Here is a 55,371-nt window from a genome sequence, read left to right as displayed (position 1 = left end):
CGGCCCGGTCGATGTGCTCAAGTGGCCCTTCGTCTACGACCGCAGTCGTGAGCGCGCGCGCAACACCCTGACGCGGCTGGACGGCGACACCCAGGTGCGGGTGATCGAGACCCGTTCCTTCCAGCGCTGGAAGCGCATCGAGGTGCAGCAGGACGGCCGTACCCTGCTGGGTTGGGTCGAGAGCTACAGCGTCCCCGAAGCCGTGCGGCTCGACTGATCGGGAGCAAAAGGCCACTGCCGCCAGTCACACCTCTGACAGTCATCAATCTCAGAGGAGCGACGCATGTCCGCGATCACCCGTCTTCAGCTCAACGACGGTCACCACATTCCGCAATTCGGCCTGGGGGTCTGGCAGACCCCGGCCGAAGAGACCGCCCAGGTGGTCAAGACCGCCCTGGACCTCGGCTATCGACACATCGACACCGCTGCCATCTACGGCAACGAAGAGGGCGTCGGCCAGGCCATTGCCCAGGCCGGTCTGCCGCGTGACGAGCTGTTCGTCACCACCAAGCTGTGGAATGCCGACCAGGGCTACGACAGCGCCCTGCGCGCCTTCGACACCAGCCTGGCCAAGCTGGGTCTGGAGCATGTCGACCTCTACCTGATCCACTGGCCGCTGCCGGAAAAGGGCCTGTTCCTCGACAGCTGGAAGGCGCTGATCGAATTGCGCAACCAGGGTCGGGTGAAGTCCATCGGCGTGTCCAACTTCCGTCAGGCCGACGTCGAGACCCTGCTGACCGAGACCGGGGTGGTGCCGGTGGTCAACCAGATCGAATGCCATCCGCTGCTGCAGCAGCAGGAGCTGCGCGACTTCAACACCTACAAGGGCATCGCCACCGAAGCCTGGAGTCCGCTGGCCCAGGGTGGCGAGCTGCTGGGCAGCCCGGTGTTGCAGCAACTGGCGGCCAAGCACGGCAAGACGCCGGCCCAGGTGGTGCTGCGCTGGCACATCCAGCTCGGCAACATCATCTTCCCCAAATCCAAGACGCCCAAGCGCATCGAAGAGAACATGCAGATCTTCGACTTCGCCTTGGACGACGAAGACATGCGGCAGATCGCCGGGCTGAACCAGGACAAGCGTCTGGGTCCGGACCCCGCGACCTTCAACGGCTGACGTTCAGGGGGCGCCGCGATGAGCGGCGCCTCTGTATGCCTGGCGCGCAAGGCGCCAGTGCCTGTATGCTGCGCGGCCCTTTCGGGACACCTCATGCCGGATCGGCATAGGGCAGGCGACAGCGGCATTAGACATACCCCGTTACCCTCTGGCAAAAGTGTGACGCCTTGGTGCTCCCAGTCCTTTTCGAGCACCGTTTCCGCAGCCTGAACGCACCCTCTCGTTGGCGTTGCATGCGCTTCGCGCATCACGACCCGGCACGGTGACGTTCGTCCCGAACTCCATCCAAATAGAACAAAGGTGTCGGTACATGACCAAGCCCAAGCTCAGCCTCGCGTGGCAGATCCTTATCGGCCTCGTGCTGGGGATCGCCGTCGGCGCATTGCTCAACCACTTCAGCGCCGAGAAAGCCTGGTGGATCTCGAACGTCCTCAAGCCGGCCGGCGACATCTTCATCCGGCTGATCAAGATGATCGTGGTGCCCATCGTCATCGCCACCCTGGTGGTCGGCATCGCCGGCGTCGGCGATTCCAAGAAGCTTGGTCGCATCGGTCTCAAGACCATCCTCTACTTCGAGATCGTCACCACCCTGGCCATCGTTGTCGGCCTGTTCTTCGCCGACAGCGTGCAGCCCGGTGCCGGCATCGACATGAGCACCCTGGGCACCACCGATATCTCCCAGTACCAGAAGACCACCGCGGAAGTGCAGCATGACCACGCCTTCATCGCGACCATCCTCAACCTGATCCCGTCCAACGTCTTCGCCGCCGTCGCCCGTGGCGAGATGCTGCCGATCATCTTCTTCGCGGTGATGTTCGGCCTGGGCCTGGGCGCCCTGCCGGAAGCCACCCGCGAGCCGGTGGTGCGGGTCTTCCAGGGCATCTCCGAGGCCATGTTCAAGGTCACCCACATGATCATGAACTACGCCCCCATCGGTGTCTTCGCGCTGATCGCGGTGACCGTGGCCAACTTCGGCTTCGCCTCCCTGCTGCCGCTGGCCAAGCTGGTGGTGCTGGTCTACGTCGCCATCGGCTTCTTCGCCCTCGGCGTGCTGGGCCTGGTGGCCAAGCTGTTCGGCTTCTCGATCTTCCGCATCATCCGCATCCTCAAGGACGAGCTGATCCTGGCCTATTCCACCGCCAGTTCGGAAACCGTGCTGCCGCGCATCATCGAGAAGATGGAGGCCTATGGCGCGCCCAAGTCCATCACCAGCTTCGTGGTGCCCACCGGCTATTCCTTCAACCTGGACGGCTCCACCCTCTACCAGAGCATCGCGGCGCTGTTCATCGCCCAGCTCTATGGCATCGACCTGTCGCTGAGCCAGCAGCTGCTGCTGGTGCTGACCCTGATGGTCACCTCCAAGGGCATCGCCGGCGTGCCGGGCGTGTCCTTCGTGGTGCTCCTGGCCACCCTGGGCAGCGTCGGCATTCCGCTGGAAGGCCTGGCCTTCATCGCCGGTGTGGATCGCATCATGGACATGGCGCGCACCGCCCTGAACGTGATCGGCAACGCCCTGGCCGCCCTGGTCATCGCCAAGTGGGAAGGTCTCTACGACGCCGAGAAGGGCGCCGCCTACTGGGCAGCCCTGCCGCACCTGAAGAGCACCGCCAAGGTCGAGGAGCGTCCTCAGGCCACCCGCGGTGAAGCCCTGCGCGACTGAGTGGCTGGCTAGCTGAGAACGGAGCCCGGCCCTGTGCCGGGCTCCGTCGTTTCAGCCGGCGAGAATGGCCGCGTAGCCCTCGCGATAGCTGGGGTAGCGGGGCGTCCAGCCCAGCGCCCGGGCGCGGGCGTTGCTGCATCTCTTGCTGCCGGCGCGACGCAACTGGGCCTCGTCGGACCAGAAGGTGATGCCCAGCCGTGCCCGCAGCCAGTCGACCACCTCGTCCAGCGGCGCCGGATCGTCGTCCACGCCCAGATAGAGATCATCCAGGGCGACCCCTTCGCGGTCCCGCTGCAGCAGCAGCGCCAGCAGGCCGGCGGCGTCCTCGACATGGATGCGATTGCCATACAGCGGCGGTTCGCGGGTCACCCGGGAGCCCTCGCGCACCTGGCGCAGCAGCGCCTCGCGTCCCGGGCCATAGATGCCGGTCAGGCGGACCACGCTGGCGGGCAGGCCGCTGCCCAGCGCCAGGTCTTCCGCCTCGCGCAGGATGCGTCCGGAAAAGCGCTCGGGTTCGGCAGGGGTGGTTTCGTCGACCCAGGCGCCATCGCCCTGGGCATAGACGCCGCTGCTGGAGACGAACAGCAGACGCTGCGGACGCTGGTCGCAGGCGGCCAGCCAGCCGAGCAGGTGGCGCAGGCCCTCGACATAGGCGACGCGATAGCCGGCTTCGTCATGGTGGGTCGCGGCGGTGGCATAGACCACCTGGTCGAGGGGTTCGCGCGGCCAGGCGGCCGGCGGCGTGGCCTCGGCGAGATCGCCCGCGACCGGCAGCAACTCAGCGGGGAGGGCGGCGACAGTGCGCCTGAGGCCGAAGACCCGGTGGCCCTGGGCGACCAGTTGCAGGCCGAGACGGCTGCCGACATCGCCGCAACCGGCGATCAGGATGGTGCTCATCGGTGTTTCCTTCTGCAAAGGCCGGGACAGACGGCCAGGGTAGCCTGCGCCCGGCCGTGGTCCAACCCGAGAGCGCAGGCTGCTGCCCGTCGCGCTTGGCCGTTGATAGAGACAGCCGCTAAGATTGGCCGGCACCCCATGGAATTTGACTATGACCCTGACTGAACTGCGCTATATCGTCACGCTCGCCCAGGAACAGCACTTTGGCCGAGCTGCCGAGCGTTGCCACGTCAGCCAGCCGACGCTGTCGGTCGGCGTCAAGAAGCTCGAGGACGAGCTGGGCATTCTGATCTTCGAGCGCAGCAAGAGTGCCGTGCGCCTGACCCCCACCGGCGAGGGCATCGTCGCCCAGGCGCAAAAGGTGCTGGAGCAGGCCCAGGGCATCCGCGAGCTGGCCCAGGCCGGCAAGAACCAGCTCACCGCGCCGCTGAAGATCGGTGCCATCTATACCATCGGGCCCTATCTCTTTCCGCACCTCATCCCGCAGCTCAACCGGGTGGCGCCGGAGATGCCGCTGTACATCGAGGAAAACTTCACCCACCTGCTGCGCGACAAGCTGCGCACCGGTGAGCTGGATGCCGTCATCCTCGCCCTGCCGTTCAACGAGCCGGACGTCCTGACCCTGCCGCTGTACGACGAACCCTTCTATGTGATGATGCCGGCCCGGCACCCCTGGACCAAGCTCAAGGCTATCCCGCAGAACCAGCTCAGCGACAAGAGTCTGCTGCTGCTGGGTGAAGGCCACTGCTTCCGCGACCAGGTCCTGGAAGCCTGTCCGACCGTGCGCAAGCACGAGGAAAACAAGAATTCCACGGTGGAATCCTCTTCGCTGGAAACCATCCGCCACATGGTGGCCTCCGGCCTGGGCGTCTCGGTGCTGCCGTTCTCGGCGGTGGAGAGTCACCACTATGCGCCGGGAATCATCGAGGTGCGCCCCTTCGAGCGGCCGGTGCCCTATCGCACCGTGGCCATCGCCTGGCGCGCCAGCTTTCCGCGGCCCAAGGCCATCGAGGTGCTGGCCGACTCGGTCCGTCTGTGCTCGGTGGCGCGGCCTGAAGCCAAGGGCGTCGTGCAGCCGGCATGAGTGAACTGGCCGCGACGCCGGTCACCGCCCTCAAGGGGGTCGGCGCCGCTCTGCAGGAGAAGCTCGCGCGGGTCGGCCTGGAAACCCTGCAGGACGTGCTCTTCCACCTGCCGCTGCGCTATCAGGATCGCACCCGCATCGTGCCCATCGGCGCCCTGCGGCCCGGTCAGGACGCCGTGGTGGAGGGCATGGTCGCCTCCGCCGAGGTGCTCATGGGCCGGCGGCGCAGCCTGCTGGTGCGCCTGCAGGACGGCAGCGGCACCCTGTCGCTGAGATTCTTCCACTTCAGCCAGGCGCAAAAGGACGGCCTCAAGCGCGGCACCCTGCTGCGCTGCTATGGCGAGGTGCGCCCCGGCGCCTCAGGCCTGGAGATCTACCATCCCGAATACCGCGCCCAGGACGAGAACGCCCCGGCGCCGGTCGAGCAGACGCTGACGCCCATCTACCCGACCACCGAAGGCCTCACCCAGCTGCGCCTGCGCCAGCTCAGCGCCCAGACGTTGGAACGACTCGGGCCCGAATCCCTGCCCGACTGGCTGCCGCCGGAGATGGCCGCGCACTATCGCCTGGGTCCCCTGGCCGATGCCCTGCGCTACCTGCATCGACCGCCGCCGGACGCGGACCTGGAAGAGCTGGCCGAGGGCCGGCACTGGGCCCAGGAGCGGCTGGTCTTCGAAGAATTGCTCACCCACCAGTTGTCCCTGCAGCGGCTGCGCGAGACCCTGCGCGCCCAGCGTGCGGTGCCCCTGCCGGCCGCCCGCCGGCTGCCACAGTTGTATCTGGACAACCTCGGCTTCACCCCCACCGGCGCCCAGCAGCGCGTCGGGCGCGAGATCGCCCATGACCTGGCCCAGCCCGAGCCCATGCTGCGGCTGGTGCAGGGCGACGTCGGCGCCGGCAAGACGGTGGTCGCGGCCCTGGCCGCCCTGCAGGCCATCGAGGCCGGCTACCAGGTGGCGCTGATGGCGCCCACCGAGATCCTCGCCGAGCAGCACTTCCTCAACTTCCAGCGCTGGTTCGCCGCCCTGGACATCGAGGTGGCCTGGCTGGCCGGCAAGCTCAAGGGCAAGGCCCGCGCCAGCTCCCTGGAGCGCATCGCCGCCGGGGCGCCCATGGTGGTGGGCACCCATGCGCTGTTCCAGGACGAGGTGCGTTTCGCCCGCCTGGCGCTGGTGGTGATCGACGAACAGCACCGCTTCGGCGTGCAGCAGCGCCTGGCGCTGCGCCAGAAGGGCGTCGACGGTCGCCTGGCGCCGCACCAGCTGATCATGACCGCCACCCCCATCCCGCGCACCCTGGCCATGAGCGCCTATGCCGATCTGGACACCTCGGTGCTCGACGAACTGCCGCCGGGACGGACGCCGGTCAATACCGTGAGCGTCACCGACAGCCGTCGCGAGGAAGTCGTGGAGCGGGTGCGCGCCGCCTGCCACGAAGGGCGCCAGGCCTACTGGGTCTGCACCCTGATCGAGGAATCCGAGGAGCTCACCTGCCAGGCGGCCGAGACCACCTACGAGGAATTGCAGCTGGCCCTGGCCGAATTGCACGTCGGGCTGATCCATGGACGCATGAAGCCGACGGAAAAGGCCGCGGTGATGGCCGAGTTCAAGGCCGGCAACCTGCAATTGCTGGTGGCCACCACGGTGATCGAGGTGGGGGTGGACGTGCCCAACGCCAGTCTGATGATCATCGAGAATCCCGAGCGCCTGGGTCTGGCCCAGTTGCACCAGCTGCGCGGCCGGGTCGGGCGGGGCAGCGCCGTCAGCCACTGCGTGCTGCTGTTCCATCCGCCGCTGTCGCAGATCGGTCGTGAGCGGCTGGCTATCATGCGCGAGACCAACGACGGCTTCATCATCGCCGAGAAGGACCTGGAGTTGCGCGGCCCGGGCGAGATGCTGGGGACCCGTCAGACCGGCCTGCTGCAGTTCAAGGTGGCCGATCTGATGCGCGACGCCCATTGGCTGCCGGCGGTGCGCGATGCCGCCCAGGAGTTGCTGGCCCGCTGGCCCAGTCATGCCGGTCCGCTGCTGGAGCGCTGGTTGCGCCATGGCCAGCAATACGGCCAGGTTTGACAAAGCTTATACAGACGACGCTACCTACGGAGCCGAATGGTTATACTCCAGGGCGTACGTGAGGAAGAAAATGCCATGACCGATGTAGCGCTCGCTTCGCCCCTCCCTGAGGTTCCCCCTTCGATCCAGCAGTTGCTCGCCCAGTTGAACCTGGCCTATCGGCCGGTCCCGGCGACGACGCGCCTGCCGCAGGCGAATCGGGTACACACGGTGCTTCTGAGCGACAGCGTCGGCATGCTGCTGGTGCTCTTGCCCGAGGATCAGCTGCTGGACCTGCGCCGGCTGGTGGAATTCACCGGGCGGCAGCTGGCAGTGGTGGCGCCGGAGCGGCTGATGCGCACCCTGGAGCGCTACGAACTGGATGTCCTGCCGGGGCTGCCGTCGCTGACCAATTCCCCCTGCCTGTATGACGAGCGACTGCTGGAAGCGCCGCGCCTGCTGCTGGAATCCGGTGAGCGCTCGCTGCTGCTGGAAGTGGAAACGTCTGACTATAGGCGCCTGCTGAATCAGGCCACCGCGGGCAGCTTCGGCATCCCGGCGGCCGGTATCCAGCCCAATCTGCGGCAACCGGAACGCGACGAGGCGGAGATCCTGCATGCCGCCACCGCCTTCACCGCGCGGCGCATCCGCCAGCGCCTGGAGGAGACGCTGGAGATCCCGCCGCTGTCCAAGACGGCGGAAAAGGTCATCAAGCTGCGGGTCGATCCCGAGGCCACGGTGGACGATCTGGCCAACGTGGTGGAGACCGATCCGGCCCTGGCGGCCCAGGTGATCAGTTGGGCCGCCTCGCCCTACTATGCCGCGCCCGGCAAGATCCGCTCGGTGGAAGACGCCATCGTGCGGGTGCTGGGTTTCGACCTGGTGATCAACCTGGCCCTCGGCCTGGCCCTGGGCAAGACCCTGAGCCTGCCCAGCGACCAGGCCCAGCAGGAAACCCCCTACTGGAAGCAGGCCATCTACACCGCCGCCCTGATCGAGGGCCTGGCGCGCTCCATGCCGCGCGCGGAGCGGCCGGAGATGGGCCTGGCCTATCTCGGCGGCCTGCTGCACAACTTCGGCTATCTGGTGCTGGCCCACGTCTTTCCGCCGCACTTCTCGCTGATCTGCCGCCACCTGGAAGCCAACCGCCAGCTCGATCACCAGGTCATCGAGCACCACCTGCTGGGCATCACCCGCGAGCAGATCGGCGCGGCCCTGATGCGCTGCTGGGAAATGCCCGAAGAGGTGGTGACGGCGCTGCGCTTCCAGGGCGATCCGGGCTACCAGGGCGAGCAGGCGGTCTATCCCAACCTGATCTTCCTGGCCGTGCAGCTGCTGCGCGCCGAGGGCATCGGCAACGGCCCGGCCCAGCCGATTCCCGACGAGCTCTATGCGCGGCTGAGCATCGATCCGGCCAAGGCGCGGGAGTGCATGCAGAAGATCCTTGGAGCCGAAGCCGCCCTGCGCGAGCTGACCGGTCAGTTCAAGTAGCGGGCCGAGCGGCCTCCGGCGCCCCGGGCGCCGGAGCTGCCGGGCCGGACGCCAGACAACAAAAAACCCGCCGAGGCGGGTTTCTTGTTCAAGGGGGCGATCAATTACTTGATCTTGCCTTCCTTGTACATGACATGCTTGCGCACGACCGGATCGAATTTCTTGATTTCGATCTTTTCGGGCTTGGTGCGCTTGTTCTTGTCAGTGGTGTAGAAGTGACCGGTGCCGGCACTGGAAATCAAACGGATCAATTCACGCATGACGAATCCCCTTAGAATTTTTCGCCGCGGCTACGCAGCTCGGACAGTACGGTTTCGATACCGCGCTTGTCGATGATACGCATGCCCTTGGCAGAAACGCGCAGACGCACGAAGCGCTTCTCGGATTCTACCCAGAAACGGTGGTGCTGCAGATTCGGCAGGAAACGACGACGGGTTTTGTTGTTAGCGTGGGAAACGTTGTTCCCAGTAATCGGACCCTTACCGGTTACTTGGCAAACTCTCGACATGGCTCAGCCCTCATAAACCTCATGCCAAACCCGGCATGGGTTGGCCGCTTGTAACTGTATTGATTCCTGTTTTGACGGGGAGAGCCGGCAAACGCCGGGGACCTGAAGCGGCCATACCCCGAAAAAAGAGCGCTGTTTTATACCAGAAGTACTCGGGCATAACAAGGTAGGGCGACGGATGAAATGCCCGCGCACCGGGCGCTGTGCGGGCCCGGCCGGAATGCCAACCGTTCGTCGGTCGGAAGCATTGTGACGGACGGACGGGTGGTCTAGTTTAGAGCGACTGCCAAACTCAATCCACGTCCGCCAGACGACCGCCCTGTCCGCCGTTGCCAGTCATCCGTGCGCCGTCTGCCCACTTCGGCTCTACAAGGAATCGTTCTATGCGTTTCGCCGCCTTGCCACTGCTCTTCGCGCCCCTGCTGGCGCAGGCCGCCACGCTCAGTGTCTGTACCGAAGCCAGTCCGGATGGATTCGACGTGGTGCAGTACAACTCCCTGACCACCACCAACGCCTCGGCCGACGTGCTGATGAATCGCCTGGTGGAATACGATGCCAGCGAAGCCAAGCTGGTGCCGAGCCTGGCGCAGAGCTGGACGATCTCCAACGACGGCCTGACCTACGACTTCGCCCTGCGTCCGGACGTGAAGTTTCACCAGACCGACTACTTCACCCCCAGCCGTACCCTGACGGCCGACGACGTGGTGTTCAGCTTCCAGCGCATGCTGGACAAGGACCATCCCTGGCACGGGGTGGCCAAGAGCGGCTATCCCCATGCCCAGTCGATGCAGTGGCCCAAGCTGATCAAGAGCGTGGAAAAGACCAGCGACCTCGGTGTGCGTATCGTGCTCAACAGCCCGGACGCCACCTTCCTGCCGACCCTGAGCATGGGCTTCGCCTCCATCTACTCGGCCGAGTACGCCGAGCAGCTGCTCAAGGCCGGCAAGACCGAGCAGCTCAACGACGAGCCCATAGGCACCGGTCCCTTTGTCTTCAAGCGCTACCAGAAGGACGCCGTGGTGCGTTACGCCGCCAACCCGGACTACTTTGGCGGCAAGCCCAAGCTGGACGGGTTGATCTACGCCATCACCCCGGATTCGGCGGTGCGCCTGCAGCGACTCAAGCGCGGCGAGTGCCAGATCGCCCTGTCGCCCAAGCCCCAGGATCTGCAGAGCGCCCATGAGGACAAGAGTCTGCAGGTGCTGCAGACGCCGGCCTTCATGACCGCCTTCGTCGGCATCAACACCAGCCATCCGCCGCTGGACAACATCAAGGTGCGCCAGGCCATCAACCTGGCGTTCGACAAGCAGAGCTATCTCAAGGCGGTGTTCCAGGACACCGCGGTGGCCGCCGACAACGTCTATCCGCCCACCACCTGGGGCTATGCCAAGGACGTGCCGGCCTATCCCTATGACCCGGCCAAGGCCAAGGCGCTACTGGCCCAGGCGGGCCTCAAGGACGGCTTCAAGACCACCATCTGGACAAGACCCAGCGGCAGCCTGCTCAATCCCAATCCGCAGCTGGGCGCGCAGATGCTGCAGGCCGACCTGAAGAAGATCGGCGTCGATGCGCAGATCCAGGTGATCGAGTGGGGCGAACTGATCCGCCGCGCCAAGACCGGCGAGCACGATCTGCTGTTCATGGGCTGGGCCGGCGACAACGGCGATCCGGACAACTACCTGACGCCGCAATTCTCCTGCGCCTCGGTGCAGTCGGGCCTGAACTTCGCCCGCTATTGCGACAAGACCCTGGATGGCGCCATCAGCAAGGGCAAGACCCTGTCCGACCAGATGGCGCGGGCCACGGTGTACCACCAGGCGCAGCGCATCATCCACGACCAGGCGCTGTGGCTGCCGCTGGCGCACCCGACGGTGACGGTGCTGGCCAAGAATGGCGTCGAGGGCTACCAGCCCAATCCCTTCGGCCGCCAGGACTTCAGCAAGGTCAGCGGCGGTCGCTAGCAGCGCGTGCGGCGCGGCCAGCCCTAGCGCCAGGGTTGGCCGTCGGTGCGCTCCACCTGCTTGACCTTCTGCTGGATGGCGGCGCGCGCCAGCATATGGGCGCTGACCGGCGCGGTGATGAAGATGAACAGGGCGATCAGCAGCTCGTGCAGGCTGAGGCCTTCGCCCTGGACGCTGAAGAACAGCATCGAGGCGATGATGGTGCTGCCCACGCCCAGGGTGGTGGCCTTGGTCGGACCGTGCAGGCGCATGAAGAAGTCCGGCAGCCGGTACAGGCCAATGGCGCCGATGAGGGCGAAGCTGCTGCCGATGAGCAGCAGGGCGCAGATCAGGAGTTCGAGCCAGAAGGGCATGGGATAGCGCTCCGTTAATCGATGATTTCGCCGTGCAGCATGTGCTTGCCCAGCGCCACGGTGCCGACGAAGCCGGTCACGGCAATGAGCAGCGAGGCTTCGAAGAAGACGTCGGTGGCCAGCCAGATGCCGAACAGGATGATGATCGCCAGGACGTTGATATAGAGGGTGTCCAGGGCCAGCACCCGATCCGGGATGTCCGGTCCCTTCACCAGGCGATAGACGTTGAGCACGGCGGCCACGCCCATCATCCCCATGCACAGCAGGGTCACGTAGGTGAGCATTCGAAGATCTCCTTGAGCGGGGCCTCATAGCGCGTCTTGACCTGGCGGATCACCTCGTCCTTGTCGGCGACATCCAGACCGTGCAGCAGCAGGGTCTTGCGATCGCCGCTGAGGCCGGACGACACGGTGCCGGGGGTGAGGGACACCACGCAGGCGAGCAGGGTGAGCAGGAATTCGTCCTCGATGTCGATGGGGACCTCGATGAAGGCGGGCTTAAGCGCCTCGGTCCGCCCCAGCACCAGCCGTGCGACGTGCAGGTTGGCGACGATGATGTCGTACAGCACCACCAGCATGTAGCGCAGCAGGAGCAGGGGGCGGCGCAAGCGGGGGGCGTGCAGCAGAAAATCCTGGCAGAGCAGCGGGATGCCCCAGCCGAGCAGCAGACCCAGCAGCAGCTGGCCCAGGCTCAGGCTGTTGTTGAGCAGCAGCCAGGTCAGGGTCAGCAGGACGGTGAGCAGTGGGTGCGGTAGCCAGCGCTTCATGGGCCAACTCCCCGGACGATGTCGAAGTAGGGTGCGACGTCCAGCAGTTGCCGGGCGGTCTCCAGGGCGTAGCCATGCAGCGGCGCCGCCAGCGCCATCAGCAGCGGGCTACCCAGCAGCAGGCCGAGGGTGGCGGTGAGCTGGATGGGATCGAGGCGGACGTCCAGGGCCGCGCCTCGGCCGCGCCAGAACAGCGTGGTCCCGGCGCGGGACAGGGCGATGATCATGCCCAGTCCGCCGAGCAGCACCACCGGCCAGATGATCAGCGCCGGCCAGGCGGTGCCGGTGGCCTGCAGCAGCATCACCTTGCCGAGAAAGCCGGGGAAGGGTGGCAGCCCGGCGACGGAGACCGCGCCGAGGAAGAACAGCCCGCCGAGCAGCCGGGGGTGCGCCAGCGGCGGACCGCTGCCGAGGGTAGCGCCCTGGGCACCGCGCTGCTGGGCGATGAGATCCGCCAGCAGGAACAGGGCGCCGGCGATCCAGGTGCTGTGCACCAGGTAGAAGAGGCTGGCGGCGAGTCCGGCGACGCTGCCCAGGGCCACGCCGGTCAGCAGCATCCCCACCGAGATGACCACCAGGTAGCCGAGCAGGGCCTTGAGGTGATGGGCCGCCAGGGCGCCGAACACCCCGGCGGCCAGGGTGACCGCCGCCAGCGGCCAGAGCCAGGGCAGCACATAGTGGGCGAGGGGGCCGGCGGCGGCGCCGAACACCAGCAGAAAGACGCGGACGATGGCGTAGAGCCCGACCTTGGTCATGATGGCGAACAGGGCGGCGACCGGCGCACTGGCCGCCGAATAGGCACTGGGCAGCCAGAAATACAGCGGCAGCAGGGCGCCCTTGAGGCCGAACACCACCAGCAGCAGGAAGCCGGCGGCGGCCAGCAGCGGCGCCTGCGCGGGATCGGCGTTGGCCACCCTCAGGCCCAGATCGGCCATGTTCAGGGTGCCGAGCAGGCCATAGAGCAGGCCGATGCCGATCAGGAACAGCGCCGAGCCCACCAGGTTGAGCACCACATAGTGCAGGCCGGCGCGCACTCGGGCCGGTCCCGCGCCGTGCACCAGCAGGGCATAGGAGGCGATCAGCAGGATCTCGAAGAAGACGAAGAGGTTGAACAGGTCGCCGGTGAGAAAGGCGCCGTTGATGCCCAGCAGCTGGAATTGGAACAGCGCGTGGAAATCCGGACCGCGGTTGTCGTCGCCGCGGCAGGCGTAGAGCGCCGCGCCGGCGGCCAGTACCGCCACGGTCGCCAGCATCAGCGCGGCCAGGCGATCCAGCAGCAGGACGATGCCGAAGGGCGCCGGCCAGTCGCCCAGGGCATAGACCTCCAGCTGGCCGCCGTTGGCTCGCTGCAGGAGCAGCAGCGCCAGCGGCAGCAGGGTCGCGGTGGCGAGCAGCGACAGCCCGCGCGCGGTACGGGCAGACAGCCGCGGCCGCATGAGCAGGAAGGCACCCATGAACAGCGGCACGAGGATCGGCAGGATGATCAGGTGCTTCATCGGCGCGGCTCCTCGCCATCCACGTGGTCGGTGCGCAACTCGCCCAGGGCGCGCAGCGACAGGGCGACCACGAACGCGGTCATGGCGAAGCCGATGACGATGGCGGTGAGCACCAGCGCCTGGGGCACCGGGTCGGCCTGCTCAGCGGCCTGGCCGATGACCGCCGGCACGCCGGTGCGCAGGCGACCCATGGCGAACAGGAAGAGATTGACCGCATAGGAGAGCAGGGTGAGGCCGAGCACCACCGGATAGAGACGGGCCCGCAATAGCAGGTAGACGCCGCTGGCGGTGAGGACCCCGAGGGCCGTGCAGAATAGGATTTCCATGCTAGAGCACCTCCTGGCTGGAGCCGTCCGTGTCCTTCTCGTCCCGGCTGACGTGGCCCAGGTTGGAGAGGATCAGCAGGGTGGCGCCGACGACGGCGAGGTAGACCCCGAGATCGAAGATCAGCGCGGTGGCCAGTTCGGTCTTGCCGATCAGGGGGATGGCGAAGTAGTCGAAGGCGGTGGTCAGGAAGGGCCGGCCGAACGCCAGCGAGCCCAGCCCGGTGAGGGCGGCGATCAGTACCCCGAGGCCGCAGAGCGCGTGGTAGCTGATCGGCAGGCGCCGCTGGGTCCAGGTCACGCCATGGGCCACGTACTGCAGGATCAGGGCGATGGCGGTGATCAGACCGGCGATGAAGCCGCCACCGGGCAGGTTGTGGCCGCGCACGAAGATGAAGGCCGACACCAGCAGCGCCAGCGGCAAGAGCACCCGCGCCACGTTGTTGAGGATCATCGGGTGGCTGTCGCGCGACCAGGGCGTGCCCTTGGGATCGACCAGCGGATGCGGCAGGTGCAGGTGCTTGAGCAGGCCGTAGACGCCCGCCGCGGCGATGGCCAGCACGGTGATCTCGCCGAGGGTGTCGAAGCCGCGGAAGTCCACCAGGATGACGTTGACCACGTTGTAGCCGCCGCCCCCGGACACCGAATTGGCCAGGAAGAAGTCGCCGATGCCCTCATAGGGACGGGTCAGCACGGCATAGGCCAGCAGCGCCACCAGCAGCCCCAGGCCGCCGGCCAGCAGGACGTCGCGCAGGCCGCGCAGGCTGCTGGATTCGATGGGGGTGCGATCGGGCATGAAGAACAGCGCCAGCACCAGCAGGATGATGGTCACCACCTCCACCGACAGCTGGGTCAGCGCCAGGTCCGGCGCCGAATAGCGGGCGAACAGCAGGGACACGATCAGGCCCACGGTGCTCAGGGTCATCAGCGCCTTGAGGCGGTTGCGGTGGAAGAACACCGTCAGCACCGCGGTCAGCATGAGGATGCCCAGGCCCAGGGCGGTGAGCGGATCGAAGGGCGACAGGGCGACCGGGCCGTGGAGGCTGTCCAGGCCGGACAGCGCCGCCACCAGCAGCACCAGGGTGGCCGTCAGCATCAGGGCGATATAACCCTGCAGCGAGCCGCTCTCCAGGCGCCCGGTGAGGCGCTGGGCGAAGCCGATCAGCCGATTCAGGCCCTGTTCGAAGACCAGCCGCGCATCGACGTCGGGCAGGCCTTCCTGCCAGCGGAACAGCGGCTGACGGAAGGCATAGACCAGCACCCCGCCGACCATGGCCAGGATGCTCATCACCAGGGCGGTGTTGAAGCCGTGCCAGATGGCCAGGCTGTAGTCGGGTAGGCTGCCGCCGAGGGCGGCGCTGGCGCCGGCGGCCAGCAGCGGCGCCACGGTGTAGCCGGGCACCACGCCCACCAGCAGGCAGAGCAGCACCAGGATCTCCACCGGGATCTTCATGTAGCGCGGCGGTTCGTGGGGCGGATAGTGGGGCAGGTCGCGTGGCTCGCCGTTGAAGAAGACGTCATGGATGAAGCGCAGCGAATAGGCCACCGAGAAGACCCCGTAGAGCACCGCCACCGCCGGTACGATCCAGCTGAAGCTGCCGAACAGGCCGTGGTTGAGGGTCTCGTTGAAGAACATCTCCTTGCTCAGGAAACCGTTGAGCAGGGGCACCCCGCCCATGGCCGCGGCGGCGACCATGGCCAGCACCGCGGTGTGCGGCATGTAGCGCCAGAGGCCGGCCAGGCGGCGCATGTCGCGGCTGCCGGTCTCGTGGTCGATGATGCCGGCGGCCATGAACAGGGAGGCCTTGAAGGTGGCGTGGTTGAGGATATGGAACACCGCCGCCACGGTGGACAGCTGGGTGTCGAGGCCGAACAGCAGGGTGATCAGCCCCAGGTGGCTGATGGTGGAATAGGCCAGCAGGCCTTTGAGGTCGTGCTGGAACAGCGCCAGGATGGCGCCCACCACCAGGGTGGTGAGGCCGGTGAGGGTGACGATGTAGAACCACCACTCGGAATCGGCCAGCGCCGGATAGAGTCGCGCCAGCAGGAAGACCCCGGCCTTGACCATGGTCGCCGAGTGCAGATAGGCCGAGACCGGCGTCGGCGCGGCCATGGCCTGGGGCAGCCAGAAGTGGAAGGGGAATTGCGCGGACTTGGTGAAGACGCCCAGCAACACCAGGATCAGCGCCAGCGGATAGAGCGCATGGCCGGTGATCAGCGGGCCGGCGGCGAGGACGTCGCTCAGCTCGAAGCTGCCGACGATATGGCCGAGCAACAGGATGCCGGCGAGCAGGGCCAGGCCGCCGCCGCCGGTGACGGTCAGCGCCATGCGTGCGCCCTGGCGGGCTTCCTTGCTGTGGCTCCAGAAGCCGATCAGCAGGAAGGACGACAGGCTGGTCAGCTCCCAGAACACCATCAGCAGCAGCAGGTTTTCCGCCAGCACCACGCCCAGCATGGCGCCCATGAACAGCAGCAGGTAGGCGAAGAAGCGCCCGACCGGCTCGTCCTTGCTCAGGTAGTAGGTGGCATAGAGGATCACCAGCAGGCCGATGACCAGGATCATCAGGGCGAACATCAGCCCCAGGCCGTCCAGGCGCAGGCTGAGATTCAGCCCCAGCGCCGGCAGCCAGTCGACCCGGTGCAGCAGCACGCTGCCGTCGAGAACCGCGGGCAGTTGCGTGGCCAGCAGGGCCAGGGCCAGGGCGGGGGCCACGGCGGTGCCCAGGGCGCAGGCGCGCCGGCCGAAGCGATCGGTCGCCAGCGACAGCAGTGTTCCCAGGAAGGGCAACGCGATGATCAGCGCCAATACCATGCCTGCATCCTTTAGCTGAGCCGCCTCACGGCGGTTGGTAGATGGGGCTCCCTAGAGGCCTCGAGCGGCATTCGATCCCCGCGCCGGGACGCTTGCCGGGACGGCAAGGGGCGCGCGAAGCGATCTCTGAGTTTCGTACAAGAACCGGCGGTTTAATAACCTAAGGTGATAATAAAAGAGAGACCACAGATTCCTAGGCCTGTCTCCCTTACAAAATATTAGGAAACAGCCGCAAGGCGTCCAGCCTGGGGGGCAGGCACCGGCGGGCCGGGGCCCGGACCTCTTTGAGACCTCTGCAACGGGCTTTTGCTCGCGTCGCCGGGCAGGGGGTGCCCCGCTGCGGTGCCAGGGGCGTCGCAGCGGGGCGGGGGGAAGAAAAAAACCGACACGCCAAAGGAGCAGGGGAACACGCGTGCCGGGGGTAAGCGCCGGCGTCAGAGCGCCGGCGCGGGGGAAGCGTTGCCCTGGGCGAGACGCGCGGGTTGCACGTCCCAGCCGCCACCCAGGGCCTTGTAGAGGGCGACGATGCCGCGATAGAGCTCGATCTCGCCCTGGGCCTGCTGGTCCTCGGCGGCCAGGCGTTCGCGCTGGGCGTCGAGCAGCACCAGGAAGTCGGTGCCCCCTTCGCGGTAGCGGATCTCGGCCTGGTCGGCGGCGGCGCGGCTGGCCACCGACTGACGGATCAGCGCCTGCAGGCGCTCCTGGCGACGGCCGTAGTCGCTGAAGGCGTTGGCGCTCTCTTCCAGGGCGGTCAGCACCTGCTGCTCGTAGTTGGCCAGGGCTTCTTCGGAGCCGGCGCGGGCGCCGCGCAGGCGGGCACGGACGCTGCCCAGGTCGAAGGCCGGCCAGGTGATGCTCGGGCCGAGTCCCCAGGCCCGGGCGGCGCTGCTGCCGATCTGCGAACCGCGCCCGGCGGTGAAGCCGAGAAAGCCCGAGAGGCTGACCCGCGGGAAGAGATCGGCGGTGGCCACGCCCACGTCGGCGGTGGCGGCGGCCAGCCGGCGTTCGGCGGCGGCCACGTCCGGCCGGCGGCGCAGCAATTCGCCGGGATCGCCGATGGGCAGGCGCTTGGCGATGGCCGGCAGGGCCTTGGGTGAGAGATCCACGCTGAGGGCATCCGGGCGCTGGCCGAGCAAGGTGGCGATGCGATTGCGCGCGCGGGTGGCCTGGGCCTGGAATTCCGGCAGGCTGGCTTCGGTGGCCGCCAGCCGCGCTTCGCTGCGCTGCACGTCCAGGTCGCTGCCCATGCCTTCGTCCCTCAGGGTCACGGTCAGGCGGCGCGCTTCGCGCTGGTTGCCGAGGTTGTCGCGGGCGATGCGTTCGCGCAGCTGGGCGCCGCGCAGATCGCCATAGGCGTCCACCAGCTCGGCGATCAGGCTGACCTGCAGCGCGGCGAGATCCGACGCCGCGGCTTCGGCGCGGGCATCGCTGGCTTCCAGGGCATGGCGGACGCGACCGAACAGGTCCAGCTCCCAGGCCATGTCCAGGCCTAGGTCATAGCGGTCGCTGTTGACCCGTTCCTCGGTGAAACCGGGTTGCTGGGCCTTGCCGAGCTGGCTGCTGGCACGGCTGGTGACCGTCGGATAGAGGTCGTTGGCGTCGTCGTCGCGCAGGGCGCGGGCGGCGCGCAGCCGGGCGAAGGCGGCGCGCAATTCGCGGTTGCCGTCCAGGCTGCTGGCCACCAGGGCGTTGAGGGTCGGGTCCTCGAACTGGCGCCACCAGAGCGCCTCGAAGCGGCCCTGGTCGTAGGCGCTGGGCTGCTGGCTGGCCTTGAGCTGGACGGGTGCCTGCTCAGGCGCCTGGTAGTGCGGGCCGACGGCGCAGGCGGAGACCGCCAGCGCCAGCAGCAGGGGAGCGAAAGCCTTCATGCCTGGGCCTCCTGGGCAACGGCGGAGCGAGCCTGGCGACGCTCCACGAAGGCGCGTACCAGCACATAGAAGAGCGGCGTGAGCAGCAGACCGAAGAAGGTCACCCCGAGCATCCCGGAGAACACCGCGACGCCCATGGCGTGGCGCATCTCGGCGCCGGCGCCGGTGGAGGTCACCAGGGGTACCACGCCCATGATGAAGGCGAAGCTGGTCATCAGGATGGGGCGCAGCCGCAGGCGGCAGGCCTCCAGCACCGCGGCGACGCGGTCCTTGCCGGTGGCCTGCTGGTCCTTGGCGAACTCGACGATGAGGATGGCGTTCTTGCACGCCAGGCCCACCAGCACGATCAGACCGATCTGGGTGAAGATGTTGTTGTCGCTGCCGGCCAGGATCACCCCGGTGATGGCCGAGAGCAGGGTCATGGGCACGATCAGGATCACCGCCAGCGGCAGGCTCCAGCTCTCGTACTGGGCGGCCAGCACCAGGAAGGCCAGGAGCACGCAGAGCGGGAACACCAGCAGGGCGGTATTGCCGGAGAGGATCTGCTGGTAGGTCAGCTCGGTCCATTCGAAGGTCATGCCGTTGGGCAACTCCTGCTTGAGCAGTCCCTCGATGGCCGCCTGGGCCTGGCCGGAGCTGTAGCCCGGCGCCGGCGCGCCGTTGATCTCGGCGGTGAGGAAGCCGTTGTAGTGCATCACCCGGTCGGGACCGGCGGTATCGCTGATCTTGACGAAGGTGGACAGGGGCACCATCTCGCCGCGGTCGTTGCGCACCTTGAGCTGGCCGATCTGCTCGGGTTCCAGGCGGAAGCGCTGGTCGGCCTGGACGTTGACCTGGAAGGTACGGCCGAAGCGGTTGAAGTCGTTGGCGTAGACCGAGCCCAGGTAGGCCTGCAGGGTGTCGAAGATGGCGTCGATGGGCACCCCGTGGGTCTTGGCCTTCTCGCGGTCGATGTGGGCATCGATCTGCGGCACGTTGACCTGGTAGCTGGTGAACAGCGACTCCGGCGCCAGTTCCGGCAGCTGCCGGGCCTTGGCCAGCACGCTCTGGGTCTGGGCGTAGAGTTCCTCGTAACCCAGGTTGCCGCGGTCCTCCACCTGCAGGCGGAAGCCGCCAATGCTGCCCAGTCCCTGCACCGGCGGCGGCGGGAAGATGGCGATGATGGATTCCTGGATGGCGGCGAATTCGCCGTTCAGCTGCGCGGCGATGGCGCCGGCGGACAACGAGGGATCACGACGCTCCTCGAAGGGCTTCAGGGTCACGAAGACGATGCCGCTGTTGGGGCTGTTGGTGAAGCCGTTGATGGACAGACCGGGGAAGGCCACGGTGCTTTCCACGCCGGGGTGCTTGAGGGCGATGGCCGACATGCGGCGGATGACCTCTTCGCTGCGATCCAGGGTGGCGGCATCGGGCAACTGGGCGAAGGCCACCAGGTACTGCTTGTCCTGGGGCGGCACGAAGCCGGTCGGCGTCTTCACCAGGCCCAGGCCGGTCAGGCCGAGCAGCACCACATAGAGCACCAGCACGATGGAGCCGCCGCGCAGCACCCGGCGCACGGCGCCGACGTAGCCGTGGCTGGCTTTCTCGAAGAAGCGATTGAAGGGGGCGAACAGCCAGCCGCCGAACAGCCGGTCGAGCAGTCGCGAGAAACGGTCCTTGGGCGCGTCGTGGCCCTTGAGCAGCACCGCGGCCAGGGCCGGCGACAGGGTCAGGGAATTGAAGGCCGAGATCACCGTGGAGATGGCGATGGTCAGGGCGAACTGGCGATAGAACTGCCCGGTGAGACCGGAGATGAAGGCGGTCGGCACGAACACCGCGCAGAGCACCAGGGCGGTGGCGATGATGGGCCCGGTCACCTCGCCCATGGCACGGCGGGTGGCGGCCACCGGATCGAGGCCGAGGCCGATGTTCCGCTCGACGTTTTCCACCACCACGATGGCGTCGTCCACCACGATGCCGATGGCCAGCACCAGGCCGAACAAGGACAGCGCATTGAGCGAGAAGCCGAAGGCGTGCATCACCGCGAAGGTGCCGATCAGCGACACCGGCACCGCCGCCAAGGGAATGATGGAGGCGCGCCAGGTCTGCAGGAACAGGATCACCACCAGCACCACCAGGATGATGGCTTCGAACAGGGTGTGCACCACGGCTTCGATGGAGCCGCGCACGAAGATGGTCGGGTCGTAGACGATCTCGTAGTCCATGCCCTGGGGGAAGCTCTGCTTGAGCTCGGCCATCTTGGCGCGCACCTGGTTGGACAGGTCGATGGCGTTGCTGCCGGGGCGCTGGAAGATCGGGATGGCCACCGCCGGCTGGTTGTTCAGCAGGGACCTCAGGGCGTACTGGTTGGAGCCCAGTTCGATGCGGGCGATGTCGCGCAGCCGGGTGATCTGGCCGTCGCTGCCGGCGCGCACGATGATGTTGGCGAATTCTTCCTCGTCCACCAGGCGGCCCTGGGTGTTGATGGCCAGCTGGAAGCTGGTGCTGCCCGGGGCCGGCGGCGCGCCGAGGGCACCGGCGGCGACCTGGCGATTCTGCTCGCGGATGGCGGTGACCACGTCGCTGGCAGTCAGGCCGCGCGAGGCCACCTTGTCCGGATCGAGCCAGACGCGCAGGGAATAGTCGCCCATGCCGAACAGCTGGACGTCGCCCACGCCGTCCAGTCGCGCCAGCTCGTCCTTGACGTTGATCAGGGCGTAGTTGGACAGATAGAGCATGTCGTAGCGCTGATCCGGCGAGGTCAGGTGCACCACCATCGCCAGGTCCGGCGAAGCCTTGTCGGCGGTCACGCCGAGGCGCTGCACCTCTTCCGGCAGCTTGGGCAGGGTGCGAGTGACGCGGTTCTGCACCTGCACCTGGGCGGTATCCAGATTGGTCCCCAGGGCGAAGGTGATGGTCAGGGTCAGCTTGCCGTCGGCGGTGGACTGGGACGACAGGTAGAGCATGTGCTCCACGCCGTTCATGGCCTGCTCCAGGGGCGCGGCGACGGTCTCGCCGATCACCTTGGGGTTGGCGCCGGGGAAGGTGGCGCGCACCACCACGGTGGGCGGGACGACCTCGGGGTATTCGCTGATCGGCAGCTGGAACAGCGAGATGGCCCCGCCGATCAGGATGATCAGCGAGAGCACGGCGGCGAAGATCGGCCGGCGGATGAAGAACTGGGAGAAGTTCATCGGGCTTTCCTTGGGCAACAGGCGGCCGTCGCGTCCATCGCGGCCATGGGCCGCTCCTACGGTAGGAGCGGTCCATGACCGCGATAGACGCGATGCCTGGACGGTGAAAGTCTGAAATGGGAAGAAGGTTGAGCCTGGGGTCTAGCGACTACCCACCTTGAGCGGCTGGGTGGGCGCCGGCAGGCTGGCGAGGACCGCGTCGCGCTGGCGCTTGAGGGCGGCCAGGGTGGTGGCATCGGCCATGGGCACCGACTGGGCGTCGACGGTCATGCCCGGACGCACTCGCTGCAGGCCGTTGACCACGATGCGATCGCCGGCTTCCAACCCCTTGCGCACGATGCGCAGACCTTCCAGGCGTGGGCCCAGATCGACGTTGCGATAGGCGGCCTTGTTCTGGCCGTCCACCACCAGCACGAATTTCTTGCCCAGGTCGGTGCCTACGGCGGCGTCCTGGATCAGGGTGCCTTCGTAGGTGCCGCTGCCCACCAGCCGTAGCCGGGCATAGAGTCCCGGGGTGAAGCGGCCGTCGGCATTGTCGAACACGGCGCGACCGTGGATGGTGCCGGTGCGCGGATCGAGCTGGTTGTCCATGAAGTCCATGTGGCCTTCGTGGGAGAAGTCGTCTTCGTTGGACAGCGCCAGGTAGACCGGGCTGGCCGCGCCGCGCTGGCCCTGGCGGGCGAGGGCCTGCTGCTTGAGGAAGACGCGCTCGTCGGCGTCGAAATAGGCATAGACCTTGTCGGTGGAGACCAGGGTAGTGAGGCGGGTGTCTCCGGCGTTGACCAGGTTGCCGGCAGTGACCTCGGCACGGCCGACGCGCCCGTCGATGGCGGCGCGGACCTCGGTGAAGCCCAGGTTCAGGCGCGCGGCGTCCAGTTGCGCCTGGGCGGCAGCGACGCTGGCCTTGGCTTCCTGGGCGGCGCTGCGGCGGGCCTCGACGATTTCCGCGGAGATGGCGTTGCTGCTGCGCAGGCGTTCGCCACGGGCGGCTTCGTCGGCGGTGCGACTGGCGTTGGCGCGGGCCTGTTGCAGCTCAGCTTCGAGGCGCTTGACCTCGGCCTGGAAGGGGCGCGGATCGATCTGCAGCAGCAGGTCGCCGCGCTTGACCCGGGCACCCTCGTGGAAGAGCACGCGGTCGACATAGCCGGAGACGCGGGGACGCACCACCACGGACTCGGGCGCTTCCAGGCGGCCGGTCACCTCGTCCCATTCCACCACCGGCTGGCGCAGCACCTCGGCGGCGCTCACCTTGGGCGCGGGCGGTGCCGCGCTGGCCTGGGGATGGGAATCGCCGCAGGCGGCAAGGAACAGCGTGGAGGTCAGGGCCAGGGGGCCGAGGGTTTTCGCGAAGAGATCCATGTTCGAGTCCGCCCGAGGTGGAAAGAGGTCAGGGAGGCGAGTCTGCCGCCGGGGAAGGGCGCCGACGAATCGAAGGGCTCGAACTCATTTATCGATGACGGTGATGGTTTTGCTGTAGGTATCGCTGGCGGTGATGGCGCTGAGCGTAGAGCGGCGATCTAGAGCCCTTCAGCTCGGCGTCCGCCCTGGGCTAGAGTGGTGGGGCTGCAGACCCTGTCCTTGCCCAAGCGCGCCGCGGTGGTCGCCAGGCCCCGGTCGAGACCCCCGCCGCAGGAGGATGACGATGTCGCTATCCCGCCACCTGGTACTGATCACCGCGCTACTGGCCAGCGCGGCAACGGCCGCCCAGCCGGTCTTGCCGACGCCTGTGCCCGCCCATTCCCACTACCTGCTCCTGGCCGGCAACGGAGGAGCCGGCGGTGCGGGTGGCGCAGGCGGTAGCGGCGCGCTACCGGGCAAGGGCGGTAGCGGAGGCCAGGGCGGTGCCGCCGGGCCTGGCGGCGTTCCCGGCGCCAAGGGTGCGGACGGTACCGAGGGCGCCGTCATCCCTGAGCGTCGGACGCCTCGCGGCGATCAGGTGCCCGACGCTGGCAAGCGCTAAAGACTGTCCGGATCGCCAATGAACATCTGGATGCGCGACCTCAGCCAGCGCTCGCCGGGGTCGTGGTCCTGGGCGCCGCTCCAGGCCATGGGCAATTCATGGCTGCCGTCGCGCAGTTCTTCTGGCGGGTCCTCGTACCTCAGGCCACCGGTGCTGGCCAGCAGGCGCGCGGTGTAGTCCGGCACCATCACCAGCAGATCGGTTTCCGCCAGCAGCGACCCCAGGCCGTTGAACTGGGGTACCGCCAGCACCACCCGGCGCTGGCGGCCGAGCTTGTCGAGGAGTTCGTCGATATAGCCGGTGAGATCGCCGGCATAGGACACCAGGGCATGGGGCCGCGCGCAGTATTCGTCCAGGGTCAGGCGACCGGGTTTGCTGTCTGCGCGCAGCACCTTGAAGCCGAAGCGGCGCACCGGTCGGCGCTTGGCGTTGGCCGGCAGCTCCTCGGTATAGCCCACCGCCACGGTGATCTCGCCGGAGGCCAGCATGCCGGCGGCGGTCAGGTAGTTCATCCGGCGCACCACCAGGGTAGTGCCCGGCGCCTCGATGCGGATGCGCCTGAGCAGCGGTGGCAGCAGGGCGAATTCGACGTCGTCGGAGAGGCCGACGCGGAATACCCGGTCGGCGCTGGCCGGCTCGAAACTCTGGGTCCGGCTCACCGCGCTGGAGATCTGGTCCAGTGCCGGCGACAGCAGGGCGGCGATCTCCTGGGCCCGCGGCGTGGGCTCCATGCTGCGCCCGGTGCGGACGAACAGCGGATCGTCGAACAGGGTGCGCAGCCGTGCCAGGGCCGCGCTGATCGCCGGCTGGCCGAGAAACAGCTTTTCCGCGGCACGGGTGACGCTGCGCTCGAGCATCAGGGTCTCGAACACGATGAGCAGGTTGAGGTCGACGCGACGCAGATCGGTACGGTTCATTCGGGCCCCGGCAGGGAGTGGATCGATACCCCCGATGTCCATTATCGATGGGGATGCATAGAATCCTAAGGGAAGGCTGGTTAGAGTCCTAGTCATAGCAGTCCGCCTCGGCACACGTCCCGGGGTTGGCATCAACGCGAGGTAATGCCATGTCCCGCCTGATCCAGTTCACCGAATTCGGCCCGCCGGAGGTGCTCGCCTGCATCGACCGGCCCACGCCCATGGCGGGGCCAGGCGAGGTGCTGGTGCGGGTCCAGGCCATTGGCGTGAGCTGGTACGACGTGCTCTGGCGGCAGAATCTGGCCCCCGAGCAGGCCGTGCCGCCGGCCGGTCTCGGCTGCGAGCTGGCCGGGGTGGTCACCGCCCTGGGCGAAGGCGTGGCCGACCTGGCGGTGGGCGATCGCGTGGCCAGCTTCCTGGGTCACGATATCAATCGCTATCCGGCCTATGGCGATGACCTGGTCTATCCGGCCACCTCCCTGGTGCGCTACCCGGACGTGCTTACCCCGGTGGAAGCCGCGGTGCACTACAACCCGCTGCTCACCGTCTATACCGCGCTGATGCACCAGGCCCGGTTGCAACCGGGCGAATGGGTGCTGATCACCGATGCCAGTCGCTGCTGCGGTCCGGCCTCCATCCAGTTGGCCAAGGCCCTGGGGGCCCGGGTCATCGCCAGCACCCATGACGCCGGCGACCGTGACTACCTGCGCGAACTGGGCGCGGAAAGGGTCATCGCCGCCGAGGAAGAGGATCTGGTCAGCCGCATCGCCAGCATCACCGACGGTGTCGGCGTGCACGTGGCCCTGGATGCCCTGGGCGGTCCGCAACTGGCGCTGCTCGGCGAGGCCATGGCGCCCCGCGGCCGGCTGCTGCTCTACGGCCTCAATGGCGGCAATCAGACCCCGCTGCCGGCCTGCGCGGCCTTCAAGAAGAAATTCAAGCTCTACATCCACTGCGTCCAGGACTTCACCGGCCAGCCGGAGATGGGTCTGGAGGCGGATTGCGCCGCGGTGCGCGAGGCCCTGCAGCACATCGACCAGCTGACCCGCGATCGCCTGCTCAAGGCGCAGATCAAACAGGTCTTTCCCTTCGAGCAATTCGTCGAGGCCCACCGCTGCATGGAGCAGTGCCCCACCCGGGGTCGGGTCGTGCTCAGCGTCGACTGATCCGCCAGACAATGAAAAAACCCACGCCAAGGCGTGGGTTTTTTATGGCGGGTCGTCCGAGCCGGGCGCCTAGGCGGTGGCTTTCTTCTGCAGCGGCGGCGTAGCCCGATTGACCCGGGTCTTGGCGCCAAAGAAGGCCACGCTGAGGAAGTGCAGCGGACTGATGCGTTCCAGCACCAGCTTGAGCGCCACCGGCAGGAACAGGCCCATGACCATGCTGACGGTAAAGACCACCCAGACGTCGTGAACCTGCAGCTTGTTCAGCACGATGCGGGCACCGGCGGTGCCGAAGACGTGGAACAGGTAGATCTCGAAGGAGAAATAACCCAGCCAGGCCAGCGGCTTGAAGTAGAAGCGGCGGGCGATCAGCAGGCTGATGGCGGCCAGGCCCAGGGCGGTGCCGACCACGGCCATGTCGTTCTCGTCGAGATCCACCAGTTCGAACAGATACGCCTGGTCGATGATCACCAGGATCGCCAGGGCCACGGCCATGGTGGTGACGTTGCGCCGGGTGATGAGTTGCGCGCCGAAGCGGTAGAGACCCAGGCCCAGGAGGAAGAAGGGGAACAGCTGCACCGCCTTGTAGAGGCTGAACAGGTCCGGGAAGCTCTCCCAGGCGAAGGACGCCGCCAGGGCCACGGCGAACACCAGGCCGAAGTTGCGCAAGGTCAGCAGCAGGCCGGCCTTCTCCAGCAGGGCGATCACCACGAAGATGCAGAAGATCGACTGCAGGAACCAGAAGTGCGCATAGCTGAAGAAGTAGATGCTGAAGATGTCGGTCAGCTGCGGCTTGTAGTTGGTGTTGGGCACGGCCATCTGCAGGGCGAAGAACAGCGTCGACACCACCAGCAGGGGAATCCCGATGCGTTTGAACTTGCCCTGGTAGAAGCGCGACAGGTCGCTGCCGGTATTCACCGGGCGCAAGGCATAGACGTAGCCGGAGATGGCGGTGAACAGCGGCATCCGGACATAGACGAGAGAGTCGTAGAGATAGCGCAGCACGGAGTCGTCGGGCACCTTCATGCCCAGGGTCGACGAACTGCCGATGACGTGGCCCGCTACCATCAGAAACAGCGCCAGGCCGCGAATCGTCTCGATGCGCAGATCCTTTTCAGGCGTGGTCTTGGTCATGCTGAGTCCTCTGTACTAGCTAAGCGAGACAGCGTTTCCACAGGAGTGGGAAAGGATGTCGGCGCATCAGATCATCTGAGCCCGGTGAGCTTAGGCTAGTTCGTTAGCTTCCTTGCGGTAGCGCCGGGAAAACTCGGGCTTTTCTTGCGCTGCATCACTTTTCTGTGAAGCGATTCCTAGAAGTGTGAACTTGCAACGGCTGCGAACGGCGTTGATTAAGGTGGCATTTTGCCAGGTTTAAGGGATTCTTAAGCCAATTCGCGGTAGGGCGGAGGCGGCCGGTCAGGCCGCCCTGGAGAGCACCTAGACGAACGCCTTGCCGTCCAGAATCGCCTTTCGCCAGCGGGTGATGCGCACCTCGCCCGGCAGTCCGGCGCTGGTGAAGGGATCGCGGGCGATGAAGGCTTCGGCTTCGGCGCGGGTTTCCACATCGACGATGTAGACGCTGCCGGTGGCGGTCTCGCCGTCGTCGCTGAGCTTGGCGCCGCAGGCCAGCAGCGCGGCGGCGTTCTCGCGCAGGAAGTCCAGGTGGGCCGGGCGATGCTGCTGGCGCAGGGCCAGGCTGTCCGGCTTGTCGAAGGTCTCGATCAGAAAAGGCATGGCAGGCTCCGATAGGGTCGGCGACCCCGGTGGTCGCCGCTGGCGCAGGGTGGCGCGATCCTGGGGCCAGCGTCAATCGGACCTTGGCTGGCCCTCGCTGCCTGGCCGGGCATAGCCTTAGCAGAGAAATGTATTAAACATTCGGGTCTAGATAGGCCAGGCTGACCTTTCCAAATGGAATATAAGGAAGGTCGCCATGTTTCGCTCCTCTCTTCGACGCTGGCTGGCGCGGGGCGCCGTTCTGTTGCTGGCGCTCGGGATGCTCGCCCCGATCCAGGCCGCCGACCAGGCGCTGCGCATCGGCTATCAGAAAGGCGGAGGTCTGCTGGCCGTGCTCAAGGCCCAGGGTACCCTGGAGCAGGCCCTGGGCGCCCAGGGCTACCAGGTGAGCTGGCGCGAATTCCAGGCCGGGCCGCAACTGCTGGAGGCGCTCAATGCCGGCAGCATCGACGTCGGCTATACCGGCTCGCCACCGCCGATCTTCGCCCAGGCGGCCGGGATCGACCTGGTCTACCTGGGCGCCGAACCGGCCAGCGAGGCGGTGGAGGCCATCCTGGTGCCAACCGCCTCGCCGATCCGCGACGTCGCCGGCCTCAAAGGCAAGAAGGTGGCGGTGCAGAAGGGATCGAGCGCCAACTTCCTGCTGGTCGCCGCCCTGGAAAAGGCCGGGCTGAGCTTCAAGGACATCCAGCCGGTGTATCTGCCGCCCGCGGATGCCCGCGCCGCCTTCGTCAATGGGTCGGTGGACGCCTGGGTGGTCTGGGACCCTTATCTTGCGGCCATCCAGCAGAGCCAGCCGGTGCGCGTGCTCGCCGACTACAAAGGGCTGCTGCACGCCAACAGCTTCTATGAGGGCTCCCGCCGCTTCGCCGACGCCCATCCCGAGGCGATCCGCCTGCTGCTGGCGGAACTGGCCAAGGCTGGTGCCTGGGCCAATACCCACAAGCCGGAGGTGACACGCATCCTGGCCGAGCAGATCGGACTGCCGGAAGCGGTGATCGCCACCTGGCAGGCGCGTACCGGTTATGGTGCGACGGCGCTGACGCCGGCGATCATCGCCACCCAGCAGCAGACCGCCGACATCTTCAAGGCCCAGGGGTTGATCCCCCGTGCAGTGGACGTCAGCCAGGCGGTCTGGCAGGCGCCGCGCTAGAGGGCCTAGGCGCGGCGGGGCAGCAGATAGCCCAGCAGGAACATCCCGGCGGCGGCCACCACCACCGAGGGACCGGCCGGGGTGTCCTGGTACCAGGACAGGGTCAGACCCAGGCACACCGCGGCCATGCCCAGCAGGCTGGCGCCACAGGCCATCTGCTCCGGGCTGCGGGCGTGGCGCTGGGCGGTGGCGGCGGGAATGATCAGTAGCGAGGTGATCAGCAGCACCCCGACGATCTTCATGGCCACGGCGATGACGATGGCGACCAGCAGCATCAGCGCCAGGCGGATCCAGGTCACCGGCAGGCCTTCGACCTGCGCCAGTTCCTCGTGCACGGTGATGGCCAGCAGCGGCCGCCACAGGCAGGCCAGGGCGACCAGCACCAGGGCGCTGCCGCCAAGGATCCAGCGCAGATCGCCGGGACCCACCGCCAGCAGATCGCCGAACAGGTAGCTCATCAGGTCGATGCGCACCTCGTGCATGAACGACAGCGCCACCAGCCCCAGCGACAGGGTGCTGTGGGCGAGGATGCCGAGCAGGGTGTCGGCGGCCAGCCCCCGACGACGCTGCAGCACCACCAGCACCACGGCCAGCGCCAGGCAGCCGACGGTGACGGTCAGGGTCGGGCTGACATCCAGCAAGAAGCCCACGGCGACCCCGAGCAGGGCGGCATGGGACAGGGTGTCGCCGAAATAGGCCATGCGCCGCCAGACCACGAAGGAGCCAAGGGGACCGGCGACGAGGGCGAGGGCGAGACCGGCGAGCAGGGCATACAGCAGAAAATCAGCCATGCTTGCAGTGGGCTCCATGGACATGCGGGGTCTTGACCACGCCGCCATGCAGGTCGTGGGCGTGATCGTGGTGGTGGTGATAGACCGCCAGGTTGCGCGCGCTCTGGCCGAACAGCGCCTGATAGGCCGGATCGCCACTGACCTGCTCGGGATGGCCCGAGCAGCAGATGTGCCGATTCAGGCAGATCACCTGGTCGGTGGCGCCCATCACCAGGTGCAGGTCGTGGGACACCATCAGCACGCCGCAGCCATGGCGCTCGCGCAACTGGCCGATCAGCCGGTACAGCTCGCTCTGGCCATTGATGTCGACGCCTTGCACGGGTTCGTCGAGCACCAGCAGCTCGGGCTGACGGAGCAGGGCGCGGGCCAGCAGCACCCGCTGCAACTCGCCGCCGGAAATGCTCTGCAGAGGGCTGTCGATGACGCCTTCGGCGCCCACTTCGCCGAGGGCGGCCAGGGCACTGGCGCGATTCACGCCCGGCACCAGGCGCAGGAAGCGCAGCACCGACAGCGGCAGGGTGGCATCCACCTGCAGCTTCTGCGGCATGTAGCCGATGCGCAGCCGCGGGCGACGCCAGACGCTGCCGCGATCGGGCGTGAGCAGGCCGAGCACGCTGCGCACCAGGGTGGTCTTGCCGGCGCCGTTGGGGCCGATGAGGGTGACGATGCGGCCGGGATCCAGGGTCAGGCTGACCTGCTCGAGCACCGGCTGCCCGGCAAAGGTCACGCCGACCTCCTGCAGCCGGATCAGCGCCTCGCTCATGCCTGCTTCCGGCAGGCGGCGCACTGACCGACCACTTCCACGGTCTGGCCTTCGACCTGGAAGCCCACGGCGCTGGCGCCGTCGAGGATGGCCTGGTGCACGGCCGGCTGTTCCAGCTCGATGCTCACCTGGCAGCTGCGGCAGATCAGGAACTGGCCCTGGTGGGCCTCGCCGGGATGGTTGCAGCCGACGAAGGCGTTGAGCGAGGCGATGCGGTGCACCAGGCCGTTCTCGACCAGGAAATCCAGCGCCCGGTAGACGGTGGGCGGCGCGGCGCGGCGGCCGTCCTGCTCGCTGAGCACGGCCAGGATGTCGTAGGCGCCGAGCGGCTTGTGGCTTTGCCAGACCAGCTCCAGCACCCGCTTGCGCAGCTCGGTGAGGCGCACGCCGGCGCGGCTGCAGAGGGCGTCGGCCTCGGCCAGCGCGTGGGCGACGCAGCGCGAATGATCGTGGGGCCGAAAGGCCAGGGGGGCGTCGGTCATGAAACAGTACCTTGGGAGCCAGGACGTTATTATATTGCACCTCTCTTAAGAATCGGGATTTTCACGTGCCGCGCCTCCTACCCCTCGTCGCCTCCCTGCTGCTCGCCTGCACCCTGCTGCCCGCCCAGGCCGAGGTGAAGGTGCTGACCAGCATCAAACCCCTGCAACTGATCGCCGCCGCGATCCAGGACGGCGCCGGCCAGCCCGCCGTGCTGCTGCCGCCGGGTGCCTCGCCGCACCACTACGCCCTGCGGCCCTCGGATCTGCGCCAGGTGCGTGAGGCCCGGCTGGTCTACTGGATCGGCCCGGATCTGGAGGCCTTCCTGCCGGCGGTGCTCAAGGAGCGCCAGGGCCCCAGCCTGGCCGTCCAGGAGCTGCCCGGCTTGCACCTGCGCCGCTTCGGTGCCGAGCATGCGGACGCCCATGACGACGATCACGGCGACGAGCACGAGCACGAGCACGAGCACGAGCACGAGAACGAGCACGCGCACGCGCATGGCGAGGAACAGGGCGGCGAGCCCGAATACGCCCACGACCACGATCATCGTCCGGGCAGCCTGGATGCCCATCTCTGGCTGAGTCCGGCCAACGCCCGGGTGATCGCCGCCCGCGTGGCCGCCGACCTGAGCCAGGCCGATCCGGCCAATGCCAGTCGCTACGCCAGCAACCTCAAGGCCTTCGAAAGCGGACTGGCCGCCAAGGACCAGGCCCTGCGCGCCCAGCTGGCGCCGCTGGCCGGCAAGCCCTATTTCGTCTTCCACGAAGCCTTCGACTACTTCGAGGAAGCCTATGGCCTGAGCCATCGCGGCGTCTTCGCCCTGGGCGCCGACGTCCAGCCCGGCGCGCGCCACGTGGCCGCCATGCGCGACGAACTCAAGGCCGCCGGGCCGACCTGCGTCTTCACCGAGCCGCCGCTGCAGCCAAAGATCGCCACTACCCTGAGCAGCGGCCTGCCGGTGACCCTGGTGGAACTCGATCCCCTCGGCGCCCGCATCCCGGCCAACGCCGGCGGCTATGCCCAGCTGCTGCAGAATGTGGCCGACACCCTGGGCGGCTGCCTGGGCAAGCTGCCCTGAAGCCTCGCCCGGCGGCGGATCGGCAGGCGTCGCCGTCTGTCGCCTTTGGGCCACATCGCGGCCGTTCAGCTAGCGTTCAGGACGAGTTCAGGCAGCGTTCAGGGCCATTGGCCTAATCTGCAACTGTCAGATCAGCAACGCCGAGGTCGCCCGGATATGTTCACCCTAGCGCAGCTCCCGCTACGGCAGATCGTCCGGACACTTCGACCCGACCTGGCGATGTTCATCCTTGTAACTCCACTACAGGGTCACCAAGTCAGCTCTGGTCCCCTGTAGCCGTCTCGCGACGGAGCCGTCCCCCAACGGCAGTTTCCGATCCCCATGAAGTGCTCCTTACCTCTCCAACTGGAGAGGTTTTTTTTGCCCGGAACAAAGTCAGTGATCCCAGCCATTCCCTTCCCGCTCTCGCCGCCGGCCGGCTCCAGGCGCCATAATCGGCACCAGGGCGCCGCTGCGCGAAGCACGCGACAGGCGCAGTCGCGGCCAGAGAACGTCTCGTTAGCTGTTCAGGAGTCTGCATGAAGATCCTCGTCGTCGAAGACGAAAACCTGCTGCGCCACCACCTCAAGGTGCGTCTGGGTGAAGCCGGTCATGTCGTCAATGCCGTGGCCGATGCGGAAGAAGCGCTCTACAGCGCCCGCGAATTCCATCACGATCTCGCCATCATCGACCTGGGCCTGCCCGGCATGAGCGGTCTCGATCTGATCCGCCAGCTGCGCAACCAGGGCGCCACCCTGCCGATCCTCATCCTCACCGCCCGCGGCAGCTGGCAGGACAAGGTCGAGGGGCTCGGCGCCGGGGCGGACGACTATGTGGTCAAGCCCTTCCAGTTCGAAGAGCTGGAGGCGCGCCTCAATGTGCTGCTGCGCCGTTCGGCGGGTTTCGTCCAGCCGAGCATCCGCGCCGGTTCGCTCAAGCTCGACCTGGGCCGCCAGCAGGCCTTCAACGAAGAGCAGCCGCTGCAGCTGACCGCCTACGAATACCGCCTGCTGGAATACCTGATGCGCAACCACCAGCAGGTGATCACCAAGGAGCGGCTCATGGAGCAGCTCTACGACGATGACGGCGAGCATGACAGCAACGTCATCGAGGTGCTGGTGGGGCGCCTGCGGCGCAAGCTGGAGGCCAGCTGCCAGATGCAACCCATCGAAACGGTCCGGGGCCGCGGCTACCTGTTCACCGAGCGCTGCCAGTGATCCGTTCCTTTCGCGTGCGGCTGCTGCTCAGCGCGGCCCTGCTGGTCAGCGTCTGCCTGGCGCTGATCGTGCCGGCGATCCGCAACGCCTTCGACCGCACCGTGGAAAACTTCGTCGCCGCGCGGCTGGAGGCCAACGCCAACACCCTGATCGGTGCGGCGCGCGCCATCGACGGCCGGCTGGCGATGCCGGAGATGATCGCCGAAGAGGTCTTCGACCGACCCGGCTCGCCGATCCTCGGCTATGTCTACGACCAGAACGGCCGCCTGCTCTGGCGCTCGCGCTCGGCGATCAAGGAGCGGCCCAACTACAAGCCGACCTTCGACGGCGGCGGGGTCAAGCTGGTCAAGGCCACCGACGACCAGGGGCAGGGCTTCTTCGTCTTCGATCGCGAGGTGCTGCTGGGCAATCCGCCGGTGGCCGGTTTCAGCGTGGTCACCATGCAGCCGGCCGAGGAATACGAGCGGCTGCGCGCCACCTTCCTGCACCAGGTGATCCTCTGGCTGGTGGGGGTGCTGGGCGCCCTGTTGCTGCTGCTGGCGCTGGTCATGCAGTGGAGCCTGCGTCCGCTGCGCCGCCTCAGCCAGCAACTCGATGCGGTGGAGACCGATCAGCGCGAGCTGCTCGACGAAAACAACGTGCCCAGCGAGATCAGCCGGCTGATCCGCTCGCTCAACCGCCTGCTCGATCATGAACGGCTGCAGCGCGAGCGCTATCGCGACACCCTCGGCGATCTCGCCCACAGCCTCAAGACGCCGCTGGCGGTGCTGCAGGGGGTGACCGAGGAATTGCGCCGCCGACCGCAGCTGGACCAGGAGGTCGGCACCCTGCAGACCCAGATCGAGCGCATGAACCAGCAGGTGATGTACCAGCTGCAGCGGGCCACGCGCCAGGGTGGCGCGGTGCTCAGCCGGCCGCTGGAGCTGGCGCCGCTGCTGGAGTCGCTGTTCAGCACCCTGGACAAGGTCTATGCCGAGAAACGCGTCCAGGCGGAAATGGACCTGCCGCCGAATCTGCGGGTGCAGGCCGAGGAAGCCGCCATGCTGGAGGTGTTCGGCAACCTGCTGGAAAACGCCTATCGGCTCTGCCTGACCCAGGTACGGGTCAGTGCCCGCCGGCACACCGAGCACTGGATCCTCGACATCGAGGACGACGGCCCGGGGATTCCCGCCGAGCGCCGCGAGAGCGTGCTGCGCCGCGGCATGCGCATGGACAGCCGGCACCCCGGGCAGGGCATCGGCCTGGCCGTGGTGCAGGACATCCTCGAAGGCTATCGCAGCAGCCTGACCATCGACGAATCGAGTCTGGGCGGCGCCCGCTTCCGCTTCCGCCTGCCGGCGGCCATTTCCCCGGAGCGGCCTTCCTTGGTGCACAATGGCGCCAGGACGTGACCCATGGGTCATGGCTTGCGTCTGCTCCTGATAGTGAAATTCTGTCTGTAAGGACCCCGGCATGAGCCGCGACTGCCGTCATCTCGAATCCCTGTTGCACCACGATATTCCCATCACCAAGGCCCTGGGCCTGGAAGTCCGCGACTGGAGCGAGCAGCGCCTGCAGCTGCATGCCCCGCTGGACGCCAACATCAACCACGCCAGCACCATGTTCGGCGGCAGCCTCTATTGCGTGGCCGTGCTGGCCGGCTGGGGCTGGCTGTACCTGCGCCTGCGCGAAGCCGGCATCGAGGAAGGCCATATCCTCATCCAGGAAGGCCAGATCAGCTATCCGCGGCCCATCACCACCGATGCCCTGGCCTATGGCGAGCCGCCCGAGGCGCGCGCCTGGGAACGCTTCGAGACCACCTTCCGCCGCCGCGGTCGTGCGCGTATCACCCTGCAGTCGCGCATCGTCAGCGAAAGTGGCGAGGATGGGGTACGTTTTACCGGTCAGTACGTGCTGCACCGCTGAGAGCTTGTCCAAAGTCTGCTGCGCGTCGGCCAAACTGCGTTGAAAAGACCTTCGGAATGCTCATTTACCGCTCGTAAACTCCGCTTCCTCAGGTCTTTTCGCCTTGTCTGGCTCTAGCTCGCGAGCCTTTGAACAAGCTCTGGCCGGGTAACACAGCATGCAAAAGGGCGACCCTGGGGTCGCCCTTTTTCGTTTCCGTTGCCCGCTCAACCGTGGGAATGCGGTTCGGTCTTGGCCTGCTGGGCGGTATTGGTGTCGGGCAGGTTGTCCGGCGGCACGGCCAGGGCGCGCAGGGCGCCGGACATGATCTCGCTGAAGGTCGGCGCCGAGACCAGGCCACCGAAGTAGCCTTCCTTGGTCGGGGTATCCAGCATCACCGCCAGCACCAGCTTGGGATCGGCCGCCGGCGCCATGCCGACGAACAGCGAGCGATAGGCGTGCTCGGTGTAGCTGCCGGAGCCGGCCTTGCGCGCGGTCCCCGACTTGCCGGCCACGTGATAGCCGGGCACCCGGGCGCGGATCACGCCGCCTTCGTCTTCCACCACGTGGTTGAGCATGGCGCGCAGGCGCCGGGCGATGGTCGGGTCCATGGCCTGGACGCTCTGCTGCTTCTGGTCCTTGAGCAGGGTCAGGGGGGTCAGCAGGCCGTCGTTGGCGATCACCGAATAGGCCTGGGCCAATTCGGCGACGTTGACCGCCAGGCTGTAGCCAAAGGACATACTGGCCGTGGCGATCTGCGACCACTTGGTGTGGCCGGGCAGGTAGCCGGCGTTCTCGCCGGGAAAGCCCAGCGCCATGGGATTGCCGAAACCGACCCGGCTGAGCTGTTCGTAGATGGGCAGCGGGCCGATCTGCAGGGCCACCTTGCTCATGCCGATGTTGGACGAGTTGAGCAGCACCCCGGTCATGGTCAGCACGCCGCGCTTGGCCACGTCGTGGATGGTGTGACCGTCGATGGTCATCCAGCCCGGCGCCACGTCCACGGTGCTGTTCTCGTTGAACTTGCCCGAGGCCAGGGCCACCGACATGCTGAACGGCTTGATCACCGAGCCGGGCTCGAAGGCGTCGGTCAGGGTGCGGTTGCGCATGTTGGGGATCTGCAGGGTGGCGCGGTTGTTGGGGTTGTAGGAGGGGAAGTTGGTCATCGCCAGGATCTGGCCGGTCTTGGGATTGACCAGCACGGCCGACCCGGACTGGGCGCCGAACTTCTCCACCGCCGTCTGCAGGGCGCGATAGGCGATGAACTGCAGACGCAGGTCGATGGACAGGGCCACGTCCTTGCTCGGTTGCGGCTGGCGCACCACGCGGATGTTCTTGACCACCGAGCCGCGCGGATTGATCAGTACCTCGCGCACCCCGCCGCGACCGGCCAGCCAGTCTTCGAAGCCCAGTTCCAGGCCCTCCTGGCCATGGCCGTCGATGTTGACCATGCCGATCACCTGGGCCACCAGGTCGGAGCTGGGGTAGTAGCGCTTGTACTCCTTGATCTGGCGCACCCCGGGCACGCCGAGGGCCATGATGTTCTCTCCATCGATGGGCGACAGGGCGCGGGCCAGGTAGAGGAAGTGCTTTTCCGGATGGCCGAGGATCAGGTTGCGCAGTTCGGCTTCGGGCTTGTGGATGGCCTGGGCCAGGCGCCCCAGCTGGTCGGCGCTGTCCTGCATCTCGGACGGATTGCACCAGATGGTCACCACCTCGGTGGAAACCGCCAGGGGCGCGCCGTTGCGGTCGGTGATCATGCCGCGGGTCACTGGAATGGCGATGTGGCGCACCGAGCGGCGATCGCCCTGGTCACCCAGGAAGGCGGCATCGAACAGCTTGAGGTAGGTGATGCGGCCGGCGACCACGCAGGTCAGCAGGACCAGCACGACGACCACGACATAGAAGCGATAGCGGGGTGCGGCCGTCATGGCGGCTCCTGCGCGAGAAGAGGGCTTGGGCATGGTCACAACTGGTTACAACCGTCAGGGACGCGCATGGTAACTGCTCCAGCCATCGGCCGGAAACCGCTGGGCGGTCGGGGGCGGTACACTGCGCACATGAGCGACATCCCCCTGCACGATCTTTCCACCCCAACCGTGACCTGCGAGAGCTGTCAGGCCTGGTGCTGCCGCCAGGAAGTCCTGCTGTTCGACGACGCCGGCGTGCCCGCCCGCTACATCGAGGAAGACTGGACCGGTACCCGCATGAAGCGCCTCGACGACGGCTGGTGCGCCGCCCTGGATCGCGAGCAGATGAATTGCAGCATCTACGAGGTGCGGCCCTGGGTCTGCCGGATCTTCGACATGGCCGGCCCGGAATGTCTGGAGGAGCGGGAGGATATGAAAAGGGCGATGGAGAGCGGTGATTTCTGAGCGGCTCGCCTGAAAGGCTCGGCCGCCGGGAAGTCTTATTGCGGCCATGGGCCGCTCCTACAGGAGATGAGGCTTCTGTAGGAGCGGCCCATGGCCGCGATAGTCCAAGCCAGAGCGGTCGCTACGGCGCACCGGCATGGCCGCGCTCAGGGATTCAACGCAGCTTCTGCGGCTTGTAGGCGCAATACCCCGGGCGCGGGCCGACCCTTGGGTGGTTGCGGCAGGTTTCCGGGCGCTGGTCGTAGATGGTGCACAGCCGCGTCTTGGGATGCAGGTAGACGCAGTCGTTGTTGGACAGCCGCACCAGGGTGAAGAGCCCGGTCTTGGCGTTGAGGCGCTCGACCACGCCGTCCTTCTTGAGTCGCTTGGCGATGTCCTTGAGCGGCTCGCCCTTCTCGAATTCGTCCACCACGCCCATGCGGATCAGATCGGACAGGCGGGCTTCCACCGGCAGGGTGCAGCAGCTGGACACGCAGTCCAGGCACATGGCCTTGTCGTAACGGATCCAGGTTTCGGTGCGATCGAGATCGGCCCCGAGAATGCGCAGTATCTGAGCCATGGCTTACTCGGCGAAGGTGACCTGACCATCGGCCAGGGAGGCGACGCGGGCCAGGGATTCGACGCGATAGCCCTGGGCGTCGAGTTCGGCGCGACCGACCTGGAAGGACTTCTCGATGACGATGCCCAGCCCTGCGACCTGGGCCCCGGCCTGACCGATGATGGAGATCAGCGCCTTGGCCGCCTTACCGTTGGCGAGGAAGTCGTCGATGATCAGCACCCGGTCGTCGGATGACAGATGCATGGTCGAGACGGCTATGGTGCTCTCCGTCTGCTTGGTAAAGGAATAGACGCTGGCCACCAGCAGGTTGTCGGTCAGGGTCAGCGACTGGTGCTTGCGGGCGAAGATCACCGGCACGCCCAGCTCCAGTCCGGTCAGCACCGCCGGGGCGATCCCCGAGGCTTCGATGGTCACGATCTTGGTGATGCCGGCGTCGGCGAAGCGGCGGGCGAACTCCTGACCGATGTCGCGCATCAGCGCCGGATCGATCTGGTGGTTGAGGAAGGCATCGACCTTGAGCACCTGCTCGGAGAGTACTTGGCCTTCGCTGCGAATCTTGGCTTTGAGGCGTTCCACGCGGACGGTCCTTTAACGGCAACGCCCGGGCCTGAGTGCAGGACCGGGTCTGGGAATACGGGAGGGCGGCGATTGTGCCCTATCTTTCAAGAAAGTCGTTAGTTTGCCGACAAATCGTCCTATAGCTATCCGCAACGGATAGCCGACGCTTGCCGGTGGCTGGCACAGGAGTGGTCGAACATGGGTGTTTTGTTGTCACCGGGTATGCGCGTGCTGAGCCAGTTCGGCTTCGCCCGCAAGTTCGCCCTGCTGCTGGTGCTGTTCATCCTGCCGCTGGCGGTCAGTCTCTGGCTGCTGGGCGCCGATTTCCAGGCCAAGCTGGCCACTGTCAGTGGCGAGCGCAGTGGCGTGCGACTGCTGCAACGGCTGGATGCCGTGGAAGAAGAACTCACCCTCCGGCGCAACCTGACCGCGCGCTGGAAGGCGATCGACACCAGTCGCCAGGAGACGCCGGCCGTGAAGGCCGCCATCGCCGCCCTGGAAAGTCGCAACGACAGTCGGCGCGAGCGGCTCGCCCAGCTCGGACAGCAACTGGAGAGCGAAGGGGCCAGCGCCGATGTGCAGGCGCGCTTCAAGACCCTGCAGCAGGCGCTCGCCGGGCTGGAGGTCAGCGATCTGCGCAGCCTGGGCTGGTGGCCGGACGGCTACGACAGATTCACCGCCGCCCTGGGCGCCGTGCAGGCGCTGCGCGAGGAGATCGCCCTGGACAGCGGCCTCATCCTCGATCCCTGGATGGAAACCTACCTGCTGATGCAGATCGGCACCACCCAGTCGGTCGAGTTGTACGAGCGCCTCGGCCGCCTGGCCAGCGTCGGTCAGGCCAGTGTGGTCTCCGGCCAGTTCAGCCTGCAGAGCCGCCTGCAGTTGCGCGACCTGCGCGCCCGCGTCGGCGATTCCAGCGAGAGCCTGGCCAAGGTCGCGGTGCTGCTCGGCAACAAGCTGCCCGCCGACATGGCCGGCTGGAAGGACGATTACCAGAAGCTCAGCAGCCAGCTGGACGCCAGTCTCAAGACCCTCGATCAGGGGGTGTTCGGCGGCGAGATCACGCTCAAGCCGGAGCAGTTCGAAACCACCCTGGACGGGGTCCTGCAGGGACTGCAGACCTTCCGCCAGCAGACCCTGAAGAATCTGGACCAACGGCTGCAATACTATGGCGCCGATGCCGTGCGCAGCTTTGCCGCCATCGCCGCCGGCTTCGGCCTGCTGCTGGTGGTGACCTGCTACCTGCTGCTGTGCATGCAGGCCGCCATTCGTGGCAGCGCCCGGCGCATCACCACCCTGGCCGAAGGCCTGCGCGACGGCGACCTGACCCGTTCGGCCCAGGTGACTGGCCAGGACGAACTGGCCGAGATCGGCCGCGCCCTGGACCTGGCCGTGGTGCAGCTGCGCGGCAGTCTGCAGGCGGTCGAGCAGGAGAGTCGCCAGGTGGGCACGGCGTCCGGGGAGCTGGGTCAGCAGGCCGAGGCGGCGCTGGGCGCCGTCGAAGCCCAGCGCCAGCAGATCACCCAGATCGCCACCGCCGCCACCGAACTGGCCGCCACCGCCCAGGGCGTGGCCCAGAGTTGCGAAGAGGCCGCCGGGCGCGCCGAGCAGATGCGCGGCATCGCCGAGGCCAGCCAGAGCGACAGTCGCCAGACCACCGCCAGCATCCAGCGCCTCAACCAGCGCCTGGACGAGACGGCTGCGGCCATGGCCCAGGTCAATGCCCAGGCCGGGCAGATCCAGCAGGTGGTGGACGTCATCCGCGGCATCGCCGAACAGACCAACCTGCTGGCGCTCAACGCCGCCATCGAGGCGGCCCGGGCCGGTGACCAGGGAAGGGGCTTCGCGGTGGTCGCCGACGAGGTGCGTTCGCTGTCGCAGCGCACCCAGGCTTCCACGGCGCAGATCGCCGGGACCGTCGGCAGCCTGAGCGGCACCGTGGCCCAGGCCGTGTCCCTGATGCAGGAGGCCTGCGGCCAGGCCGCCAGCGATGCCCAGTCGATCACCGGGCTGGGGCGGCGGCTGGAAGAGATCGCCGAGTCGGTGCAGGGCGTCTCCGACACCCTGGTGCAGATCGCCACCGCCGCCGAACAGCAGGCGGTCACCGCCGACCAGGTCAGTGGCAATATCCAGCAGATCGATGGGGCCGCGGCCGATCTGCTCGGCAATGCGCGCACGGTGCAGAGCACGGCGGTGGGTCTGGAGGCGGGCAGCCGCACCCTGACGGCCAACACCACCCGCTTCCGCCTGGGCTAGCACGCAAAAGGGGCGCCTTTCAGGGCGCCCCTTCTACTCAAAGCTTTCTGATCAGGCCCGGGTATCGAGCAGCCGGCCCAGGGTTTCCTGCGAGGCCTGCATGACCTTGGTACCGGCCAGCGCCTGGTACTTGCCGACATCCAGATTGACCAGCTCGCTGGCCAGATCGGCCTGGCTGTTGGTGGTCGCGGCCAGGGCTTCCTGTTCGTTGCGGGCCGTTTGGGAGGCGAGGGCGGCACCGGCCTTTTCGACCGTGCGGCTACCGTTCTGGTAGGCCTGCACCCCGGCATAGAGCGAATTGCTTGAAGTCACGTTCATGGACAGGGTCCTCGACGGTGATGTCAAAGGGCTATTGAAGCAGCTTTGACGCCAAAGAACCAGCAGTCCCTGTCACCGCCTGTGTCCGGCTATTGCTGGATCGTCGCCCGATTGCCCTGGCCGCTCTGGCGCAGGTCGAGACTGTTGCCCGCACCGGCCTGACTGATGGAGGCGTACTGGCTGGCGCCCTGCTGGCTGACGCTGACCTGGGCGTCGCTGGCCAGTCCCGCCTGCAGCAGATGGCCGTCGCCCAGTTGCTCGACACTCAGCTCGAGGTTGTCGCCCACCCCGACCGCACTGATCTCGTTGTCGTTGCCCTGGGTAGTCAGGGTCAGGCGCGAATCCTCACCGCCGATCAGGACGCCGGCGCTGTTGCGATTGCCCTGCTGCTGCAGTTCGAGGCGGTTGCCATGGCCGGTCAGATTCACCTGGACGGCATTGTCGTCGCCGACTTGCCGCGCACTGACGCGCTGGGGGCTGGCGTCGAGGCCGTTCTGCTGCACCGCCGCCTGGTTGCGGTTGCCGATCTGGATCAGCTGGACGTCCTGCTGCCGCGCGCCCTGGCGAGCGCCGGCCCGGTTGTCGTCGCCGCGCTGCTCGACCACCGCCCGGTTGGCGGCGCCACCCTGCAGCAGCTCGACCTCGTTGCGCGCGCCCAGGCTCAGCACGTCCTGGACGTGATCCTCGCCCACCTGCCTGAGTCGCGCCGCGCTGTCGCGACCGTCCTGGAAAAGATTCAGCCCGTTGCGCGCGCCCTCCTGCTCGATGCGCAGCCGCTGGTCGTCACCGCCCTGGCGCACCAGGGCTTCGTCGAGCAGGCCGCGCTGGACGATCTCCACCGTATTGCGCTGGCCATGGCCCTGGTAGACATAGGCGTGGCTCTGGCTGGCTTCGCCCTGGTCGATGCTGACCTCGCGCGCGCCACCGGCGGCCTGGGTGACATTGGTGAAGTTGCCCACGCCGCCCTGCTCGACGCGGGTACGGTCGCCCTGGGAGGCGCTCTGGGTGAGATAGGCCTGGCTGGCACGACCGCTCTGGCTGACCTCCAGGGTGCCCTGGCGGGTATCCGGCGTCTGGCTCAGGAAGGCGCCGAGGCGCTCGCCGCGCTGCTCCACGCGGGTCTGGTTGTCCAGCGCCCAGGTGGTGCTGGTGAGGCCGAGCAGGCCCAGGCAGGTCAGGAACTTGAAGGTAGGCACTCGGGCGATCCGGCAGCGGCAGACAGGGCAGTCTGCCGCCGGCCTGGCCCACCGGCCATCGCCCGAAAGACTGATATCAGCCGGGCAGGCGCAGGTGCGCGGCGACCGCCGCCGGCGTAGCCGCGGCCAGGTGCGGCACCGTGCCCAGGCAGGGCGCCGGCAGGCGTTCGTGCAGGGTGGCCAGGTTGTCGTCCAGGCGCAGGGTGGCCGGTGCCACCAGGTTGGCCATCCAGCCGGCCAGGGTCAGGCCGTCGGCGAGGATGGCCTCGGCGCTGAGCAGGGCGTGGTTGATGCAGCCCAGGCGCACGCCCACCACCAGGACGACCGGCAGACCCAGCTCGCGGGCCAGATCGGACAGGGACTCCCGGCCGGCCAGGGGCACGCGCCAGCCGCCGGCGCCTTCCACCAGGGTGAAGTCGGCCTGCAGCGCCAGGATCCGCCGCACCGGGGCGGCCAGGGCGGCGACGCTGAGGTCGATGCCGGCTTCGCGGGCTGCCAGATGCGGGGCGATGGCGGGTTCCAGGGCGATGGGATTGATGTCGGCGTAGTCGAGCGGCAGCGAGGTCTCGCCGAGCAGGGCCAGGGCGTCGCCGTTGCGCAGGCCCGCGGCGGTCCGTTCGCAGCCGGAGGCCACCGGCTTGACCCCGGCGGTGGCGAGACCCTGCAGCCGGGCCCGGTGCAGCAGGCCGGCGGCGATGGTGGTCTTGCCGATCTCGGTGTCGGTGCCGGTGACGAAGTAGGCGGACATGGGGGTCATTCCTTGCGCAGCAGGACGTGGATCACCTGGTAGGTGGCGGGCAGGCCGGTGGGCTCGCGCAGGCTCTCGTAGGCCTGGGTGAAGGCGGCCAGGCGCTGGCGACCGGTGAGGCCCTGGGGACGTCCCTGGTTGAGGTTGTGGGCGCCGATGGCCTTGAGGTGCTGGGTCAGGGCGCGCAGATCGGGGAAGTGCAGCCGCTCGGGCGCGACCTCCAGCGTCAGCCGCTGCAGGCCGCTGGCCTGGGCGGCTGCGACATAGGCCGTCTGGGGGCGGAAGCGATTGACGTGCACCTGGTCGTCCACCCGGGCCCAGCTCTGGCGCAGTTCGTCGAGGGTGCCGGCGACCAGGCTGCTGAAGGCCAGCACGCCACCCGGGCGTAGGATGCGCCGCGCCTCGGCGAGCACCCTGGGCAGATCCGGGCACCACTGCAGGGCCAGGCTGGAGACGATGAGATCGCAGCTCTCCGCGCGCAGCGGCAGGCGTTCGGCGTCGGCGGTGAGGTAGTGCCGGGCCCCGGCGCCCTGGGCGCGGGCATGGCTAAGCATGCCGGGCGCCAGGTCCAGGGCCAGGCCTTCGGCCTGCGGATAACGGCGGGCCAGGGCGCGACTGCAATAGCCGGTGCCACTGCCCAGGTCCAGCCAGCGTTGCGGGTCAAGCCAGACTCGCTCCTCTAGAGCGTGTAGCCGGGCGAAGAGGCCGTCGGCGACCCGGCGTTGCAGCAGGGCGGCGCCGTCGTACTGCGCGGCGGCGCGGGAAAAGGACAGCGCCACCTGGCGCTTGTCGGGCAATACGTCAGCCATCGCGTCCTGCATAGATGAATTCACGGATACGGGTGGCCACCTCGTCCGGGCGTTCCAGGGGCAGGCCATGGCTGGCGTGCTCCAGGACCTCGACCTGGGCATTGGGCAGCTCGTCGCGCAGGGCTTGGGCCGCCGCGGCCGGCACCAGGGCGTCGTGGGCGCCGAACAGGTGCAGCTGGGGACCGCTGAAGGCCTGCAGGGCGGAGCGGGTGTCCAGGCGCGCCAGCAACTCCAGGCCGGCGATGACCACCTCGGGCTCGATCTCCGGCAGGGTCACCTGCAACTGGCGGGCGAGGGTGCGGCTGTCGCGGGCGCCCTGGGCCACCAGCAGGGTGAAGCGCCTGAGGGTCTGCTCGGCATCCAGCGAGCAGGCCTCGAAGAAGTCGGTGAAGACGCTGCGCGCCATGGCGGTCTGCCAGCCGGCGCGGGCGACGAAGCAGGGATTGCTGGCCAGGGTGATGAGACCGTGCACGCCCTGGGGGCGGCGCAGGGTGAATTCGCTGGCGAGCATGCCGCCCAGCGACCAGCCGGCCAGCCAGCCGCCTTCGGCGATGCGGGCTTCCAGGTCGGTGAACCAGTCCTGGGTGTCGGCCAGGGCCGGCAGCGGCTCGATCAGCACGTCGAGAAAGGGTGCCTGCTCGACGAGTTCGTCACGCAGGGGCTCCAGCGGAGCACTGCCCAGGCCCCAGCCGGGCAGCAAGATCAGGGTATCGCGCATTGGTCGGTCACTTATCCGCGTCAGGCGGTAATTCGGCCATGGCCTGGGCCAGAGCGTCGAGCAAGAGGTCCACGTGCGCTTCGCGATGGGCCGCCGTCAGGGTCACCCGCAGGCGGGCACTGCCGGCCGGTACGGTGGGCGGTCGGATGGCGGTGACCAGGATCCCGCGTCGGCGCAGGGCGGCGGAGAGTGCGAGGGCGCGCGCGCTGTCGCCGACCAGGATCGGCTGGATCGGCGTGGCGCTGAGCATAAGGTCCAGGCCGAGGGCCGTCGCGCCCCTGCGGAATCTCTGGATCAAAGTGTGCAGAAGCTCACGGCGCCAGCCCTCCTCACGGACGAGCTGCAGGGCGGCGAGGGTGGCGCAGGCCACCGCCGGCGGCTGGCTGGTGGTGTAGATATAGGGGCGGGCGAACTGGATCAGCGTCTCGATCAGTTCCTCGCTGCCGGCGACAAAGGCCCCGGCGGTGCCGCAGGCCTTGCCCAGGGTGCCGACCAGCACCGGGACCTGGCCCTGGTCCAGGCCGAAGTGCTCGACGATGCCGCCGCCGCTGGCGCCCAGGGTGCCGATGCCGTGGGCATCGTCCACCAGGGTCCAGGCGCCGTGGCGCTGGGCGACCTCGCAGAGCTCGGGCAGGGCGGCCAGATCGCCGTCCATGCTGAAGACGCCGTCGGTGACCACCAGGGTGTCGCCCTCGGCCTTGGCCAGGCGCGTGGCCAGGCTGGCCGGGTCGTTGTGCAAATAGCGGCCGAAGCGCGCGCCGCTGAGCAGACCGGCGTCGAGCAGGGAGGCATGGTTGAGGCGGTCTTCCAGCACGGTATCGCCACGCCCGACCAGGGCGGTGACGGCTGCCAGGTTGGCCATGTAGCCGGTGGAGAACAGCAGGGCGCGTGGCCGCCCGGTGAGGTCGGCCAGGGCTTCTTCGACCTGGTGATGCGGACCGCTGTGGCCGATCACCAGGTGCGAGGCGCCGCCGCCCACGCCCCAGCGCTCGGCGCCCGCGCGCAGGGCGGCGATCACCTGGGGATGATTGGCCAGGCCCAGGTAGTCGTTGCTGCAGAAGGCCAGCAGGGACTCGCCATCCACCACCACCTCGGGGCCCTGGGGCGCTTCCAGCAAAGGGCGGCGCCGATAGAGGTGCTCGGCGTGACGCTGGGCCAGGCGGGCGGCGAGGTCGAAGGCCATGGGGAGTCTCGGTAGCGTTGGAAGGCCCCTCACCCCAGCCCTCTCCCGAGGGGAGAGGGGGTTGGTCTGGAGCGCGGGTTGGGCGGTGGTTTACCCTCACCCCGGCCCTCTCCCAGGGGGAGAGGGGGACGACAGGGGTCAGGCGGTGGCGGCGTCGTAGAAGAGTTCGCTGTTGCGCTGTTCCACCAGGGCCTGCTCGATGGCGGCCTGGTGCACCTCGTCGGCGTGTTCTTCGCGGGCTTCGGGCTGGATGCCGAGGCGGGCGAACAGCTGCATGTCCTTGTCGGCCTGGGGGTTGCCGGTGGTCAGCAGCTTCTCGCCGTAGAAGATGGAGTTGGCACCGGCCAGGAAGGCCAGGGACTGCATCTGCTCGTTCATCTGCTCGCGACCGGCGGACAGGCGCACATGGGACTTGGGCATGAGGATGCGCGCCACCGCCAGGGTGCGGATGAAGTCGAAGGGATCGACGTCCTTTTCCTCGGCCAGTGGGGTGCCCTGGACCTTGACCAGCATGTTGATCGGCACCGACTCGGGGTGCTCGGGCAGGTTGGCCAGCTGGATCAGCAGGCCGGCACGGTCGTCCACCGACTCGCCCATGCCGAGGATGCCGCCGGAGCAGATCTTCATCCCGGCTTCACGAACGTAGGCCAGGGTCTGCAGGCGCTCGCCGTAGGTGCGGGTGGTAATGATGTTGCCGTAGAACTCCGGCGAGGTGTCCAGGTTGTGGTTGTAGTAGTCCAGGCCGGCGTCGGCCAGGGCGCGGGTCTGCTCCTGGTCCAGGCGGCCGAGGGTCATGCAGGTCTCCAGGCCCAGGGCCTTCACGCCCTGCACCATCTGCAGCACGTAGGGCATGTCCTTGGCGGAGGGATGCTTCCAGGCGGCGCCCATGCAGAAACGGGTGGAGCCGATGGCCTTGGCCTCGGCGGCCGCCTCCAGCACCTTCTGCACCTCCATCAGCTTTTCCTTTTCCAGACCGGTGTTGTAGTGGCCGGACTGGGGGCAGTACTTGCAGTCTTCCGGGCAGGCGCCGGTCTTGATCGACAGCAGGGTGGAGACCTGCACGCGATTGGGATCGAAGTGCTGGCGATGCACGCCCTGGGCCTGGAACAGCAGGTCGTTGAAGGGCTGCTGGAACAGGGCGCGGACTTCGGCGAGAGTCCAGTCGTGACGCAGGGCGGTAGCGCTCATGGGAGATCCTCGATGCATAGGACGGCCGGGTGCCGGAGCGGGGCCGATGAATGCGGTCGACCTTAGCCGAAGTCCTGGTCGACTACTGCTCATAAAATGAGCAATTGCCGGATTTTTCGCAGGGAGATTGATGGGGTGTGGTTTGGGACACGGTGGCGCGTGGATCGGGTCCGTTGAGCTTCACCGGGTTCGGTACGGGGTAAGTCGTAGGACTAAGGCCAATCGCGGCCATGGGCCGCTCCTACAAAGGCATCACTCCCTGTAGGAGCGGTCGCTACGGCGCACCGGCATGGCCGCGATAAAGACGGTTGCTCCTACAGCAGCCGGATATTCCGTAGGAGCGGCCGCAGCGGTGGACCGTCATGGCCGCGATAGCCCCAACCTGAGCGACCTGGTTGGCTTCGCTATGCTCAGCCCAACCTACGTCAGAGCATCCGCTCCAACCCCACCGCCTTGACCACCCAGGCGTTGAAGCGGCGCCAGGCGCTGCCGGGTTCGTGGTGCAGCACCCGCGGCTGGCCGTCGCGTTCGCTGACCCACTCCAGCCGCACCCGCCCGCGATCCTCGACGCGCTTGACCGCATAGGAGACGCTCGGGTCCATGCCCTGCAGCATCAGCTGGCGCAGGCGACCGGTGAGGACCGGGCTGTCCACCAGGATGCCGACCTCGGTGTTCCACAGCACCGAGCGCGGATCGAAGTTGAAGGAGCCGATAAAGGACCAGCGTCCGTCGATGGCCATGGCCTTGCTGTGCAGACTGGATTCGGATTCGCCAAAGCTGTAGGGCAGCGCGGATCGCTTCTGGTCCGGGCGGGCGCGCAACTCATAGAGCCTGACCCCCTGGGCCAGCAGCGCCGCGCGATAAGGCGCGTAGCCGGCGTGCACGGCGGGCACGTCGGTGGCTTCCAGGGCGTTGGTCAGCACCCGCACATCGACGCCGCGGGCGGCCAGGCCGCCCAGGTAGGCGACCCCCTGATTCATCGGCACGAAGTAGGAAGAGACCAGCAGCAGTTCGTGCTGGGCGCCGTCCAGGGTCGGTTGCAGCTGATGGGTGAGCAGCAGCTGCCAGTCCGGTTCGTCCTCGGCCAAGACCTTGCGCGGCGCATCCCAGAACGCCTGGGCGTGGGCCCAGGTCAGCTCCTGCAGCCAGCCGTCGAGCTGGGGCGCGGTGGCGTAGCGCCGCAGGCGGTTGTACAGCGCCAGGTCGCGGGTGCGTTCGCTGTCGAGGTAGTGATGCAGCCGCGCGCGCAGCCGCACCAGGGCGGTGGGTGAGGGGGCGAACCAGCGCAGTCGCCGGGCCGGCTGGCTCAGCGGACTGTTCCAGTACTGGTCGAAGCTGGTGCCCAGCTGGCGCGCCACCGGACCGGCGGCAAGCAGGTCGAGATCGGTGAAATTCATCTCCGGGCGGGCATCGAAGTATTCGTCGCCCAGGTTGCGTCCGCCGACGATGGCCACGCTGTCGTCGGCCAGCCACAGCTTGTTGTGCATGCGGCGGTGCTGGTGGTTGAGATCCACCAGCCGGCCCAGGGCCCGGGTCGGACCGGTGCTGCGGCCCAGGTGCAGCGGATTGAAGACGCGGATCTGCACATTGGGATGGGCCGCCAGCACGGCGATCTGGTAGTCGTTGCCGTCGCTGCTGGTGTCGTCGATGAGGAAGCGGATGCGTACGCCGCGATCCGCCGCCTTGAGCAGTTCGTTGACCAGCAGTCGGGTGGTCAGGCCGTCGTGGACGATGTAGTACTGGATGTCCAGGCTGCGCTGGGCCTTGCGGATCAGCTCGGCGCGGGCGGTGAAGGCGTCGGTGCTGGTTTCCAGCAGGCGCAGTCCCGATAGACCCGGATGGGCGGCGCCGGCGGCGCGCACCTGGCTGTCCAGGGCGGTGCCGGCGACCGGCAGCACCTGGGAGGCGTGGCGCGGAAGCGACGTGGCGCAGCCGGCCAGCAGCGCCAGCAGCAGGGGGACGAGCAGGCGGATCACAGGCTGTCCTTGAGGCGATACCAGAGCATGCCCAGGGCCAGCAGCGGCGACCTCAGGTGGCGACCGCCGGGAAAGCGCGCATGGGGCACCCGGGCGAAGAGGTCGAAACCGGCCGACTGGGCCAGGATGGCCTCGGCCAGCAGGTGACCGGCCAGGTGGGTGGCGTTGACCCCATGACCGGCATAGGCCTGGGCATGGAAGACGTTGGGGTGCTCGCGCAGCCGACCGATCTGCGGCAGGCGATTGGCGCCGATGCCGATCATGCCGCCCCAGGCGTAGTCGATCCGCACATCCGCCAGTTCGGGGAAGACCTCCAGCATCTTCGGCCTCATATAGCCGGCGATGTCCCGGGGATCGCGCCCGGAATAGTGGCAGGCGCCGCCGAACAGCAGGCGGCGGTCGGCGGAGAGGCGGAAGTAGTCCACCGCCACGTTCTGGTCGCAGACCGCGCGATTGCCCGGCAGCAGCCGCGCGGCGCGCTCGGCGGAGAGCGGCTCGGTGGCGATGACATAGCTGCCGGCCGGCAGGACCTGGGCGGCGAGGTCGGGTTGCAGGTCGTCGATATAGGCGTTGCAGCAGAGCACCAGGGTGTCGGCGCTGACCCGGCCGCGGGCAGTGTGGACGCGCACCCGGGGGCCGTATTCCAGGCGGGTGACCTGGCTGTCTTCGTGCAGCTGCACGCCCAGCGCCCGGGCCGCGGCGGCTTCGCCGAGGGCCAGGTTGAGCGGATGCAGGTGGCCGGAGCCCTCGTCGATCAGAGCACCCTGGTAGCGCTCGGAACCCACCACCTCCGCCAGCCGGGCCTTGGGCACCAGTCGCAGCGGATGGGGGTAACCCAGCGCCTGCAGCGCGGCGTGCTCTTCCTGCAGGTGCTGCCAGTGGCGCGGCTTGTTGGCCAGGTCGGCGAAGCCCCAGGTGAGCGCGCAGTCGATGCCGTGGCGGGCGATTCGCTGGCGGACCCGATCCACCGCCTCGAAGCCCAGCCGCTTGAGTTCGCGTACCCCTTCGGCACCTATGACCGACTCGAATTGCTCGACGTCATGGCCGACGCCGCGGATCAGCTGACCACCGTTGCGGCCGCTGGCGCCCCAGCCGATGCGGCGGGCTTCCAGCAGCACCACCCGGGCGCCCCGCTCGGCCAGTTCCAGGGCGGTATTGAGCCCGGAAAAGCCACCGCCGACCACGCAGACATCCGCCTGGACCTCGCCCTCCAGGGGTGGAAAAGCCAGTTCCAGATTGGCGGTGGCGGCGTAGTAGGAGGGCGCGTGGGGCTGCATAGGCGGCGTCTGATTTAGCAGGCGAAAGGGACGAGAGCCTGTTCAAAGTCTTGCGAGCTAGAGCCAGACAAGGAGAACAGACTTGAGGAAGCGGAGTTTACACAGAGTAAATGAGCATTCCGAAAGTCTGTTCGACGCGGTTTGGCCGACGCGCAGCTGACTTTGAATAGGTTCTAAGCCGTCGGGCGTTGGGCGACCAGGGTAAAGCTCATCGGCAATTGGGCGGTCTGGCCGATGTAGCCGTCATAGTCGGCCTCGCGATTGGAGTGCGGATGCTCTTCCAGCCGTTGCAGCCTCAGGCCGGCGTCCAGGCAGGCGGTGACGATGGCCCCCAGGGTATGGATATGCCAGTAGCTCGGCGCGCCCTGGCCGTGATCCAGGCCGTCGTAGGTGATGAGGTCCGTGCTGACCAGCGGGTCGCGGCGAAAGTAGCTGTAGCGCGGCACCAGCGGCTGGTCCGCATGGGGCTCGAAGACTTCCAGGAAGGGATGGGTCTCGTAGATCACCAGGCGTCCGCCCGGTGCCAGCAGGCCCCGCACCGCGGCGAAGAAGGCCGGCAGGTCCGGCATCCAGTTCAGCACGCCGATGGTGATCAGCACCAGGTCGTGCTGGCCGAGCCCGGCGGGCAGGGCATAGATGTCGGCGGCGATCAGCCGCGGCGCCAGGCCCGCGGCTGCGGCCAGCTGCTCGCCCTGGGCGAGGAAGGCCGGCGACTGGTCGATGCCCAGGGCGGGCCGGGCGCCGAAGGCCGCCAGGGAAAGCAGTTCGCGGGCATTGTTGCAGCCGACCTGGGCGCAACTCAGGCCGCGGATGTCCAGTGCGGTGAGGGTGGCGGTCAGGCAGGCATCGAGGACCGAGAAGCCGGGTTGGCGAGCCTGTTCCAGCAGGCGCTGCCAGTCCTCGCCCTGGGCATGCAGCGGCGCCGACACCTCCCAGGCCTGGCGATTGGCGGCGGTGATGAACTGACGCTGGTGGGGATCCATGGGCGGCCTCCTTGGCTGTCGATGCAAAACCCGCAGCCTAGACGGTGATCCCCGGGCTCGCCAGCCGTCAGTCCGGCACCGGCAGGCTCAGGGTCTCCTTGATCTCCTCCATCACGATGTAGCTCTTGGATTCGCGCACATGGGGCAGCTTGAGCAGGATGTCGCCCAGCAGCTTGCGGTAGGAGGCCATCTCGGAGATGCGCGCCTTGACCAGATAGTCGAATTCGCCGGAGACCAGGTGGCATTCCAGCACCTGGGGCAGCTTGAGCACGGCGCGGCGGAATTCCTCGAAGGTGTCGCCGGACTTGTAGTCCAGGCTCAGCTCGACGAACACCAGCAGCCCGGCCTTGAGGTGCTGCGGATTGAGGCGGGCGTTGTAGCCCTGGATGATGCCTTCGCGCTCCAGCCGGCGGACGCGCTCGGTGCAGGGGGTGGTGGACAGCCCCACCCGTTCGCCCAGCTCGGTGAAGGAGATGCGGCCATCGTCCTGGAGGATGCGCAGGATGTTGCGGTCGATCTTGTCCAGCTCGCGTCTGGCCTGGTGATGGGTACGCATCGCGGGGGTCTCTGCCAAAGGGGTCTTTACCGGAAAATTACTCCGAATATAGGCAATTCTTCAGTGATTAGCACTGCGAGCGGCTTTCTATACTTGCCGTATCTGCCTTCATTCCGACGAAAGCCGGCGAAATCCTCTCACCGGCCAGGAGCTAGCGATGCGTGTACTGGTTTTGGGGAGCGGCGTCATCGGCACGACCAGCGCCTACTATCTGGCCCGTCAGGGTTTCGAGGTGGTCGTGGTCGATCGCCAGGCCGGTCCTGCCCTGGAGACCAGCCATGCCAACGCCGGTCAGGTCTCCCCTGGCTATGCCTCGCCCTGGGCCGCGCCCGGCGTGCCGCTCAAGGCGCTGAAGTGGCTGTTCCAGAAGCACGCGCCCCTGGCCATCCGCCTGACCGGCGACAGCAGCCAGTACCTGTGGATGGCGCAGATGCTGCGCAACTGCACCGCGGCGCGCTATGCGGTCAACAAGGAGCGCATGGTGCGGCTGTCCGAATACAGCCGTGACTGCCTCGACGAGTTGCGCCAGGACACCGGCATCGCCTACGAAGGCCGCCAGCTGGGCACCACCCAGATCTTCCGCACTCAGCAGCAGGTGGAGGCCGCGGCCAAGGACATCGCCGTCCTGGAGCGTTCCGGCGTGCCCTTCGAATTGCTCGACCGCGACGGCGTGGCCCGGGTCGAACCGGCGCTGGCGGCGGTCAAGCACAAGCTGGCCGGCGGCCTGCGCCTGCCCAACGACCAGACCGGCGACTGCTTCCTGTTCACCAATCGCCTGGCCGAGGAAGCCCGCCGCCTGGGCGTGGAATTCCGTTTCGGCGCCGAGATCCAGCAACTCAGCGCCAATGGCGATCGCATCGACGGCGTCAGGGTCGATGGCGAACTGCTCACCGCCGATCACTACGTGCTGGCCCTGGGCAGCTATTCGCCGCAATTGCTGGCACCCCTGGGCATCCGTGCGCCGGTCTATCCGCTCAAGGGCTACTCGCTTACGGTGCCCATCGTCGATGCCGCCATGGCACCGACCTCGACCATCCTCGACGAGACCTACAAGGTCGCCATCACCCGCTTCGACGATCGCATCCGCGTCGGCGGCATGGCTGAGATATGTGGCTTCGACCTGAACCTGGATCCGCGCCGCCGCGCGACCCTGGAAATGATCACCGGTGACCTCTATCCTCGCGGTGGCGACCTCGCTCGGGCCAGCTTCTGGACCGGTCTGCGGCCCGCCACCCCGGACGGGACCCCCATCGTCGGCGCCACCCGCTATCGCAACCTGTTCCTCAACACCGGGCACGGGACGCTGGGCTGGACCATGGCCTGCGGTTCCGGTCGCCTGCTGGCCGATCTGATCGCCCGCAAGCAGCCGCAGATCAGCGCCGAGGGTCTCGACATCTCCCGTTATTCCGCTACCCAGGAGTCCCCGCGCAATGCCCGTACAGCGTCTGCACACTGATCGCCGCCTCAGCGAAATCAACATCCACAACGGCACCGTCTACCTGGCCGGCCAACTGGCCGACGACTTTTCCGGCGACATCTATCAGCAGACCCGCGAGACCCTGGCCAACGTCGACAAATTTCTTGCCGAGGCCGGCAGCGACAAGCAGCACATCCTGGTGGTGACCATCTTCCTGCGCGACATCGCCCTGCACTTCGAGGGCATGAATCGCGCCTGGGACGAGTGGGCCGCCCAGGGCGCCACCCCGGGTCGCACCACCGTCGAGGCCAAGCTGGCCAAGCCGGACATCCTGGTGGAAATGAACGTCATCGCCGCCGTCAAGGCGTAAGACCGCTATTCCCCCTCTCCCCCTGGGAGAGGGCCGGGGTGAGGGCGTTGTCCAGCCCTCCTGTCCCTCACTCTTCCCCTGCCGAGACCTCCCATGCGTCCCGCCCGCGCCGTCATCGACCTCGCCGCCCTGCGCCAGAACTATCGCCTGGCACTTGAACTCTCCGACGCCCGCGCCCTGGCGGTGATCAAGGCCGATGCCTATGGCCATGGCGCCGTGGCGGTGGCCAGTGCCCTGGCGGGCGAGGCCGACGGCTTCGCCGTGGCCTGCATCGAGGAGGCCCTGGAACTGCGCGCCGCCGGGATCCGCGCGCCGATCCTCTTGCTGGAAGGCTTCTTCGGCATCGACGAGCTGCCGCTGATCGCCGAGCACGATCTCTGGACGGTGATCCACGCCGACTGGCAACTGGAGGCCCTGGAGCGGACCGCCCTGGCGCGGCCGCTGCAGGTCTGGCTGAAGCTGGATTCGGGCATGCACCGGGTCGGCTTCTTTCCCCAGGACTATGCCGCCGCCTACCGGCGACTGCTGGCCAGCGGCAAGGTCAGCGGCATCGTCAAGCTGACCCACTTCGCCCGCGCCGACGAACCGGACAGCCCGGCCACCGCGGCGCAGATCGCCACCTTCCGCGCGGCCACCGAGGGCCTGCCCGGTCCCACCAGCCTGCGCAATTCGCCGGCGACCCTGGGCTGGCCCCAGGCGGCCGGCGACTGGGTGCGCCCCGGGCTGATGCTCTATGGCGTCTCGCCCTTCGCCTCGGCCCAGGCCGCCGCCGAACGCCTGCAACCGGTGATGACCCTGACCTCGCGGGTGATCGCCGTGCGCGAACTGCCGGCCGGCGAGCCGGTGGGCTATGGCGCCCGCTACGTCACCGCCGGGCCGACCCGGGTCGGGGTGGTCGCCCTGGGCTATGCCGACGGCTATCCGCGCCATGCGCCCAACGGCACCCCGGTGGCCATCGAAGGGCGTCCTGGCCAGCTGATCGGCCGCGTGTCCATGGACATGCTCACCGTCGACCTCACTGATCATCCCCAGGCCGGGGTGGGCAGCGAGGTGGAATTCTGGGGCCGCCAGGTGTCGGTGGCGGACCTGGCCGAGCGCTGCGACACCATCCCCTACCAGTTGCTGTGCAACCTCAAGCGGGTGGCGCGCAGCTATCGCGACTAGGCCTGGGTGGGGCCTCTGGCCGCTGCCGCAGCCAGGCGAGCGCCACACGGGAGCCGCGCGTCCGTCGTGGTGTTGTAAATCTCGAACAGCGTTGCCATGATGCTGAACACCGTGCCACGGCACGCCCTCAGCGCGTGGCCTGGCCACGTCTCACCCGCCTGCTCGAGGAGTCTTCTCCACCTTGGACGTCGGTGCCCGCCTGCAAACCATCCGTACCCTCAAGGGTCTGTCCCAGCGCGAACTCGCCAAGCGTGCCGGGGTGACCAACAGCACCATCTCGATGATCGAGAAGAACAGCGTCAGCCCCTCCATCAGTTCACTGAAAAAAGTGCTGGCCGGCATTCCCATGTCCCTGGTGGAGTTCTTTTCCCTGGATCTGGAGCAGGACACGCCGACCCAGGTGGTCTATCGCGCCAATGAGCTCATCGACATCTCCAGCGGCGCCCACACCGTGCGCATGCGCCTGGTCGGCCGTGCCCATCCCAGTCGCGCCCTGGCCTTTCTCGACGAGACCTATCCGCCCGGCGCCGACACCGGCGAAGAGATGTACGCCCATGAAGGCGAGGAGGCCGGCCTGGTGGTGGAAGGCCGCCTGGAGCTGACCGTGGGCGGCGAGGTGCACATCCTCGAACCCGGCGACAGCTACTACTTCGAAAGCAGCCGCCCGCACCGCTTCCGCAATCCCTTCGAAGCCCCCGCCCGGCTGATCAGCGCGACCACCCCGGCGAATTTCTAAGCGCTTGCGCGGCCCTCACCCCAGCCCTCTCCCGGAGGGAGAGGGGGCTGTCCGAGTGGGCGCTCGAGTTCCTCTGTCCGCGTAGGGTGGAAAACGGCGCAGCCTTTTCCACGTTGAAGCCGGTGCCTGGGGGCGCCCTCACCCCAACCCTCTCCCGGAGGGAGAGGGGGCTGTCCGAGTGGGCGCTCGAGTTCCTCTGTCCGCGTAGAGTGGAAAACGGCGCAGCCTTTTCCACGTTGAAGTGAGTGTCTGGGGCGGCCCTCACCCCAGCCCTTTCCCGGAGGGAGAGGGGGCTGTCCGAGTGGGCG

51 protein-coding genes and 1 pseudogene (1 of these 52 only partly in view) are annotated in these 55,371 nt (G+C 67.6%); 20 read left to right on the top strand and 32 right to left on the bottom strand.

All coding sequences use genetic code 11. The features are described from left to right. The 3 genes from DBY63_RS16640 to gltP form a co-directional block, all read left to right on the top strand. On the top strand, window positions 1-217 hold the 3' portion of the coding sequence (locus DBY63_RS16640; protein WP_223855398.1) for a hypothetical protein. It extends 146 nt beyond the left edge of the window; only the last 217 of its 363 coding nucleotides appear in the window; its start codon lies off the left edge, out of view; its stop codon occupies window positions 215-217. 66 nt (window positions 218-283) lie between these two features. Beyond that, complete coding sequence (locus tag DBY63_RS16635; RefSeq protein WP_108581646.1) at window positions 284-1,114, top strand: aldo/keto reductase; 831 nt, start codon at window positions 284-286, stop codon at window positions 1,112-1,114. A gap of 310 nt (window positions 1,115-1,424) precedes the next feature. Next, window positions 1,425-2,774: a glutamate/aspartate:proton symporter GltP gene (gltP, locus tag DBY63_RS16630; protein WP_007159910.1), complete on the top strand. Its 1,350-nt coding sequence runs from the start codon at window positions 1,425-1,427 to the stop codon at window positions 2,772-2,774. 51 nt (window positions 2,775-2,825) lie between these two features. Here gltP and DBY63_RS16625 read toward each other — a convergent pair whose 3' ends face one another. Further along, entirely contained in the window at window positions 2,826-3,671 is an 846-nt protein-coding gene (locus DBY63_RS16625) for an NAD-dependent epimerase/dehydratase family protein (RefSeq protein WP_108581645.1), read from the bottom strand. 151 nt (window positions 3,672-3,822) lie between these two features. On the opposite strand from DBY63_RS16625, the gene DBY63_RS16620 reads away from it, so the two are divergent. From DBY63_RS16620 to DBY63_RS16610, 3 genes are all read left to right on the top strand, one after another. Further along, complete coding sequence (locus DBY63_RS16620) at window positions 3,823-4,755, top strand: hydrogen peroxide-inducible genes activator (protein ID WP_007159908.1); 933 nt, start codon at window positions 3,823-3,825, stop codon at window positions 4,753-4,755. Further along, complete coding sequence (gene recG / locus DBY63_RS16615) at window positions 4,752-6,827, top strand: ATP-dependent DNA helicase RecG (RefSeq protein WP_108581644.1); 2,076 nt, start codon at window positions 4,752-4,754, stop codon at window positions 6,825-6,827. The genes DBY63_RS16620 and recG overlap by 4 nt, the downstream gene beginning before the upstream one ends. A gap of 75 nt (window positions 6,828-6,902) precedes the next feature. Further along, entirely contained in the window at window positions 6,903-8,297 is a 1,395-nt protein-coding gene (locus DBY63_RS16610; RefSeq protein WP_027600639.1) for an aminoacyl-tRNA deacylase and HDOD domain-containing protein, read from the top strand. A 104-nt stretch (window positions 8,298-8,401) separates the two neighbouring features. Here the strand turns inward: DBY63_RS16610 and rpmG are convergent, their stop codons facing one another. After that, a complete protein-coding gene (rpmG, locus tag DBY63_RS16605) occupies window positions 8,402-8,557 on the bottom strand; it encodes a 50S ribosomal protein L33 (RefSeq protein WP_007159904.1) in 156 nt (51 codons plus the stop codon). Between the two features lie 11 nt (window positions 8,558-8,568). Beyond that, complete coding sequence (gene rpmB / locus DBY63_RS16600; protein ID WP_007159903.1) at window positions 8,569-8,805, bottom strand: 50S ribosomal protein L28; 237 nt, start codon at window positions 8,803-8,805, stop codon at window positions 8,569-8,571. 383 nt (window positions 8,806-9,188) lie between these two features. On the opposite strand from rpmB, the gene DBY63_RS16595 reads away from it, so the two are divergent. After that, window positions 9,189-10,766, top strand: coding sequence for an ABC transporter substrate-binding protein (locus DBY63_RS16595; protein ID WP_027597397.1), 1,578 nt, complete (start codon window positions 9,189-9,191; stop codon window positions 10,764-10,766). Between the two features lie 23 nt (window positions 10,767-10,789). Here DBY63_RS16595 and DBY63_RS16590 read toward each other — a convergent pair whose 3' ends face one another. The 9 genes from DBY63_RS16590 to DBY63_RS16550 all read right to left on the bottom strand — a co-directional run bounded on the left by DBY63_RS16590 (window position 10,790) and on the right by DBY63_RS16550 (window position 22,916). Then, window positions 10,790-11,119: a Na+/H+ antiporter subunit G gene (locus DBY63_RS16590; protein WP_017642340.1), complete on the bottom strand. Its 330-nt coding sequence runs from the start codon at window positions 11,117-11,119 to the stop codon at window positions 10,790-10,792. Between the two features lie 14 nt (window positions 11,120-11,133). Next, window positions 11,134-11,403 carry a K+/H+ antiporter subunit F gene (locus tag DBY63_RS16585; RefSeq protein ID WP_007159900.1) on the bottom strand — a complete coding sequence of 90 codons (270 nt, stop codon included), beginning with the start codon at window positions 11,401-11,403 and terminating at the stop codon, window positions 11,134-11,136. Continuing rightward, window positions 11,388-11,885, bottom strand: a complete 498-nt coding sequence (locus tag DBY63_RS16580) for a Na+/H+ antiporter subunit E (RefSeq protein ID WP_027597398.1) — start codon at window positions 11,883-11,885, stop codon at window positions 11,388-11,390. Before DBY63_RS16580 ends, DBY63_RS16585 begins: the two co-directional genes overlap by 16 nt. Continuing rightward, window positions 11,882-13,381 carry a monovalent cation/H+ antiporter subunit D gene (locus DBY63_RS16575; protein WP_108581643.1) on the bottom strand — a complete coding sequence of 500 codons (1,500 nt, stop codon included), beginning with the start codon at window positions 13,379-13,381 and terminating at the stop codon, window positions 11,882-11,884. Before DBY63_RS16575 ends, DBY63_RS16580 begins: the two co-directional genes overlap by 4 nt. Then, on the bottom strand, window positions 13,378-13,707 hold the full coding sequence (locus tag DBY63_RS16570) for a Na+/H+ antiporter subunit C (RefSeq protein WP_027597400.1): 330 nt from the start codon (window positions 13,705-13,707) through the stop codon (window positions 13,378-13,380). Before DBY63_RS16570 ends, DBY63_RS16575 begins: the two co-directional genes overlap by 4 nt. A gap of 1 nt (window position 13,708) precedes the next feature. Next, window positions 13,709-16,516, bottom strand: a complete 2,808-nt coding sequence (locus DBY63_RS16565) for a monovalent cation/H+ antiporter subunit A (protein WP_027597401.1) — start codon at window positions 16,514-16,516, stop codon at window positions 13,709-13,711. A 434-nt stretch (window positions 16,517-16,950) separates the two neighbouring features. Next, window positions 16,951-18,384: a TolC family protein gene (locus tag DBY63_RS16560; protein ID WP_027597402.1), complete on the bottom strand. Its 1,434-nt coding sequence runs from the start codon at window positions 18,382-18,384 to the stop codon at window positions 16,951-16,953. Further along, on the bottom strand, window positions 18,381-21,557 hold the full coding sequence (locus DBY63_RS16555; RefSeq protein ID WP_108581642.1) for an efflux RND transporter permease subunit: 3,177 nt from the start codon (window positions 21,555-21,557) through the stop codon (window positions 18,381-18,383). Before DBY63_RS16555 ends, DBY63_RS16560 begins: the two co-directional genes overlap by 4 nt. A 141-nt stretch (window positions 21,558-21,698) precedes the next feature. Next, window positions 21,699-22,916 carry an efflux RND transporter periplasmic adaptor subunit gene (locus DBY63_RS16550; protein ID WP_027600643.1) on the bottom strand — a complete coding sequence of 406 codons (1,218 nt, stop codon included), beginning with the start codon at window positions 22,914-22,916 and terminating at the stop codon, window positions 21,699-21,701. Between the two features lie 283 nt (window positions 22,917-23,199). Between DBY63_RS16550 and DBY63_RS25015 the strand changes: the two genes are divergently transcribed. Next, on the top strand, window positions 23,200-23,517 hold the full coding sequence (locus DBY63_RS25015; RefSeq protein ID WP_177411465.1) for a hypothetical protein: 318 nt from the start codon (window positions 23,200-23,202) through the stop codon (window positions 23,515-23,517). On the opposite strand, the gene DBY63_RS16540 is transcribed toward DBY63_RS25015, so the two are convergent. Next, window positions 23,514-24,434, bottom strand: a complete 921-nt coding sequence (locus tag DBY63_RS16540; RefSeq protein ID WP_027597405.1) for a LysR family transcriptional regulator — start codon at window positions 24,432-24,434, stop codon at window positions 23,514-23,516. The two genes, DBY63_RS25015 and DBY63_RS16540, sit on opposite strands and share 4 nt — an antisense overlap. A 149-nt stretch (window positions 24,435-24,583) precedes the next feature. Here DBY63_RS16540 and DBY63_RS16535 point away from each other — a divergent pair, with 149 nt between their 5' ends. Further along, window positions 24,584-25,600, top strand: coding sequence for a zinc-dependent alcohol dehydrogenase family protein (locus DBY63_RS16535; RefSeq protein ID WP_027600644.1), 1,017 nt, complete (start codon window positions 24,584-24,586; stop codon window positions 25,598-25,600). Between the two features lie 69 nt (window positions 25,601-25,669). Here the strand turns inward: DBY63_RS16535 and DBY63_RS16530 are convergent, their stop codons facing one another. Further along, entirely contained in the window at window positions 25,670-26,731 is a 1,062-nt protein-coding gene (locus DBY63_RS16530) for an acyltransferase (RefSeq protein ID WP_027597407.1), read from the bottom strand. Between the two features lie 303 nt (window positions 26,732-27,034). Beyond that, the gene (locus tag DBY63_RS16525; protein ID WP_027600646.1) at window positions 27,035-27,331 is read right to left on the bottom strand and encodes a YciI family protein; all 297 of its coding nucleotides are present in this window, start codon (window positions 27,329-27,331) and stop codon (window positions 27,035-27,037) included. A 196-nt stretch (window positions 27,332-27,527) separates the two neighbouring features. On the opposite strand from DBY63_RS16525, the gene DBY63_RS16520 reads away from it, so the two are divergent. Further along, window positions 27,528-28,484, top strand: coding sequence for a sulfonate ABC transporter substrate-binding protein (locus DBY63_RS16520; RefSeq protein WP_108581641.1), 957 nt, complete (start codon window positions 27,528-27,530; stop codon window positions 28,482-28,484). Window positions 28,485-28,489: 5 nt separating this feature from the next. On the opposite strand, the gene znuB is transcribed toward DBY63_RS16520, so the two are convergent. The 3 genes from znuB to DBY63_RS16505 are packed head-to-tail and all read right to left on the bottom strand — an operon-like array spanning window position 28,490 to window position 30,520. Beyond that, window positions 28,490-29,275 carry a zinc ABC transporter permease subunit ZnuB gene (znuB, locus tag DBY63_RS16515; RefSeq protein WP_017642327.1) on the bottom strand — a complete coding sequence of 262 codons (786 nt, stop codon included), beginning with the start codon at window positions 29,273-29,275 and terminating at the stop codon, window positions 28,490-28,492. Then, window positions 29,268-30,038: a zinc ABC transporter ATP-binding protein ZnuC gene (gene znuC / locus DBY63_RS16510; protein ID WP_027597409.1), complete on the bottom strand. Its 771-nt coding sequence runs from the start codon at window positions 30,036-30,038 to the stop codon at window positions 29,268-29,270. The genes znuB and znuC overlap by 8 nt, the downstream gene beginning before the upstream one ends. Further along, window positions 30,035-30,520, bottom strand: a complete 486-nt coding sequence (locus DBY63_RS16505; protein WP_027597410.1) for a Fur family transcriptional regulator — start codon at window positions 30,518-30,520, stop codon at window positions 30,035-30,037. The genes znuC and DBY63_RS16505 overlap by 4 nt, the downstream gene beginning before the upstream one ends. 65 nt (window positions 30,521-30,585) lie before the next feature. Between DBY63_RS16505 and znuA the strand changes: the two genes are divergently transcribed. The 4 genes from znuA to DBY63_RS16485 all read left to right on the top strand — a co-directional run bounded on the left by znuA (window position 30,586) and on the right by DBY63_RS16485 (window position 34,697). Continuing rightward, window positions 30,586-31,596, top strand: coding sequence for a zinc ABC transporter substrate-binding protein ZnuA (znuA, locus tag DBY63_RS16500; protein WP_108581640.1), 1,011 nt, complete (start codon window positions 30,586-30,588; stop codon window positions 31,594-31,596). Window positions 31,597-32,114: 518 nt separating this feature from the next. After that, the gene (locus DBY63_RS16495; protein WP_007159882.1) at window positions 32,115-32,792 is read left to right on the top strand and encodes a response regulator transcription factor; all 678 of its coding nucleotides are present in this window, start codon (window positions 32,115-32,117) and stop codon (window positions 32,790-32,792) included. Beyond that, window positions 32,789-34,183 (top strand): ATP-binding protein, encoded by a 1,395-nt coding sequence (locus DBY63_RS16490; RefSeq protein WP_028700289.1) that lies wholly within the window; start codon window positions 32,789-32,791, stop codon window positions 34,181-34,183. The genes DBY63_RS16495 and DBY63_RS16490 overlap by 4 nt, the downstream gene beginning before the upstream one ends. Window positions 34,184-34,244: 61 nt before the next feature. Then, the gene (locus DBY63_RS16485; protein ID WP_007159880.1) at window positions 34,245-34,697 is read left to right on the top strand and encodes a thioesterase domain-containing protein; all 453 of its coding nucleotides are present in this window, start codon (window positions 34,245-34,247) and stop codon (window positions 34,695-34,697) included. A 206-nt stretch (window positions 34,698-34,903) separates the two neighbouring features. On the opposite strand, the gene DBY63_RS16480 is transcribed toward DBY63_RS16485, so the two are convergent. After that, a complete protein-coding gene (locus DBY63_RS16480) occupies window positions 34,904-36,607 on the bottom strand; it encodes a penicillin-binding protein 2 (protein WP_027597412.1) in 1,704 nt (567 codons plus the stop codon). Window positions 36,608-36,736: 129 nt separating this feature from the next. On the opposite strand from DBY63_RS16480, the gene DBY63_RS16475 reads away from it, so the two are divergent. Continuing rightward, window positions 36,737-37,051, top strand: coding sequence for a YkgJ family cysteine cluster protein (locus tag DBY63_RS16475; RefSeq protein WP_027597413.1), 315 nt, complete (start codon window positions 36,737-36,739; stop codon window positions 37,049-37,051). Window positions 37,052-37,205: 154 nt separating this feature from the next. On the opposite strand, the gene DBY63_RS16470 is transcribed toward DBY63_RS16475, so the two are convergent. Next, window positions 37,206-37,610 (bottom strand): YkgJ family cysteine cluster protein, encoded by a 405-nt coding sequence (locus DBY63_RS16470; RefSeq protein ID WP_027600650.1) that lies wholly within the window; start codon window positions 37,608-37,610, stop codon window positions 37,206-37,208. A gap of 3 nt (window positions 37,611-37,613) precedes the next feature. Further along, window positions 37,614-38,186 (bottom strand): xanthine phosphoribosyltransferase, encoded by a 573-nt coding sequence (locus tag DBY63_RS16465; protein WP_027597415.1) that lies wholly within the window; start codon window positions 38,184-38,186, stop codon window positions 37,614-37,616. A gap of 180 nt (window positions 38,187-38,366) precedes the next feature. Between DBY63_RS16465 and DBY63_RS16460 the strand changes: the two genes are divergently transcribed. Continuing rightward, window positions 38,367-40,424 (top strand): methyl-accepting chemotaxis protein, encoded by a 2,058-nt coding sequence (locus DBY63_RS16460; RefSeq protein ID WP_177411464.1) that lies wholly within the window; start codon window positions 38,367-38,369, stop codon window positions 40,422-40,424. 51 nt (window positions 40,425-40,475) lie between these two features. On the opposite strand, the gene DBY63_RS16455 is transcribed toward DBY63_RS16460, so the two are convergent. The 11 genes and pseudogenes from DBY63_RS16455 to DBY63_RS16405 all read right to left on the bottom strand — a co-directional run bounded on the left by DBY63_RS16455 (window position 40,476) and on the right by DBY63_RS16405 (window position 51,376). After that, the gene (locus DBY63_RS16455) at window positions 40,476-40,742 is read right to left on the bottom strand and encodes a hypothetical protein (RefSeq protein WP_108581639.1); all 267 of its coding nucleotides are present in this window, start codon (window positions 40,740-40,742) and stop codon (window positions 40,476-40,478) included. An 89-nt stretch (window positions 40,743-40,831) separates the two neighbouring features. Continuing rightward, a complete protein-coding gene (locus tag DBY63_RS16450; RefSeq protein ID WP_108581638.1) occupies window positions 40,832-41,938 on the bottom strand; it encodes a curlin in 1,107 nt (368 codons plus the stop codon). 76 nt (window positions 41,939-42,014) lie between these two features. Continuing rightward, on the bottom strand, window positions 42,015-42,686 hold the full coding sequence (bioD, locus tag DBY63_RS16445; RefSeq protein ID WP_108581637.1) for a dethiobiotin synthase: 672 nt from the start codon (window positions 42,684-42,686) through the stop codon (window positions 42,015-42,017). A 5-nt stretch (window positions 42,687-42,691) separates the two neighbouring features. After that, window positions 42,692-43,507, bottom strand: coding sequence for a malonyl-ACP O-methyltransferase BioC (gene bioC / locus DBY63_RS16440; protein WP_108581636.1), 816 nt, complete (start codon window positions 43,505-43,507; stop codon window positions 42,692-42,694). Beyond that, a complete protein-coding gene (locus DBY63_RS16435) occupies window positions 43,488-44,213 on the bottom strand; it encodes an alpha/beta fold hydrolase (protein WP_027597421.1) in 726 nt (241 codons plus the stop codon). Before DBY63_RS16435 ends, bioC begins: the two co-directional genes overlap by 20 nt. A 7-nt stretch (window positions 44,214-44,220) precedes the next feature. Next, window positions 44,221-45,396 (bottom strand): 8-amino-7-oxononanoate synthase, encoded by a 1,176-nt coding sequence (gene bioF / locus DBY63_RS16430; protein ID WP_027597422.1) that lies wholly within the window; start codon window positions 45,394-45,396, stop codon window positions 44,221-44,223. Window positions 45,397-45,534: 138 nt separating this feature from the next. After that, window positions 45,535-46,584, bottom strand: a complete 1,050-nt coding sequence (gene bioB / locus DBY63_RS16425) for a biotin synthase BioB (protein ID WP_007159868.1) — start codon at window positions 46,582-46,584, stop codon at window positions 45,535-45,537. Window positions 46,585-47,009: 425 nt separating this feature from the next. Beyond that, window positions 47,010-48,560, bottom strand: coding sequence for a phospholipase D family protein (locus tag DBY63_RS16420; RefSeq protein WP_108581635.1), 1,551 nt, complete (start codon window positions 48,558-48,560; stop codon window positions 47,010-47,012). Next, a pseudogene (locus tag DBY63_RS16415) lies at window positions 48,557-49,867 on the bottom strand (FAD-binding oxidoreductase); the annotation flags it as partial. The gene DBY63_RS16420 and the pseudogene DBY63_RS16415, both read right to left, overlap by 4 nt. A 143-nt stretch (window positions 49,868-50,010) precedes the next feature. Beyond that, a complete protein-coding gene (locus DBY63_RS16410) occupies window positions 50,011-50,820 on the bottom strand; it encodes a class I SAM-dependent methyltransferase (protein WP_108581633.1) in 810 nt (269 codons plus the stop codon). A gap of 67 nt (window positions 50,821-50,887) precedes the next feature. Then, a complete protein-coding gene (locus tag DBY63_RS16405; RefSeq protein ID WP_007159864.1) occupies window positions 50,888-51,376 on the bottom strand; it encodes an Lrp/AsnC ligand binding domain-containing protein in 489 nt (162 codons plus the stop codon). A 157-nt stretch (window positions 51,377-51,533) separates the two neighbouring features. Between DBY63_RS16405 and dadA the strand changes: the two genes are divergently transcribed. The 4 genes from dadA to DBY63_RS16385 all read left to right on the top strand — a co-directional run bounded on the left by dadA (window position 51,534) and on the right by DBY63_RS16385 (window position 55,063). Further along, the gene (dadA, locus tag DBY63_RS16400; protein WP_108581632.1) at window positions 51,534-52,832 is read left to right on the top strand and encodes a D-amino acid dehydrogenase; all 1,299 of its coding nucleotides are present in this window, start codon (window positions 51,534-51,536) and stop codon (window positions 52,830-52,832) included. Further along, window positions 52,807-53,163 carry a RidA family protein gene (locus tag DBY63_RS16395; RefSeq protein ID WP_027597427.1) on the top strand — a complete coding sequence of 119 codons (357 nt, stop codon included), beginning with the start codon at window positions 52,807-52,809 and terminating at the stop codon, window positions 53,161-53,163. Before dadA ends, DBY63_RS16395 begins: the two co-directional genes overlap by 26 nt. Before the next feature lie 93 nt (window positions 53,164-53,256). Then, a complete protein-coding gene (gene alr / locus DBY63_RS16390; protein ID WP_108581631.1) occupies window positions 53,257-54,327 on the top strand; it encodes an alanine racemase in 1,071 nt (356 codons plus the stop codon). A 181-nt stretch (window positions 54,328-54,508) separates the two neighbouring features. Further along, window positions 54,509-55,063, top strand: a complete 555-nt coding sequence (locus DBY63_RS16385) for a cupin domain-containing protein (RefSeq protein ID WP_007159860.1) — start codon at window positions 54,509-54,511, stop codon at window positions 55,061-55,063. Window positions 55,064-55,371: the final 308 nt, after the last annotated feature.

This window comes from Pseudomonas sp. RIT411 (assembly GCF_003057735.2).
GTDB lineage: Bacteria > Pseudomonadota > Gammaproteobacteria > Pseudomonadales > Pseudomonadaceae > Chryseomonas > Chryseomonas oryzihabitans.
The sequence above is the reverse complement of the archived record's forward strand: the minus strand, read 5'-3'. Positions and strand labels throughout refer to the sequence as shown.

What these genes read in the sequence shown, in the direction of transcription:
- rpmB (WP_007159903.1), bottom strand. Translation starts at nt 8,805, where the DNA reads ATGTCGAGAGTTTGCCAAGTAACCGGTAAGGGTCCGATTACTGGGAAC.
- DBY63_RS16480 (WP_027597412.1), bottom strand. Translation starts at nt 36,607, where the DNA reads ATGACGGCCGCACCCCGCTATCGCTTCTATGTCGTGGTCGTCGTGCTG.
- bioF (WP_027597422.1), bottom strand. Translation starts at nt 45,396, where the DNA reads ATGGCCTTCGACCTCGCCGCCCGCCTGGCCCAGCGTCACGCCGAGCAC.
- DBY63_RS16625 (WP_108581645.1), bottom strand. Translation starts at nt 3,671, where the DNA reads ATGAGCACCATCCTGATCGCCGGTTGCGGCGATGTCGGCAGCCGTCTC.
- rpmG (WP_007159904.1), bottom strand. Translation starts at nt 8,557, where the DNA reads ATGCGTGAATTGATCCGTTTGATTTCCAGTGCCGGCACCGGTCACTTC.
- DBY63_RS25015 (WP_177411465.1), top strand. Translation starts at nt 23,200, where the DNA reads ATGTCGCTATCCCGCCACCTGGTACTGATCACCGCGCTACTGGCCAGC.
- DBY63_RS16570 (WP_027597400.1), bottom strand. Translation starts at nt 13,707, where the DNA reads ATGGAAATCCTATTCTGCACGGCCCTCGGGGTCCTCACCGCCAGCGGC.
- DBY63_RS16530 (WP_027597407.1), bottom strand. Translation starts at nt 26,731, where the DNA reads ATGACCAAGACCACGCCTGAAAAGGATCTGCGCATCGAGACGATTCGC.
- DBY63_RS16470 (WP_027600650.1), bottom strand. Translation starts at nt 37,610, where the DNA reads ATGGCTCAGATACTGCGCATTCTCGGGGCCGATCTCGATCGCACCGAA.
- bioD (WP_108581637.1), bottom strand. Translation starts at nt 42,686, where the DNA reads ATGTCCGCCTACTTCGTCACCGGCACCGACACCGAGATCGGCAAGACC.
- DBY63_RS16610 (WP_027600639.1), top strand. Translation starts at nt 6,903, where the DNA reads ATGACCGATGTAGCGCTCGCTTCGCCCCTCCCTGAGGTTCCCCCTTCG.
- DBY63_RS16475 (WP_027597413.1), top strand. Translation starts at nt 36,737, where the DNA reads ATGAGCGACATCCCCCTGCACGATCTTTCCACCCCAACCGTGACCTGC.
- DBY63_RS16405 (WP_007159864.1), bottom strand. Translation starts at nt 51,376, where the DNA reads ATGCGTACCCATCACCAGGCCAGACGCGAGCTGGACAAGATCGACCGC.
- DBY63_RS16455 (WP_108581639.1), bottom strand. Translation starts at nt 40,742, where the DNA reads ATGAACGTGACTTCAAGCAATTCGCTCTATGCCGGGGTGCAGGCCTAC.
- bioC (WP_108581636.1), bottom strand. Translation starts at nt 43,507, where the DNA reads ATGCAGGACGCGATGGCTGACGTATTGCCCGACAAGCGCCAGGTGGCG.
- DBY63_RS16550 (WP_027600643.1), bottom strand. Translation starts at nt 22,916, where the DNA reads ATGGATCTCTTCGCGAAAACCCTCGGCCCCCTGGCCCTGACCTCCACG.
- DBY63_RS16595 (WP_027597397.1), top strand. Translation starts at nt 9,189, where the DNA reads ATGCGTTTCGCCGCCTTGCCACTGCTCTTCGCGCCCCTGCTGGCGCAG.
- DBY63_RS16590 (WP_017642340.1), bottom strand. Translation starts at nt 11,119, where the DNA reads ATGCCCTTCTGGCTCGAACTCCTGATCTGCGCCCTGCTGCTCATCGGC.
- DBY63_RS16525 (WP_027600646.1), bottom strand. Translation starts at nt 27,331, where the DNA reads ATGCCTTTTCTGATCGAGACCTTCGACAAGCCGGACAGCCTGGCCCTG.
- DBY63_RS16395 (WP_027597427.1), top strand. Translation starts at nt 52,807, where the DNA reads ATGCCCGTACAGCGTCTGCACACTGATCGCCGCCTCAGCGAAATCAAC.
- recG (WP_108581644.1), top strand. Translation starts at nt 4,752, where the DNA reads ATGAGTGAACTGGCCGCGACGCCGGTCACCGCCCTCAAGGGGGTCGGC.
- gltP (WP_007159910.1), top strand. Translation starts at nt 1,425, where the DNA reads ATGACCAAGCCCAAGCTCAGCCTCGCGTGGCAGATCCTTATCGGCCTC.
- DBY63_RS16585 (WP_007159900.1), bottom strand. Translation starts at nt 11,403, where the DNA reads ATGCTCACCTACGTGACCCTGCTGTGCATGGGGATGATGGGCGTGGCC.
- DBY63_RS16410 (WP_108581633.1), bottom strand. Translation starts at nt 50,820, where the DNA reads ATGGATCCCCACCAGCGTCAGTTCATCACCGCCGCCAATCGCCAGGCC.
- alr (WP_108581631.1), top strand. Translation starts at nt 53,257, where the DNA reads ATGCGTCCCGCCCGCGCCGTCATCGACCTCGCCGCCCTGCGCCAGAAC.
- DBY63_RS16495 (WP_007159882.1), top strand. Translation starts at nt 32,115, where the DNA reads ATGAAGATCCTCGTCGTCGAAGACGAAAACCTGCTGCGCCACCACCTC.
- DBY63_RS16520 (WP_108581641.1), top strand. Translation starts at nt 27,528, where the DNA reads ATGTTTCGCTCCTCTCTTCGACGCTGGCTGGCGCGGGGCGCCGTTCTG.
- DBY63_RS16460 (WP_177411464.1), top strand. Translation starts at nt 38,367, where the DNA reads ATGGGTGTTTTGTTGTCACCGGGTATGCGCGTGCTGAGCCAGTTCGGC.
- DBY63_RS16575 (WP_108581643.1), bottom strand. Translation starts at nt 13,381, where the DNA reads ATGAAGCACCTGATCATCCTGCCGATCCTCGTGCCGCTGTTCATGGGT.
- dadA (WP_108581632.1), top strand. Translation starts at nt 51,534, where the DNA reads ATGCGTGTACTGGTTTTGGGGAGCGGCGTCATCGGCACGACCAGCGCC.
- DBY63_RS16535 (WP_027600644.1), top strand. Translation starts at nt 24,584, where the DNA reads ATGTCCCGCCTGATCCAGTTCACCGAATTCGGCCCGCCGGAGGTGCTC.
- DBY63_RS16435 (WP_027597421.1), bottom strand. Translation starts at nt 44,213, where the DNA reads ATGCGCGATACCCTGATCTTGCTGCCCGGCTGGGGCCTGGGCAGTGCT.
- DBY63_RS16560 (WP_027597402.1), bottom strand. Translation starts at nt 18,384, where the DNA reads ATGAAGGCTTTCGCTCCCCTGCTGCTGGCGCTGGCGGTCTCCGCCTGC.
- DBY63_RS16620 (WP_007159908.1), top strand. Translation starts at nt 3,823, where the DNA reads ATGACCCTGACTGAACTGCGCTATATCGTCACGCTCGCCCAGGAACAG.
- DBY63_RS16565 (WP_027597401.1), bottom strand. Translation starts at nt 16,516, where the DNA reads ATGGTATTGGCGCTGATCATCGCGTTGCCCTTCCTGGGAACACTGCTG.
- bioB (WP_007159868.1), bottom strand. Translation starts at nt 46,584, where the DNA reads ATGAGCGCTACCGCCCTGCGTCACGACTGGACTCTCGCCGAAGTCCGC.
- DBY63_RS16555 (WP_108581642.1), bottom strand. Translation starts at nt 21,557, where the DNA reads ATGAACTTCTCCCAGTTCTTCATCCGCCGGCCGATCTTCGCCGCCGTG.
- znuC (WP_027597409.1), bottom strand. Translation starts at nt 30,038, where the DNA reads ATGAGCGAGGCGCTGATCCGGCTGCAGGAGGTCGGCGTGACCTTTGCC.
- DBY63_RS16485 (WP_007159880.1), top strand. Translation starts at nt 34,245, where the DNA reads ATGAGCCGCGACTGCCGTCATCTCGAATCCCTGTTGCACCACGATATT.
- DBY63_RS16580 (WP_027597398.1), bottom strand. Translation starts at nt 11,885, where the DNA reads ATGAAGCGCTGGCTACCGCACCCACTGCTCACCGTCCTGCTGACCCTG.
- DBY63_RS16540 (WP_027597405.1), bottom strand. Translation starts at nt 24,434, where the DNA reads ATGAACCGTACCGATCTGCGTCGCGTCGACCTCAACCTGCTCATCGTG.
- DBY63_RS16505 (WP_027597410.1), bottom strand. Translation starts at nt 30,520, where the DNA reads ATGACCGACGCCCCCCTGGCCTTTCGGCCCCACGATCATTCGCGCTGC.
- DBY63_RS16635 (WP_108581646.1), top strand. Translation starts at nt 284, where the DNA reads ATGTCCGCGATCACCCGTCTTCAGCTCAACGACGGTCACCACATTCCG.
- znuB (WP_017642327.1), bottom strand. Translation starts at nt 29,275, where the DNA reads ATGGCTGATTTTCTGCTGTATGCCCTGCTCGCCGGTCTCGCCCTCGCC.